52 protein-coding genes and 3 pseudogenes (2 of these 55 cut by a window edge) are annotated in these 57,671 nt (G+C 30.7%); 28 read left to right on the top strand and 27 right to left on the bottom strand.

Translation table 11 applies throughout. From position 1 onward, the window contains the following. The 17 genes and pseudogenes from CLMAG_RS13975 to CLMAG_RS13910 all read left to right on the top strand — a co-directional run. Window positions 1–113, top strand: partial view of a FadR/GntR family transcriptional regulator gene (locus CLMAG_RS13975; RefSeq protein ID WP_066623447.1) — the final stretch only. 580 nt of this gene lie to the left of the window's left edge; only the last 113 of its 693 coding nucleotides appear in the window; the start codon falls outside the window, past its left edge; its stop codon occupies window positions 111–113. A gap of 776 nt (window positions 114–889) precedes the next feature. Then, a pseudogene (locus CLMAG_RS30795) lies at window positions 890–1,060 on the top strand (L-lactate permease); the annotation flags it as partial. Between the two features lie 218 nt (window positions 1,061–1,278). After that, window positions 1,279–1,424, top strand: a pseudogene (locus CLMAG_RS34980) (electron transfer flavoprotein subunit beta/FixA family protein); the annotation flags it as partial. Between the two features lie 5 nt (window positions 1,425–1,429). Continuing rightward, window positions 1,430–1,576: pseudogene (locus tag CLMAG_RS34975) on the top strand (electron transfer flavoprotein subunit beta/FixA family protein); the annotation flags it as partial. Window positions 1,577–1,728: 152 nt separating this feature from the next. Next, entirely contained in the window at window positions 1,729–3,294 is a 1,566-nt protein-coding gene (locus CLMAG_RS13970; RefSeq protein ID WP_066623445.1) for an L-lactate permease, read from the top strand. Window positions 3,295–4,106: 812 nt separating this feature from the next. Then, window positions 4,107–5,381, top strand: a complete 1,275-nt coding sequence (gene larA / locus CLMAG_RS13965) for a nickel-dependent lactate racemase (RefSeq protein WP_066623441.1) — start codon at window positions 4,107–4,109, stop codon at window positions 5,379–5,381. A 48-nt stretch (window positions 5,382–5,429) separates the two neighbouring features. Then, window positions 5,430–6,218 (top strand): electron transfer flavoprotein subunit beta/FixA family protein, encoded by a 789-nt coding sequence (locus CLMAG_RS13960; protein WP_066623432.1) that lies wholly within the window; start codon window positions 5,430–5,432, stop codon window positions 6,216–6,218. Window positions 6,219–6,276: 58 nt separating this feature from the next. Further along, window positions 6,277–7,476 carry an FAD-binding protein gene (locus CLMAG_RS13955; protein WP_066623429.1) on the top strand — a complete coding sequence of 400 codons (1,200 nt, stop codon included), beginning with the start codon at window positions 6,277–6,279 and terminating at the stop codon, window positions 7,474–7,476. 76 nt (window positions 7,477–7,552) lie between these two features. Beyond that, on the top strand, window positions 7,553–8,968 hold the full coding sequence (locus CLMAG_RS13950; RefSeq protein ID WP_066623427.1) for an FAD-binding oxidoreductase: 1,416 nt from the start codon (window positions 7,553–7,555) through the stop codon (window positions 8,966–8,968). Between the two features lie 117 nt (window positions 8,969–9,085). Next, window positions 9,086–9,292 (top strand): DUF1657 domain-containing protein, encoded by a 207-nt coding sequence (locus CLMAG_RS13945; protein ID WP_066623426.1) that lies wholly within the window; start codon window positions 9,086–9,088, stop codon window positions 9,290–9,292. Between the two features lie 12 nt (window positions 9,293–9,304). Then, complete coding sequence (locus CLMAG_RS13940; protein WP_066623424.1) at window positions 9,305–10,165, top strand: DUF421 domain-containing protein; 861 nt, start codon at window positions 9,305–9,307, stop codon at window positions 10,163–10,165. 13 nt (window positions 10,166–10,178) lie between these two features. After that, the gene (spoVAC, locus tag CLMAG_RS13935) at window positions 10,179–10,658 is read left to right on the top strand and encodes a stage V sporulation protein AC (RefSeq protein ID WP_066623418.1); all 480 of its coding nucleotides are present in this window, start codon (window positions 10,179–10,181) and stop codon (window positions 10,656–10,658) included. Beyond that, window positions 10,659–11,660, top strand: a complete 1,002-nt coding sequence (gene spoVAD / locus CLMAG_RS13930) for a stage V sporulation protein AD (RefSeq protein WP_066623416.1) — start codon at window positions 10,659–10,661, stop codon at window positions 11,658–11,660. It abuts the gene before it with no gap. 21 nt (window positions 11,661–11,681) lie between these two features. Beyond that, window positions 11,682–12,035 carry a stage V sporulation protein AE gene (gene spoVAE / locus CLMAG_RS13925; protein WP_066623411.1) on the top strand — a complete coding sequence of 118 codons (354 nt, stop codon included), beginning with the start codon at window positions 11,682–11,684 and terminating at the stop codon, window positions 12,033–12,035. Between the two features lie 97 nt (window positions 12,036–12,132). Next, on the top strand, window positions 12,133–12,339 hold the full coding sequence (locus CLMAG_RS13920; protein ID WP_066623405.1) for a DUF1657 domain-containing protein: 207 nt from the start codon (window positions 12,133–12,135) through the stop codon (window positions 12,337–12,339). Window positions 12,340–12,723: 384 nt separating this feature from the next. After that, window positions 12,724–14,889, top strand: a complete 2,166-nt coding sequence (locus CLMAG_RS13915) for a type IA DNA topoisomerase (protein WP_066623402.1) — start codon at window positions 12,724–12,726, stop codon at window positions 14,887–14,889. A gap of 82 nt (window positions 14,890–14,971) precedes the next feature. After that, window positions 14,972–15,454, top strand: a complete 483-nt coding sequence (locus CLMAG_RS13910; RefSeq protein WP_066623395.1) for a metallophosphoesterase family protein — start codon at window positions 14,972–14,974, stop codon at window positions 15,452–15,454. A 388-nt stretch (window positions 15,455–15,842) separates the two neighbouring features. On the opposite strand, the gene CLMAG_RS13905 is transcribed toward CLMAG_RS13910, so the two are convergent. The 4 genes from CLMAG_RS13905 to CLMAG_RS13890 form a co-directional block, all read right to left on the bottom strand. After that, window positions 15,843–16,154, bottom strand: a complete 312-nt coding sequence (locus tag CLMAG_RS13905; protein ID WP_082831933.1) for a hypothetical protein — start codon at window positions 16,152–16,154, stop codon at window positions 15,843–15,845. 587 nt (window positions 16,155–16,741) lie between these two features. Next, entirely contained in the window at window positions 16,742–17,701 is a 960-nt protein-coding gene (locus tag CLMAG_RS13900) for an acyl-CoA dehydratase activase (protein WP_066623393.1), read from the bottom strand. Then, window positions 17,682–18,779, bottom strand: coding sequence for a 2-hydroxyglutaryl-CoA dehydratase (locus tag CLMAG_RS13895; RefSeq protein ID WP_066623391.1), 1,098 nt, complete (start codon window positions 18,777–18,779; stop codon window positions 17,682–17,684). Before CLMAG_RS13895 ends, CLMAG_RS13900 begins: the two co-directional genes overlap by 20 nt. Before the next feature lies 1 nt (window position 18,780). Then, window positions 18,781–19,674, bottom strand: a complete 894-nt coding sequence (locus CLMAG_RS13890) for an acyl-CoA dehydratase activase-related protein (RefSeq protein WP_066623385.1) — start codon at window positions 19,672–19,674, stop codon at window positions 18,781–18,783. 755 nt (window positions 19,675–20,429) lie between these two features. Here CLMAG_RS13890 and CLMAG_RS13885 point away from each other — a divergent pair. Then, window positions 20,430–21,419: a tyrosine recombinase XerC gene (locus CLMAG_RS13885; RefSeq protein WP_066623383.1), complete on the top strand. Its 990-nt coding sequence runs from the start codon at window positions 20,430–20,432 to the stop codon at window positions 21,417–21,419. Between the two features lie 254 nt (window positions 21,420–21,673). Here CLMAG_RS13885 and CLMAG_RS13880 read toward each other — a convergent pair whose 3' ends face one another. Continuing rightward, entirely contained in the window at window positions 21,674–22,174 is a 501-nt protein-coding gene (locus CLMAG_RS13880; RefSeq protein WP_066623380.1) for a hypothetical protein, read from the bottom strand. Between the two features lie 206 nt (window positions 22,175–22,380). Here CLMAG_RS13880 and lexA point away from each other — a divergent pair, with 206 nt between their 5' ends. Further along, window positions 22,381–22,989, top strand: a complete 609-nt coding sequence (gene lexA / locus CLMAG_RS13875; protein WP_066623378.1) for a transcriptional repressor LexA — start codon at window positions 22,381–22,383, stop codon at window positions 22,987–22,989. A gap of 41 nt (window positions 22,990–23,030) precedes the next feature. Here lexA and CLMAG_RS13870 read toward each other — a convergent pair whose 3' ends face one another. The 6 genes from CLMAG_RS13870 to miaB all read right to left on the bottom strand — a co-directional run bounded on the left by CLMAG_RS13870 (window position 23,031) and on the right by miaB (window position 31,859). Beyond that, window positions 23,031–24,311 (bottom strand): methionine gamma-lyase family protein, encoded by a 1,281-nt coding sequence (locus CLMAG_RS13870; protein ID WP_066623375.1) that lies wholly within the window; start codon window positions 24,309–24,311, stop codon window positions 23,031–23,033. A 109-nt stretch (window positions 24,312–24,420) separates the two neighbouring features. Further along, window positions 24,421–24,663 carry an RNA chaperone Hfq gene (gene hfq / locus CLMAG_RS13865; RefSeq protein ID WP_066623372.1) on the bottom strand — a complete coding sequence of 81 codons (243 nt, stop codon included), beginning with the start codon at window positions 24,661–24,663 and terminating at the stop codon, window positions 24,421–24,423. A 65-nt stretch (window positions 24,664–24,728) separates the two neighbouring features. After that, a complete protein-coding gene (gene miaA, locus CLMAG_RS13860; RefSeq protein WP_066623369.1) occupies window positions 24,729–25,691 on the bottom strand; it encodes a tRNA (adenosine(37)-N6)-dimethylallyltransferase MiaA in 963 nt (320 codons plus the stop codon). A 14-nt stretch (window positions 25,692–25,705) separates the two neighbouring features. Then, complete coding sequence (gene mutL / locus CLMAG_RS13855) at window positions 25,706–27,646, bottom strand: DNA mismatch repair endonuclease MutL (RefSeq protein ID WP_066623366.1); 1,941 nt, start codon at window positions 27,644–27,646, stop codon at window positions 25,706–25,708. 44 nt (window positions 27,647–27,690) lie between these two features. Next, on the bottom strand, window positions 27,691–30,420 hold the full coding sequence (mutS, locus tag CLMAG_RS13850) for a DNA mismatch repair protein MutS (protein WP_066623365.1): 2,730 nt from the start codon (window positions 30,418–30,420) through the stop codon (window positions 27,691–27,693). 95 nt (window positions 30,421–30,515) lie between these two features. Further along, a complete protein-coding gene (miaB, locus tag CLMAG_RS13845) occupies window positions 30,516–31,859 on the bottom strand; it encodes a tRNA (N6-isopentenyl adenosine(37)-C2)-methylthiotransferase MiaB (RefSeq protein WP_066623364.1) in 1,344 nt (447 codons plus the stop codon). Window positions 31,860–32,627: 768 nt separating this feature from the next. Here miaB and CLMAG_RS13840 point away from each other — a divergent pair. Together CLMAG_RS13840 and CLMAG_RS33000 are read left to right on the top strand one after the other, a co-directional pair. Continuing rightward, window positions 32,628–33,941, top strand: a complete 1,314-nt coding sequence (locus CLMAG_RS13840; RefSeq protein ID WP_066623361.1) for a pyridoxal phosphate-dependent aminotransferase — start codon at window positions 32,628–32,630, stop codon at window positions 33,939–33,941. Window positions 33,942–34,117: 176 nt separating this feature from the next. Further along, window positions 34,118–34,273: a hypothetical protein gene (locus CLMAG_RS33000; protein ID WP_169809804.1), complete on the top strand. Its 156-nt coding sequence runs from the start codon at window positions 34,118–34,120 to the stop codon at window positions 34,271–34,273. A gap of 114 nt (window positions 34,274–34,387) precedes the next feature. Here the strand turns inward: CLMAG_RS33000 and CLMAG_RS13835 are convergent, their stop codons facing one another. The 12 genes from CLMAG_RS13835 to CLMAG_RS13785 form a co-directional block, all read right to left on the bottom strand. Then, window positions 34,388–35,263, bottom strand: a complete 876-nt coding sequence (locus tag CLMAG_RS13835) for a GNAT family N-acetyltransferase (RefSeq protein ID WP_066623358.1) — start codon at window positions 35,261–35,263, stop codon at window positions 34,388–34,390. Window positions 35,264–35,339: 76 nt separating this feature from the next. Then, on the bottom strand, window positions 35,340–36,392 hold the full coding sequence (locus CLMAG_RS13830) for a CotS family spore coat protein (RefSeq protein WP_139264207.1): 1,053 nt from the start codon (window positions 36,390–36,392) through the stop codon (window positions 35,340–35,342). 148 nt (window positions 36,393–36,540) lie between these two features. Beyond that, window positions 36,541–36,921 (bottom strand): adenosylmethionine decarboxylase, encoded by a 381-nt coding sequence (gene speD, locus CLMAG_RS13825; RefSeq protein WP_066623353.1) that lies wholly within the window; start codon window positions 36,919–36,921, stop codon window positions 36,541–36,543. Between the two features lie 247 nt (window positions 36,922–37,168). After that, a complete protein-coding gene (locus CLMAG_RS13820; RefSeq protein ID WP_066623346.1) occupies window positions 37,169–39,082 on the bottom strand; it encodes a bifunctional 4-hydroxy-3-methylbut-2-enyl diphosphate reductase/30S ribosomal protein S1 in 1,914 nt (637 codons plus the stop codon). Further along, complete coding sequence (gene cmk, locus CLMAG_RS13815) at window positions 39,083–39,760, bottom strand: (d)CMP kinase (RefSeq protein WP_066623339.1); 678 nt, start codon at window positions 39,758–39,760, stop codon at window positions 39,083–39,085. It lies immediately after the preceding gene. Window positions 39,761–39,890: 130 nt separating this feature from the next. Continuing rightward, entirely contained in the window at window positions 39,891–41,126 is a 1,236-nt protein-coding gene (locus CLMAG_RS13810; protein ID WP_066623335.1) for a BaiN/RdsA family NAD(P)/FAD-dependent oxidoreductase, read from the bottom strand. Between the two features lie 142 nt (window positions 41,127–41,268). Further along, window positions 41,269–42,147, bottom strand: a complete 879-nt coding sequence (locus CLMAG_RS13805; RefSeq protein ID WP_066623333.1) for a MurR/RpiR family transcriptional regulator — start codon at window positions 42,145–42,147, stop codon at window positions 41,269–41,271. Between the two features lie 97 nt (window positions 42,148–42,244). Next, window positions 42,245–42,409, bottom strand: coding sequence for a DUF4264 family protein (locus CLMAG_RS30785; protein ID WP_073393234.1), 165 nt, complete (start codon window positions 42,407–42,409; stop codon window positions 42,245–42,247). A 47-nt stretch (window positions 42,410–42,456) separates the two neighbouring features. Beyond that, a complete protein-coding gene (mnmM, locus tag CLMAG_RS13800; RefSeq protein ID WP_066623331.1) occupies window positions 42,457–42,999 on the bottom strand; it encodes a tRNA 5-(aminomethyl)-2-thiouridylate-methyltransferase MnmM in 543 nt (180 codons plus the stop codon). Between the two features lie 133 nt (window positions 43,000–43,132). Next, on the bottom strand, window positions 43,133–43,843 hold the full coding sequence (locus CLMAG_RS13795; protein WP_066623330.1) for a pseudouridine synthase: 711 nt from the start codon (window positions 43,841–43,843) through the stop codon (window positions 43,133–43,135). A gap of 222 nt (window positions 43,844–44,065) precedes the next feature. Then, window positions 44,066–44,326, bottom strand: a complete 261-nt coding sequence (locus CLMAG_RS13790; protein WP_066623328.1) for a YkuS family protein — start codon at window positions 44,324–44,326, stop codon at window positions 44,066–44,068. A 105-nt stretch (window positions 44,327–44,431) separates the two neighbouring features. Continuing rightward, on the bottom strand, window positions 44,432–44,656 hold the full coding sequence (locus CLMAG_RS13785; RefSeq protein WP_066623326.1) for a hypothetical protein: 225 nt from the start codon (window positions 44,654–44,656) through the stop codon (window positions 44,432–44,434). Between the two features lie 285 nt (window positions 44,657–44,941). Between CLMAG_RS13785 and CLMAG_RS13780 the strand changes: the two genes are divergently transcribed. Both CLMAG_RS13780 and CLMAG_RS13775 read left to right on the top strand, forming a co-directional pair. Beyond that, complete coding sequence (locus tag CLMAG_RS13780; RefSeq protein WP_066623321.1) at window positions 44,942–45,598, top strand: ABC transporter ATP-binding protein; 657 nt, start codon at window positions 44,942–44,944, stop codon at window positions 45,596–45,598. Continuing rightward, window positions 45,595–46,356, top strand: a complete 762-nt coding sequence (locus CLMAG_RS13775; protein ID WP_066623318.1) for an ABC transporter permease — start codon at window positions 45,595–45,597, stop codon at window positions 46,354–46,356. Before CLMAG_RS13780 ends, CLMAG_RS13775 begins: the two co-directional genes overlap by 4 nt. Window positions 46,357–46,407: 51 nt before the next feature. Here CLMAG_RS13775 and CLMAG_RS13770 read toward each other — a convergent pair whose 3' ends face one another. After that, window positions 46,408–47,865, bottom strand: coding sequence for a glycosyltransferase family 2 protein (locus CLMAG_RS13770; RefSeq protein ID WP_066623315.1), 1,458 nt, complete (start codon window positions 47,863–47,865; stop codon window positions 46,408–46,410). A 326-nt stretch (window positions 47,866–48,191) separates the two neighbouring features. Here CLMAG_RS13770 and yedF point away from each other — a divergent pair, with 326 nt between their 5' ends. Further along, on the top strand, window positions 48,192–48,773 hold the full coding sequence (gene yedF, locus CLMAG_RS13765; RefSeq protein ID WP_066623307.1) for a sulfurtransferase-like selenium metabolism protein YedF: 582 nt from the start codon (window positions 48,192–48,194) through the stop codon (window positions 48,771–48,773). Window positions 48,774–48,951: 178 nt separating this feature from the next. On the opposite strand, the gene CLMAG_RS13760 is transcribed toward yedF, so the two are convergent. After that, window positions 48,952–49,785, bottom strand: a complete 834-nt coding sequence (locus CLMAG_RS13760; RefSeq protein ID WP_066623304.1) for a carbon-nitrogen hydrolase family protein — start codon at window positions 49,783–49,785, stop codon at window positions 48,952–48,954. A 294-nt stretch (window positions 49,786–50,079) separates the two neighbouring features. Here CLMAG_RS13760 and CLMAG_RS13755 point away from each other — a divergent pair, with 294 nt between their 5' ends. The 4 genes from CLMAG_RS13755 to CLMAG_RS13740 all read left to right on the top strand — a co-directional run bounded on the left by CLMAG_RS13755 (window position 50,080) and on the right by CLMAG_RS13740 (window position 55,291). After that, a complete protein-coding gene (locus CLMAG_RS13755) occupies window positions 50,080–50,835 on the top strand; it encodes a tRNA threonylcarbamoyladenosine dehydratase (RefSeq protein WP_066623301.1) in 756 nt (251 codons plus the stop codon). A gap of 309 nt (window positions 50,836–51,144) precedes the next feature. Continuing rightward, window positions 51,145–51,624 (top strand): NADH-quinone oxidoreductase subunit NuoE family protein, encoded by a 480-nt coding sequence (locus CLMAG_RS13750; RefSeq protein ID WP_066623293.1) that lies wholly within the window; start codon window positions 51,145–51,147, stop codon window positions 51,622–51,624. Window positions 51,625–51,636: 12 nt separating this feature from the next. Next, window positions 51,637–53,532 (top strand): NADH-quinone oxidoreductase subunit NuoF, encoded by a 1,896-nt coding sequence (locus CLMAG_RS13745; protein ID WP_066623290.1) that lies wholly within the window; start codon window positions 51,637–51,639, stop codon window positions 53,530–53,532. Window positions 53,533–53,566: 34 nt separating this feature from the next. After that, window positions 53,567–55,291, top strand: coding sequence for an NADH-dependent [FeFe] hydrogenase, group A6 (locus tag CLMAG_RS13740; RefSeq protein WP_066623287.1), 1,725 nt, complete (start codon window positions 53,567–53,569; stop codon window positions 55,289–55,291). A gap of 93 nt (window positions 55,292–55,384) precedes the next feature. Here the strand turns inward: CLMAG_RS13740 and CLMAG_RS13735 are convergent, their stop codons facing one another. Beyond that, complete coding sequence (locus CLMAG_RS13735) at window positions 55,385–56,557, bottom strand: SpoIIE family protein phosphatase (RefSeq protein ID WP_066623281.1); 1,173 nt, start codon at window positions 56,555–56,557, stop codon at window positions 55,385–55,387. A 12-nt stretch (window positions 56,558–56,569) separates the two neighbouring features. Beyond that, window positions 56,570–57,671 carry the 3' portion of a [Fe-Fe] hydrogenase large subunit C-terminal domain-containing protein gene (locus CLMAG_RS13730; protein WP_066623278.1) on the bottom strand. 614 nt of this gene lie beyond the right edge of the window, so 1,102 of the gene's 1,716 nt are visible here — the last part of the coding sequence; its start codon lies off the right edge, out of view; its stop codon occupies window positions 56,570–56,572.

Raw genomic sequence — 57,671 nt, 5'->3', positions numbered from 1 at the left:
TACTTAAGCAACATGAAGATATTTATGAAGCTCTTAAAATTCGCAACTCAAAAAAAGCAGCAGAAGCTATGAGAAAGCATCTTGACTTTGCAAATGAATACATGATGAAGTAAATTAATTATAGCAAAAAGGCCTATCTTCACACTGTGGTAGGCCTTTTCTGCATTTTTGTAATGTTAAAACAATATCAAGAAAAATAACGATTTACCAAAAAATAAGGTTATAAAATTCATATCTAATAAAAACCCCAGATTTAAATATGTAAACACAGGAAGTGAAACCTAAATAGATTTGATAAGAAATAAACGCTATATATGAAAAATTTAGAGAATATATGAGGTGTTATTCATAATTTATATTGGATTCATATGCTATTCTTACGACAATTGTAGATATATTTTAAATTGTGTGACAACATAATGTATAACTGGTAAGACCACAATATCACTTGAATATCTAAAGTTAAAAGTATAGATATATAGGACAAATTAATCATAATTCCTCGAAGTACATTTTAGATTCAACCCCTAAATAAGCATGTAATAATTTCAATTATTTGGATAGTTGAATAATTATTAAAGTTTAAGGAATGTATCTTAAATAAATACACTAGAAAATTCAAGGATAGTACAGCTCAAATCACGAGATTAACTTATAACTTGTTAATAAAATAACCTCAATTGACAAAATAAAAAATACTAAACAAAAAATTAAAAAAATTTCAATTTACGGAAAATTGTATAAGCATTGAAATACCAATGTAAACGTTATAGGTGAAAATTTTAACTGTAATGTTAAGGAAATAACTATAGTAGAAACATTCCAAATTGTGTGATACTATGAATTTGATGATTGATGGTCATACCATATTACCAAAAAATAAATCAATTTATTTGGACAGCTTCAAGTAGAGGAAGCTAAATCCTTAGGATTAGATTCATTCTGGCTTGCAGCAGCAAATACAGGTGGAGCTACAGCTGGTAGGATGATATCACCTCAAAGTATAGCAGTAGCTACAGGACTTGCAGGTGCAGAAAGTAAGATACTAAATGTAACATTATAATTCTGTATAGTATATGTAATAGTTTTAGGAGTTGTAGCATACTTTATGAGACCAAAAATTATAAAATGGTAATTTACAAAAATTAAATACATAATGATTCTATCAAAAAATAGTCTAATAATGTAAAAATGTAAAGGAGAGTGAAAATATGAAATTCTGTTATGTGTAAAACAGGTTCCAGATGATTCTGTTGAAATCCATTTGGACAAAGATATGAAAAATTTTATTTAATTCTTTGTAGTAAGGAATCTACAGATGAAATTACTGGTCATGTACGAGCAGTGCTTGGTGAAAAATTGGGAACAGGCTTTGTAGTACGATTGAAATCGTTTTTAAAGATAATGTCATGGAATTTCATCAGCAAAAATTGGAGAGGTAAAACAAGTAAAAGTATGTTGCATTGAATATGTTGAACCTCCTAATAAAGAGGCTGGTATCAAAATTCAAGAGAAAGATGCTACACTAGCAGTAAGTGCTGTTATGGAGCAAATGAAAAAAGTAAAGTCAAAGTAAGGGTTTTCATTCCTTAGATTAGGAATAGAAACAAAATTATAAAAAATAGTATTAAATTAACAAAGAGAAATTTATATAATCACAATACAAATGGTAGTAGTAATTGATAAAAAGGTAGTTCCATGAAAAGATTAAAATAAGGGGGAAAAGGAATGTTATTTGTAAAATTTTTAGTAGCAGTATTACCAATTATTTGGCTGATAGTTGCATTGAGTAGGTTAAAAATGCCAGCTCACAAAGCTACTTCTATTGCGCTTGTTCTTACTTTAGTTTTAGCTATTGGTTTCTGGAAACTAAATGCAGTTTATGCTGCATCAGCGGTATTAGAGGGTATACTCAACGCCTTGTGGCCAATTTGTTTAGTTATTGTTGCAGCTTTGTTTGCGTATAATTTGACTTTACGTACAGGTGCAATGGAATCCATAAAAAAAATGTTGGCCGGAGTCTCTATTGATAAAAGAGTTTTAGTATTACTTATTGGATGGGGATTCGGTAACTTTATGGAAGGAATGGCTGGATTCGGTACAGCAGTTGCTATTCCAGCATCTATGCTCTTTGGTGTTGGAGTAAATCCATTTTCGGCAGTTCTAGCATGTTTGGTTGCTAATAGTACACCAACTGCATTTGGATCAGTTGGAATACCTTTGGTGACACTTTCATCAATAACAGGAGTTCCATCTGCAGTATTGGCAGCAAATACAGTAATTATTGAAGTAATTCTTTGCTTTATTAGTCCGTTTATTATGGTATGCATTGTAGGTGGTGGAATAAAGGCATTAAAGGGAGCTTTCGCTGTTACATTAGTTTCTTCAGCATCATTTGTACTACCTTGGTATATTGCAGGAACAGTAATTGGAGCAGAATTGCCAGATATAGTAGGTTCTATTTGTTGTATGATATGTACAGTTATCGCATCAAAAGTATTTAATAAAAAACCTCAAGCTGAGTATTCCATTGAAGCTCAGGTTACAAATGAAGAGATAGCTGCATCAGTAACTCAGAATAAAGAAGAAGCTATATCATTTGGTAAAGCATTACAAGCATGGTGCCCATTTATTTTAATATTCATAATGTTACTGTTTACATCAACTTTATTTCCATCAGTTAACAAGTTGATTGCACCAATCAAAAGCGTTGTTGTTGTATATGCTGGTAAAGGCGGAAGTAAACTGACTTTTAGTTGGATTAATACACCAGGTGTTATAATTTTTGTTGCTGCAATTATTGGGGGCCTTGTTCAGGGTGCCAAAGTATCAACGATGTTTGATGTATTGGTTGCTACATTAAAAGCAAACTGGAAAACAATCGTTACAATCTGTTGCGTTATGTCAGTAGCGAAGACAATGGGCTATAGTGGAATGATTTCAGACACTGCAAAATTCCTAGTTGCAGTTACTGGATCAGCATATCCGTTATTCGCCCCATTAATCGGAGCTATTGGAGGATTTGTTACTGGTTCAGGTACATCAACAAGTGTTTTATTTGGAGGATTACAAGCAGAAACAGCGAAAAATCTTGGACTTTCTCCAGCATGGATGGCATCAGCAAACGTTCTAGGAGCAGGTATCGGAAAGATGATTTGTCCTCAAAGTATTGCCATTGGTGCAAGTGCAATTAAACAATCTGGTTCAGAAAGTAAAATTTTAGGAAGTGTGTTTAAATATTTTATATGTTATGTAGTTATTGCTGGTATCATATGTTTTTTAGGAACATTATAGAATAATAAAAAATGAAAAAGTTAGAAAAGAATGATTATTATGACTAAGTCAGAGCTGAAGTATGAAAATAGGTTCGACCACCACTTTTGTGAAACCGACTAATAACTGTAAAAATATATTGAAATATAGTACAATGATATTTCATTTATGATACTATAAACACATAACTGGTAATACCATAATACCAGTAGTGTGTTTATAGTTGCAACTAGAGGCATATAGTATAAATAATAATTCCTTAAAGTATATTTTAACTTAACCCTTAAATAATTGCTTTAAATATCTGAGTAATCAAATAATTGTCTAAGGTAAAAATATGTTTATTAAATAAGTTTATTCAAAAACTCAAGAATAATACAATTAAAAAAATTAAAGTAACTTATAATTTGTTAATAAAATAACCATAATTGGTAACTTTGAAATTTTAAAATAGAAATTATAAAAAAATTTAATTTATCAAGAATTCGACAAGTTGTGTAAAACCAGTGTAAACGTTACAAGTGAAAAATTTAACTGCACTGTTAACGAAATAACTATTATAGAAATGTTCTAAAATTTATGATATTATAAATTCAACAAAAGTGGTCAGACCATACTACCAAAAAATAAATAAATTTATTTGGACCACTTCAAGTAGAGACATCTAAATTTTTAGGATTAAATTCATTCTCGCTTTCATGTGCAGAAGATAATATACTAAACTAAACATTAAAATTCTGTATAGTATATATGTAATAGTTTTAGGAGTTATAGCTTACTTTACGGAACTAATATTTAGATTTTAATACTTAATGACAGGGAGGTAATTCCAGATGACAAAAATAAAAATACCATATCATAAGAAAATGCTTGAAATAGAAATTGCAGATAAAAATCTAGTTGGCATATTAGAGTCAAAAGCTGAGGAATTTAAGCCAATATTATCTCAAGAAGAAATTGTTGAAAAAGCTTTGGACAATCCAATTGAAAGTGAAAGTTTGGAAACTTTAGTAGAAGGCAAAAAGAATATGGTGATTATAACTAGCGATCATACAAGACCAGTTCCAAGTAAAATCACAATGCCTATACTTTTAAGAAGAATAAGATCAGTTAATCCTGATATAGATATAAAAATTCTTATTGCAACAGGCTTTCACAGAGCAACTACTCATGAAGAACTTGTAAATAAGTTTGGTGAAGAAATAGTTAAAAATGAAAATATAATAGTTCATGATGCCTTTGATGACAGTTCTTTAGTTAAAGTGGGAATTCTTCCTTCCGGTGGAGAACTTATAATAAATAAATTAGCTGTTGAAACAGAATTATTAATAGCTGAAGGATTTATAGAAGCTCACTTCTTTGCTGGATTCTCCGGTGGAAGAAAGAGTGTACTTCCAGGAATTGCATCAGCAACTACAGTTATGGCAAATCACTGTGGTGAGTTTATAGCAAGTCCATATGCTAGAACAGGAATACTTGAAAATAACCCAATACACAGAGATATGCTTTATGCAGCTGAAAAATCAAAACTTGCTTTTATTCTTAATGTAGTAATTAATAGTGAAAAGAAAATTATTAATGCGGTAGCAGGTCACAGTCAGTTTGCTCATCAGAAAGGTTGCCAATTTGTATTAGAACTTTCAAAGGTTGATAAAGTAGATGCTGATATTGCAATCTCAACTAATGGAGGATATCCTCTAGACCAAAATATGTATCAGTCTGTTAAAGGTATGACTGCTGCAGAAGCAACTTGTAATGAAGGTGGAGTAATAATTATGGTATCCGCTTGTAATGATGGACATGGTGGACAGTCTTTCCATGATAACTTAGCTAATGCAGAATCACCTAGAGCGCTTTTAGATAGAATAGCTAAAGTGCCAAGAAATGAAACTGTTCCAGATCAATGGGAATTCCAGATACTAGCTAGAATGCTTGATAAATATACAATTATATTAGTAACTGATATGTGTGACCCTCAAATGATAAAAAATATGCACATGGAACATGCTTATACTTTTGAAGAAGCACTAAAAAGAGCTTACGAATTAAAAGGCATGGATGCTAAAGTGGCAGTTATTCCTGATGGAGTGTCAGTTATAGTTAGATAAACTATTTAAAAGTTAATTAATAGATAATAAAAATTTGGAGGTATAAATATGGATATATTAGTATGTATTAAACAAGTGCCAGGAACTACAAAAGTAGAAGTAGATCCAGTTACAGGTGTGTTAAAAAGAGATGGAGTAGATTCAAAGATGAATCCATATGACCTATATGCTTTAGAAACAGCGCTAAAAATAAAAGAACAAAAGGGTGGTACTATTAAAGTAATAACTATGGGACCACCACAAGCAACTGAGGTAATAAAAGAAGCATACATGATGGGGGCAGATGAAGGAGTACTTCTTTCAGATAGAAAGTTTGCAGGAGCAGACGTCCTTGCAACATCTTATACAATATCCCAAGGTGTTAAGCAAATGGGAAATATAGATCTAATATTATGTGGAAAACAAACAACTGATGGAGATACAGCACAAGTAGGACCAGAAATGGCAGAGTATTTAGGAATTCCACATATAGCAAATGTTATAAAGATAGAAGATATAAAAAATGATGCTATGGTTGTTGAAATGGATATGCCAAATACTATAGAGGTAGCAGAAATAAAATTCCCATGTCTACTAACAGTAGAAAAGGATATTTTCCAACCAAGACTTCCATCCTATAGAAAGAAATTAGAAACTAAGGATAGAGAAATTAAAATGTTAAGCCTAAAAGACTTTGAAGATCAAGATGAAAAGAGATATGGATTAAATGGATCACCAACACAGGTTGAAAGAATATTTCCACCAGCTGTTAACACCGATAAAGAAATGTGGAATGGAACAGGGGAAGAACTTTCAGAAAAATTAAGTCTAAAACTTAAAGAATTAAAATTCATCTAAGTAGATTTTAAAATTAGAGTATCAATTAATGTAGTAAAAAGCTAGGAGGAATGGAAAAGTGGGTAAATTAGTTGTAAATCAGGAGAAGTTAACTCCTTCAATTATAGAAGAATTAGTAAGTATATGTCCTTTTGGAGCAATAGAAGATAAGGGTGGAAAAATAGAAGTTAATGCAGGCTGTAAAATGTGTAAGCTTTGTGTTAAAAATGGACCAGCTGGAGTAATGGAGTTTGTTGAAGAAGAAACAGAAGCTATAGACAAAAGCTTATGGAGAGGCGTAGCTGTATATGTAGATCATGTAGAAGGTGATATTCACCCTGTAACATATGAATTAATAGGAAAAGCTAAAGAACTGGCAGCTAAGATAAGCCATCCAGTGTATGCTGTATTTGTAGGACATGATGTAAAGGATAGAGCTGAAGAACTTTTACACTATGGAGTAGATGAAGTATATGTATATGACTATGAAGAGTTAAAAGACTTCACAATAGAACCATATACTGCTGCAATGGAAGAGTTCATAAACAAAGTAAAACCATCAACACTATTAGTAGGAGCAACAACCGTGGGAAGATCCCTTGCTCCAAGAGTAGCGGCAAGATTTAAAACTGGACTTACAGCAGACTGTACAATTCTAGATATGAAGGAAAACACAGACTTAGTTCAAATAAGACCTGCCTTTGGTGGTAACATAATGGCTCAAATTATAAATCCAAACAATAGACCACAGCTTGCCACAGTAAGATATAAGGTTATGAATGCACCAGAGAGATCCTCTGAGGCCTCAGGAAAAATTACAGTTGCAGATATGGACAAATCAAAACTTGGTTCAAATATAAATGTATTAAAAGTAACTAAGAAAGTAGTAGAAGCAAGCATATCTGACGCAGAAGTAATAGTTGCAGTAGGTAGAGGGTTAAAGGCTGAAAAAGATTTAGCTATGATAAAGGAATTAGCAGATTTACTTGGAGCACAAATAGCTACGACAAGACCACTAATTGAGGCAGGATGGTCAGATGCAAAGAAGCAAATAGGATTAAGCGGTAGAACAGTAAAACCAAAATTAATCATAACTTGTGGAATATCTGGAGCAGTTCAATTTGCAGCAGGTATGAATAACTCAGAATGTATTATATCTATAAATAAGGACCCTAAAGCATCAATATTTAATGTAGCTCACTATGGAATAGTAGGAGATATATATGAAATAATTCCAAAACTTATTAGCGATATAAAAGAAGGAAAAGGAATAGCTTAATTAGATTAAATGAAAAATCTTAAAAGTTATTTAGTTAAAGTTGAAAACAGGATTAAAAAGTTTGGAGGTAAGAAAAATGACATGTAATTGTAAAAATGAATATAAAAAACTTGATGAAAAAGATGTTAAATTTTTAGTGGAATTACTAGGTGAGGATAGAGTATTTACTGGAGAAGATATAAATGAAGATTTTAGTCATGATGAATTAGGTGGAATAAGTAGAATGCCAGAAGTTTTGGTAGAGGCTTTAAGTACAGAAGAAGTATCAAAAATAATGACATATGCTTATGAAAACAATATACCAGTAGTAGCTAGAGGATCAGGAACTGGATTAGTTGGAGCTTCTGTTGCAATACATGGTGGAATTATGATTAGTTTAGCTAAAATGAATAGAATACTAGAAATAGATGAAGAGAATTTAACATTAACATTAGAACCAGGGGTTCTTTTAATGGAAATAGGTAAATATGTTGAGGAACATGATTTGTTCTATCCACCAGATCCAGGTGAAAAATCAGCAACTATAGGAGGAAATATCAATACTAATGCAGGCGGAATGAGAGCTGTTAAGTATGGTGTTACAAGAGACTATGTTAGAGGGTTAACAGTAGTACTTCCGACAGGAAAAGTAATAGAAGTTGGTGGAAAAGTAGTAAAAAATAGTTCGGGCTACAGCATAAAAGATTTAATCTGTGGATCAGAAGGAACTTTGGGAATAATTACAAAAGCTGTACTTAAGTTATTACCATTACCAAAGAAAGCTATAAGCTTACTTATACCATTCCCAAATCTTGAAACTGCGATAAATACAGTTCCAAAGATTATAAAATCAAAATCAATACCAACAGCCATAGAATTCATGCAAAGAGAAGTTATACTTGCTGCTGAAGAGTTTTTAGGAAAGAAGTTCCCAGATAACTCATCAGATGCATACTTGCTTTTAACTTTCGATGGTAACAGCAAAGAAGACATAGAAAAAGATTATGACAAAGTAGCTCAAATCTGCTTAGCAGAAGGTGCTTTAGATGTATATATTACAGATACAGATGAAAGAAAAGAAGTTGTATGGTCAGCAAGAGGAGCATTCCTTGAAGCTGTTAAGGCTACAACAACAGAAATGGATGAATGTGACGTTGTTGTTCCAAGAAATAAAGTAGCAGATTTTATAAAATATACAGATGACCTTCAAGCACAATTCGATATAAGAATTAGAAGCTTTGGACATGCTGGAGATGGTAATTTACACGTATATGCATTAAGAGATGATATGACACAAGAACAATGGGAAAAGAAATTAAGTGAAGTATTTGAATGTATGTATAAAAAGTCTGTTGAATTAAACGGATTAGTATCAGGAGAACATGGAATAGGATACGCTAAAAAACCATATTTATTCGAACAATATGGTGATGACTATATAGAATTAATGAAGAATATTAAATTAGCATTTGATCCTAAAAATATATTAAACCCAGGCAAGGTTTGCCAATAGAAAATACCGGAGCGTTTAAAGCGCTCTGGTATTTTTTTAGTTAATTTGCGAATAAAAACAAAAATAAGCGTAAAACTAGAAACAGTAGTAATTTTTAAGTAGAGGAGGTTGAGTGCATTGACAGTTGGTTCTAAAGTTAAACAGACATTGGTTAGTTTAAAGAGTACTCAAAGTACCTTAAGAATGTATTCCATACAAACTCAAGATAGAAAGGCTAAACTTGCATACAAGGAAGCTTTAAAAGCAACCGATGAAGTTGTTCAAGATTTAGAAAGAAGATTAAGGGTTGTGGAATTTCAGGAACCCCAATATAAAGGAAATTAATTGGAGGCAAATATGAAAACTTGGTTAATAGTATTATTTAAATCTATAGGTCTATTTTTTTTGACTTTGATTTTAATAAAAATTATGGGCAAAAAATATACCAGTAAAATGACACCATTTAATTTTATAAATTATGCAGTAATTGCAATTCTAGTCTCTCTAGTATCTGTAAATATAATTTCAAACTGGGCTTTTGGAATTGTAGCTTTAGCTGTATGGATTGTCCTTCCTGTGTTACTAGATTATTTATCAATGAAAAGTAAAGTTGTTTATGATTTGATAAATGGTAAGGAAACAATCCTAGTAAAAGAAGGCAAAGTAATGGAAGATAATTTAAGTCAAGTAAGATTTTCAGGGGAAGATCTTTTGAGGGAAATGAGATCTAAAAATGCTTTTAATTTGGCAGATGTAGAATTTGCAGTAATGGAATCAACAGGAGATATAAATGTAGTTTTAAAATCAGATAAAAAACCGGTAACTCCACATGATCTTGGAATAAAGGTTTCACCCCAAGGTGCGCCTCAAACAGTAATTTTAGATGGAAATGTAATTAATGAATCCTTAAGCAACATGGGATTTAACCAAGGATGGCTTAATGCACAATTAGAAAATATTGGAGTGACTCTAGATAATGTGTTTATAGGGCAAGTAGATTCTAGCGGAGAACTTTATGTAGATCTTTTTGATGACATAATAGAAATTCCGCAATCTAATGTAAGAGAACTTCTTTACGCCAACATAGAAAAGGCTCAGGCTGATCTTATGTCCTATGCATTGGAGACTGAAAATCAAAAGGCAAAGGCTATGTATACAAATAATGCTAACAAATTAAAAAATGTGATGGAAAAACTTAAGCCATATTTATTACGATAGAGGGTGATATTAAATGTCGAGTAAAAAGAAGAAAAAACTGACGCCTACTCAACAACAGTATCAAAGTTTTGCTCAAGAAAGGGAGCCTAAAAGACCAGCTTTGATAAATTGTATAAAAGCTTTTATTGTTGGAGGGAGTATATGTGCATTTGGTCAGGGATTACAATTTATGTTTATAAAATATTTTAACTTTACTGAAACAACAGCGGGAAATCCTACTTCAGCAGTGCTTATAATGATTTCAGTTCTCTTAACTGGATTAGGTGTATATGATCATATAGCTCAATTTGCAGGAGCAGGAACCGCTATTCCTGTTACTGGTTTTGCCAACTCTATTGCATCTGCTGCTATCGAACACCAAAGTGAAGGATATGTGTTAGGTGTAGGTGGCAATATGTTTAAGATAGCGGGACCGGTAATTACTTTTGGAGTTTTTTCAGCTTTTGTAGTCTCTATTATTTCAGTAATTATTAAATGGTTAGGCGGGATGTAAATGATAAAAGGTCATCAATCTTGGATTTTTAACTCTAAACCTAGTATTTTAGCTTCTGCTGCTGTTGGAGGTCCTTTTGAATCAAAAAGTAATTTTGCTGCAGATTTTGATATTCTTCATGAGGACATATGGTTAGGCCAAGATAGCTATGAAAAGGCTGAAAAAAAATTATTAGAAGAGGCCTGCGATTTAGCAATAAAAAAGGCAAATGTAAAAAAAGAAGATATTCACTTTTTTATAAGTGGAGATTTAATGAACCAAATAATAACTAGCAGCTTTGCAGCTAGAACCCTAGCTATACCCTATCTTGGAATTTTTGGTGCTTGCTCCAGTTCTATGGAAGGGCTAGCGGTAGCAGCTCAATTGATAGATAGTAATGCTGCTGAATACGTGGTATGTGGAACTGCCAGCCATAATGCAGCAGCTGAAAAACAATTTAGATATCCAACGGAATATGGAGGACAAAAACCTCCTACAGCACAATGGACGGTAACAGGTGCGGGTGCTGCCGTAATAGGTAGACATACAAGTGGTCCTAAAGTTACATCCGCTACTATAGGAAGAGTTATAGATATGGGTATCTCTGATCCATTTAATATGGGAGCGGCTATGGCCCCCGCTGCAGTTGATACTATCGAAGCGCATTTTAGAGACTTAAATATCGATCCATCCTACTATGATGTTATTGCCACTGGGGATTTAGGTTCAGTAGGCCATTCAATTGCTGGTGATCTATTAATCAAACATGGTATAAAAATACCGGAAAATGTACTAACTGATTGTGGAGCTATTATATATAAGGATGACCAGCCGGTTTTTGCTGGAGGTAGTGGGTGTGCGTGTGCTGCTACTAGTACTTATGGACATTTCTTAAATGAAATGCGTAAGGGAAATTTAAAGAAAATACTAATAGTAGCAACTGGAGCATTGATGTCTCCAATGTCATATCAACAAAAAGAAAGTATACCTGGTGTTGCCCATGCAGTATCCATAGAAATGTAAAGGTGAGGTGTTTATAGCATTATGGAAAAATTTATTTGGGCTTTTATAGTAGGTGGAGGAATATGTGTTATTGGACAGATTATGATGGATGTATTTAAGCTTACACCAGCACATACAACCTGTACTCTTGTTGTTGCAGGAGCTATACTAGGCGGTTTGGGACTATATGATCCATTAGTGAAACTTGCAGGAGCAGGAGCTTCCGTACCTATTAGCAGCTTTGGTAATGCTTTATTAAAAGGAGCATTGATGGAAGCAGAAGAATATGGAATAATCGGAGTGCTCACTGGGATATTTGAAGTTACTAGTGCTGGTATCTCATCTGCATTAATTTTTGGATTTATAGCAGCATTAGTATTTAAACCAAAGGGGTAACTACTAATAAAATTAAGTATAAATTTTGTGAAATTACTAAGAATATATAAATATATGCAGTAATTTTTATTTATTCTCTTGAAGGGGGGTGTGTATCATGACAGTAGGAACTCAGATGCAGCAAGCAATTGCTGGAATTCAAAGTGCAGCAGCTACTATGAAGACATTTGCATTACAAACTGAAGATAAGACAGCAAAACAAGAATTTCAAGAAATTGGTCAAAACTTAGATTCTGCACTTGAAGTTTTAAAAGGCAGACAGCAATATATTGAAGAGCAAGAACCTCAATATAAGCAACAGTAATTATTATATAACTGCAATTTTGTAATAAATGATTTATACAAAAATATACATAGGTTTTTGTATAAAATTTTGTTCTTAATAATGTGGAAAAAAGCAATTGGTATGCAAAAAGTTTCCGTATGAGTTTTAAATTATAAGTTGCAGTTATATAAGAACTAAAGTTTAAGACTTTTCATTTTGTCAATTTGTACATTTATAATATTTTTGGTATAATTAAGTTATGAGATATTGGCATGTCTATCAAAACCAATATCTCTATTTGTTTTTTTATTTATACTATATTAATACATATTGAATTTTAAATTTGAATTCTTATTTAAAATCATTTAAAATAGTTAGATTAAAGGACGGATTTTAACTACTGAAATAAAGAGGTTGATGAATATGAGGAAAGTAATAATTGCTGAAAAACCATCTGTTGCAAAAAATATTGCTGATGCATTTAAAATAAAGAAAAGAAATGATGGGTATTTTGAAGGTGAAGAGTATTTAGTTACATGGGCTTTTGGACATCTATTACAACTTTTAGATGCAAAAGATTATGATGAAAGTATGAAGGGGTGGAGAATGGATAAATTCCCTTTTATACCAGAACAATTTAAATATAAAGTAAAGTGCGATAGTTATAACAGAAATGCTGAAGATAAAGGTGCTGCTAAACAGTTGGGAATAATAAAAAATCTAATAACTAGAGAGGATGTTAATGCAGTTATATCCGCAACGGATTATGATAGAGAAGGTCAAGTTATAGCCGATGAACTTTTTTTATATTTAGATGTGAAAAAGCCCATTTACAGATTGCTGCTAAATGAATGGACAGAAGATGAAGTGAAAAAAGGCATGAGTAATTTAAAGTTAAATTTAGAGATGCAACCTTTGCAAGATGCGGGTATAGGCAGACAATTGGCTGATTGGATTATTGGTATTAATCTTACATCAGTTGCTACCCTAAGGTATGGCTTTGAAGATAATAAAATTATTAATATAGGAAGAGTTTTACTTCCAACACTTAAAATTATTTATGATAGAGATAAAGAAATAGAGAACTTTCAAGCATCAACATATTATAAATTGATAGCAAACTTTAAAACAAAAGCCAACGTAGAATTTGAAGGACTTTATTATGAGAATAGTAGTGAAAAATTTGATGTTAAAGAATACTTAGATGAAGTCTCTAAAGTATTAAAAGATAAAAGTGCAATTGTAGTTGATAAAGAAATAGAAAAAAAGAGAGAGTACCCTTCACCGTTATTTAACCTTTCAAACTTACAAGGATATGTTACAAGTAAATACAAAGGTTGGACATCAGATAAGGTTTTAAAGGTAGCTCAAGGTTTATACGAAAAGAAGTTTATTACTTATCCAAGAACAGCTAGTGTTGTATTAGAAGAAAGTTTAAAAGATAAGGCAAAGAAGGTATTGGAAACTTTAAAAAAAGGACTACCATATGAGAAAGATATAAAGTTTAATAGTTCTAAAAGAGTTTTTGATAATTCAAAGGTTGAGAGTCATAGTGCGATCACTCCTACATATGTTATACCTAAAAATCTTAGTAAAGATGAAGAAATAGTCTATACTGCAGTTAAAAATAGATTTATAATGCAATTTATGCCAGTAGCAGAGTTTGAAGAAACTAAAATCACTATCAAAGTATATGATGAAAAGATTCCAGGAGAATTTGTTGCTAAAGGTAGGGTTCAAATCGTAGAGGGGTGGAGAGTAGTAGAAAAAATTGAATCAAAAGATACTATACTTCCTCTCGTAATTAAAGATGAAATTCTTAGTGTAGTAGATAACAAAGTGAGTGCAGTTACTAAAAAACCACCAAAATATCATACAGAAAAAACTCTACTTAGAGTAATGGAGACTTGCGGTAAAAGTTATAAAGAAGATAGCGAAGAAGAGTCAGAGGAAATGATGAATGCCATTTTAAGCGGTTTTAGTATAGGAACACCAGCAACTAGAGCAGAAACTATAAAAAAGCTCAAAGATATTGGCTACATTACAACAAAAGGGAAGAGTTTAAAGTGTACGGAATTAGGGGAGACTATTGTAGAAATTTTTCCTGCTAAGGAGTTATTGGATCTTGAATATACAGGTAGATTAGAGAAAACTTTATCTGATATAGAAAAACAAAAGTTTAATAAATCTGATTTTCTAAAACTAATTTGTGAATTTACAATTAAGTCAGTGAATGAAATTAAAAAAGATACTTCATTACTTCATAAGTTTAAAGTTGAACTTCCAGAAGGTTCTGTTGAAATCGGAAAATGCCCTGAATGTGGTAATCCAATAATCGAAGGTAACAAAGGGTTTGGTTGTTCTAATTGGAAAAATGGATGCAAATATACTATTTGGAAAGATGATAAGTATATTCAGTCATTTAATAAGAAGGTAACGAAAGAGATGGTAGAACTACTACTGAAAAACGGAAAAGTTGGATTTAGAAATTTAGTAAGTAAAAAAGGGAATATTTTCACTGCTTACTTAAGATATGAAAAAAATAAGGAGACCGGATATTATAATTGGAAACTTGAATTTATTGATTAAAACTAACTGTTTATTTGCTAAATTATAATTCATAATAAACTACATATTTTATTGTAAAAATTAGACATGGTAGGTGATACTTATGAAGGAACATATAATAGGTGTAATATCTGATACTCATGGCCTACTAAGAGTGGAAGCAATTGAAGCTCTTAAGGGGTGTGAGCTTATAATTCATTCGGGTGACATTGGGGATTTGAATGTATTGAAGAAATTAAGAGAAATTGCACCAGTTGTGGCTGTAAGAGGGAACTGTGATAAAGGAACATGGTCAGATGAACTTAAAGAGAGTGAAGTTGTAGAGGTAGGAGATGTTACTATCTATATTATTCACAATATAGACGATCTAAGCTTAGATCCTGTTGCAACTGGATTAAGAGTAGTTATTAGCGGTCATTCACATAAACCTCATAACTATACTCGGGATCAGGTTTTATATTTAAATCCCGGAAGTGCAGGTCCTAGGCGTTTTAAATTGCCAGTTAGCGCAGCGGTATTGAAAATCAGCAGTAACTCTATGGCTGCAGAATTGATTCATCTATCCGATGACTACCCGTTTAAATAATAATAGAATATTCTTAGTATATATAATAAATATTATGTAAATAATTCCAATGTTAAGTAAATTTAAGCTTAACCAATAAAAAATACCACACAACAACCTAACATAAAAATTATTAGATTATTGTGTGGTATTAAAACATGTTATCCTTAGTTGGTAATGAATATGAAATTTTATATTGTTAAAAAATCATATTTCAGTCAATTCAAAAGTGTTTTCCCGTATATTTTTATACTTTCTCTTTTAAAAAATAAAAAAATAAAACTTTTATATGTTAATTATGCATATTCTCTATCTTCTTTGTTTTTATCTATTAGAATTTACTTGTTTTTTAATATTTTTGATTATCTAATTTACTGATATGTTGTACCGACATAAACTCTAGAGTAATTTATCCGAAGAATTCGGGTTCGCTCTGATGGTCAGCTCTAATAGCTTTTCGTAAAATAGTAAGATCAATTTTTTGCTTATCAGTAAAGAAAGGGCAGGGGTAGTGTGCGCCACAAGAATCGCATTCTAAATATTCCAGCGACTCTGTTTGTTCTCTATTATCAAACAGAAAGGGGAGAGAATCCTCTTTATTACTGTTTATATTTGATTCAGGTGTATTAAGTTCATAGGTATAAACGTAGGTTGCTTGTCGTTTCATTTTAAAATGCTTACTATTACATTTAGGACATATTAAAGTATCTTCAATATTCAATTTAAAACATCCTTTCTAAGATTAGTCTATTTCTTTAGTTTTTCTTTATTCATAATTTATATTCCAAAAATCAGTAGAGTTTAGTGAAGGTTTCAATTTATGTAATTGAATAGAAGTAAGAGTATTAGTATAATTTTCAAAACAAAGGGATACCTCAAGATTTATAGATTTAACAACATATAGTATTTGTTTGAAGATATTTAATACTATATGTTGCATGTAAAATCTACTTTGAGACATCCCTTATAAATTATTTTTTCTTAGTATTCTTAGATCCCTTAGATTTCTTATCACCATTTTTAGTCGAACCACTTTTGCTTTTACCTTTATCCGGCACTATAATTACCCCTTAATAATAGAATTAGTTAATCCTATGAAATAATAGGTAAAAATATAACTATCATAAGGTGAGTATACTACCATACTTAAAACAAAATTATAAATATTATGGTTGCTATTTGAAGCAAGATCTTAATTCAGATGAGGATTCTTTTATCCGATCTGAATTTTAGAGCTGCGAATGCATGGCTTACTTGACGTTGGACTCCCACTTGAAGAAGTAGGAGTCTTACGTCAAGTTAGTCATGCTAAACAGCAACACTACCGCTCCATTTACCACATCTATCACCAAAAAATCCTACAGTTGATTTGCTGCCAAGTATTTTTACTACTTCACATCTATTAGAGCATCCTTCACATTCAAAGCTTTTTGAAACGAATTTGGTATCAGCTAAGTCAAAGCCCTTGAAAGCTGTTGCTTTATTAGTTTTTTCTAAATACTCTTTAGCTAAGATTGCAGAACCTATTGCACCCATTACTTTATAGTTTTGAGGAACCGTTACATCTGATCCTAGAGCGTTTTCAAATGCAGTTTTGATTCCTATATTTGCTGCAACTCCACCTTGAAAGAAAATTTTGGATTTTATATTTTTTCCTTTAGCTACATTGTTAAGATAATTTCTAACTAAGGCTTCGCAAAGACCACGGATGATGTCATTTTCGCTATATCCCAACTGTTGTTTGTGTATCATGTCAGATTCGGCAAAAACAGCACATCTTCCAGCTATTCTAACTGGATAAGTAGACTTTAAAGCGTAGTCTCCAAATTCTTCGATGGGTATTTCAAGCCTCTCTGCTTGTCGATCTAGAAAAGAACCAGTTCCAGCTGCGCATACTGTATTCATTGCAAAATCAGTAACTATGCCATTGTCTAGTAAGATTATTTTAGAGTCCTGTCCGCCAATTTCAATAATAGTTTTAACTGAGTTATCTGTGTTTAGAGAAGCAACTGCATGAGCTGTAATCTCATTTTTTACTACGTCTGCACCTATTATTGAAGAAGAAATTTGCCTTCCGCTGCCAGTAGTCCCAACCCCTATAATTTCCTTATTAGAAAACTTTTCTTTTAATATTTTAAAACCTTCTTGAATGGCGTTTATTGGTCTTCCTTTTGTTCTTAGATATAATGATTCTACTACATTGATATTCTTATCTACAATTACAATATCTGTGCTGACAGAACCAACATCAATTCCCATATAATACATTTTCTTTTCTCCTTTCAAGCAAATCTAAAAATGCTTCAATCCTAGTTATATAACCTGCTTCTCCAGTCATTTCATCAACGACTAGAGTTAAAATAGGAAAATCTTTATCCTTCGATATTGAGGGGAGGATGGCTTTGGAAACAATTTCAGGCATGCATCCCATAGGAAATATCTGAATTGCACCATCAAAACCTTTTTCTTTTGCAAGTACTGTTTCACCAATGCATTCTCTTGCATGCCCTCCGATATAGAGTGGTAAATATTCTCTAGATGCTCTTCTGATATCCAGTGAGTTTAATTTTAAAGGCAATAGAGTAAGATTTTTTAGCCACCAACTAGGAGAAAGGTGTCTCTTAGTCGAAACTCCGTAGTCCATAAGTTTATCTTCTATGTAAAGGTTGGAAAAAGGTTCTATAATCGTATAGATTTCGCCGATTATAGCAATTTTTATTGGATCCTTTCTTTTATCAATATGTATATTGCTAATTTTTTTTTCATACTTTTTAAAATGAACTAACATTTCTTCAGGACTATTGCATTTAAAGGCTTCAGTTTTGCATTGATTTAGAAGATTTTTGCATTCGCCTTTATTTATTTCGTATCCTGAAAGAAATCTAGCTTTCTCTTCAATTCTATCTATTAAGTGAATAATGCTATTTGCGTAATTCAATATCTTAAGTTTTTCAACAGTGCTTTTACTACTATTTGTTGTTATTTTGCCAATCCTATTAAATAACTCTTTTATACCTATATCCTTTGGAGCATCTAAAACTATAAACTCTAGATTATAGCCTAATTTTCTTAATAGGTTCATTTGAAGCTCGCAATATTCTCCAAATCTACAGGGGCCACAACTACCAACAAATAAAATTGTATCAGCTCCTTGTTTGATACTTTGTATGTAATTACCAATCATAATCTTGAAAGGCAGACATATTTCTTCTGGAGAGTGTAGCGATCCTATTTCTAATGCATCTCTATTACTTAGCGGAGGTATTATATAATCAACTTCTAATCCATCTAATAAAGCTTTTATAGCAAAGCATGCATTACCAAGATGGGGAAACGTTATTTTCATATTAACCACATCTCCTTTCTAGCATATCAGCAAAGGCTTCTAGCCTTGTATCAAAACCAGCTTCGCCAGTATGTTCATCTATTTTTAATATCAAAAGAGGAAAATCACCTAATCTATCTTTAATTAGTTCTATTACAACGGAATCTATACCACAGGCAAAGGATGAAATGTATACTATTCCATCTATTTTATTATTTTCCGCTAGATAGGTTGAGAAGCCATAAGAATTTTTAGCAAAAGACCAGAAGGGCTTTTTGAAAAGATCTTTTACTTGATTATTTATAATATCAGTTTCGATATTCTCTTCGGATATTATACCTATATCGAGTCTATTTAGTTTTTTTACTACATCCATATTTGTAAAATTATCATAAATATTATAGGGATGACCTACTAGTGCTACATTTAAGTTAAAGTTTTCATTTTTTATACTGCATTTATATTCCTTTTGTTTATTTAGAGATATTTTGTAGGCTTTATCAATTTTTAAATAATTTTTAGTAAATAATAAGCCTACATTTCTTGCCCAGCTCTTTAGTTGTTTTTCTGATGAAGCGTAAATAGGAGAAATAATGGTCTTAGGCATCCCTGGTATAGTGTTTAGAACCATTTCAGGCAGCCCGCAAAACTTTGGGCAAATGAATTCCTTTTTATCAATCTGCATAATGCGAGGAATAAACATAATATCGCACTTATCTTTCAGATAAGCAACGTGTCCGTGAAAAACTTTAACTGGTAAACACGCTTCGTCTACACAATACTTAACTCCTGAATCTAATATTTCCTTATTAGTATCAGGGGAGGTTATAATTTCTGCACCAAGCTCTGTAAAGTAACTTTCTATAAAAGGATAGTATTTGTAATATAATAATCCTTTAGGTATACCAACTCTCATTAATAATTCTCCTTCAACAAATAATAAAATTATGTAACTCACATTTGTATATTTTGCCTTATTATATAAATTTTATTCATTTTAATTTACTATGGATTTGTACGATAAAATTCATTATAGAATTTTTAGATTGTACATAAATAGGATAAAAGTTTTTTTAATTTAATTTTTTTTAAATAAAAGACATACTAGTTATGTTTATGCAAAACCAAATAATTCAAAAAAATACATTTTATTTATTGTTGCCTTCCGTATAGGGAAGAGTAGGGGATAAAAGAGAAAATTGCTTCCACAAACTTATCACCAAATTGTGGAAATATGATAAATTAAAAAATATCCACATTTTACCTAAAGTTAATTTGGTTTAAGAAAAAAATATTTGCAGAAAAAAATTCATTTGTACTGCAAGGTTATTTTGAGAAACTAATTGAGAATATTATCAATTGAAATTCTTATGTAGAAATATAAGAAAGATTAAATTACAATTTTATACATTAAATATCAAAAATATTAACGGATTTTCAAAAATGAATTTTAAGTTAAATAATGACGAATTTGTATTTTGTATACTTTTAAGATATAGATATTTCAATAAATATAAGCTGAAAAAACAAGGATATATAATAATTACTGAATTTATCTAACAAATTATTATATATAAGCAGGAATTTTCATTCTTTATGTAGAATATTATATTCGCTAAATACACATTTAGCGAAGTTGATGATATTTTTAGAGAAGGGAATGGCTTAAACATGCAATACAATTTAAATCATATCTATGACCCTGACATACCTGAGTGTATGAATGATTTTTTAAACTACTTAGGCACTATCCGTGGAAAGTCAAAAAATACTATGGATGGCTACAAATTCGATCTTATTATGTTTTTCAAATTTTTAAAACTTTACAAAGGAAAAGTTCCAAATGATAGTGAATTTGATCAAATTAAAATCAATGACATTGAAGATGATTTTATAAGAAAGATAAAATTAAGTGATCTATTTGCGTTTATATCCTTTGCGGAGAACTACAGAAATAACGGAAGCTATGCTAGAGCTAGAAAGGTTGCAACACTAAAGTCTTTCTTTAAATACCTTCATGGTAAAGCTAAAATTATTGATGAAAATCCAGCATCAGAATTGGAGTCTCCTAAAATCAATAAAAGAAATCCTATATATCTAACATTAGATGAAAGTAAGGATTTATTAAATTCTATTGATGGCAAATATAAAGAAAGAGACTATTGCATAATTACTTTATTCTTGAACTGCGGCCTAAGACTTTCTGAATTATGCGGAATAGATATATCAAGAATCAAAGGCGATACACTAACTGTAGTAGGAAAAGGTAATAAAGAACGTACGGTATACCTTAATAGAGCTTGCTTAAAAGCTATAGATAACTACTTACAGGTACGAAATGAAGACTTTGATAAGATAAAGGATAGAGATGCTCTATTCATAAGTAAAAATCACACTAGGATTAACAAGAGGTCTGTAGAACTTTTAGTAAAGAAATATATAGAAAAGGCAAAATTAGATACTGAAAAGTATACACCTCATAAATTAAGACATACCGCTGCTACATTAATGTATAAGTACGGTAATGTGGATATTAGAAGCCTTCAGAAAATTTTAGGCCATGAGAATGTATCTACCACTCAAATATATACCCATGTTGACGACGAAAAGCTGAGAGAAGCAGTTAAATCTAATCCTTTAAGTGATGAATACGATGATTAAGGTTTTTGCTATATCACCTTGCTTTCTTAGAAAATTTTTGTTCCTTTAGATAGAACTCAGTCTCTGTTAATAAAATTTAAAAATTGATATCTTTTTGAAATACGAAAATGATCAACTATTTATATATTTGAATAGTTGATCATTTTCAAAATTAGTTATGAGTAATTCTTTTTGTATGAATTTTTATTCTTTTAAGAACTTTATAATTATGTAAATTTACTTAAAGGCTCTATGATGCTATTTAGCTAGTTGTTTTAATAGTCTTTTTTAATTCTATAAAATCCCGGGAATTCTTCATTGGCAATTTCACTTAATCTGTCGTCATCCTCAAGAAGTTCGCTTAAACCTTCTACATCGTCGATATATTCTATATTCTCATCTTCAAAATCATTTTGTGCATATATATCCTCTAATGTTTCTTTAGTATTTTCTTCTTTATCATCATGATCATCTAGATAATCTTCAAGAATATTATTATATCCATCCTCTTCGTTATTATCTTCGGATAAATGATAATGAATATCATCTGAATTTGAAACCTTTGAGCTTTCCTCTAGTTCGTTATTATACTCTTTAGCCTCTCCTTCACTTTCAATAATTTCATCTATTTTTATCCCTTTCATATCAAAACCATCTTTTTCTAAACATTTACCACAGTTATTGCACTTTTTATTTGAATTTAAATCACATCTCTCGCATTCACCACAGTTATCACACGGCTTTTTTTCTTTAAATATACAGTATTCTCTATTCATAGTTACTTCCTTTCTCTTTTCATATATACTATCCTAAAAAAAGGTCCAAATATCATTATACATAAAATATTAAGAAATCCCAAGGTATTTCAATAAAAATATTTTTTAAGTCTAAATTTATAATCTGTATAACAATAGAACATAAGTTTGATATTTGTTTCCTTATATGATATAATTCAATATAAGTAAATTAGAGGGGTGTTTTTATGGCCGAACACAAAAGTACTAAACAAGTTGAAGTTTATGAATTCATAAAAAATCAAATTAAAGAAAAAGGGTATCCCCCTTCAGTAAGGGAAATTTGTGCAGCTGTTGGATTAAAATCCACATCTACAGTTCATGGTCATCTTGAAAGACTAGAAAAGAAAGGTCTTATAAGACGAGATCCTACGAAACCTAGAACTATTGAAGTTGTAGAAAACTCTCTTAATAGAAAAGAAATGATTAATGTTCCTATTTTAGGTACAATAACTGCAGGGCTGCCTATACTAGCTGTGGAAAATATAGAAGATACCTTCCCCTTACCAGTTAACTACATAAAAAGCAATAAGGATTTGTTTATTTTAAAAGTAAGTGGTGAAAGTATGGTTGAAGCTGGCATATTAGATGGTGATTTTTCAATAATAGAAAAATCTAATTCAGCTAATAACGGAGAGATAGTTGTTGCACTAATTGATAACGAAGCAACTCTTAAAAGATTTTTTAAGGAAAAGGATCACATAAGATTGCAACCTGAGAATAAAAATATGTCCCCTATTATTGTGCCTGAATGCCAAGTAATAGGAAGACTAGTTGGAATTTATAGACAATATTAAAGATAAGAGTCAAGTTTTATAGCTTGACTCTTATCTTATTATTATATGACTTTTGATAGTGCTATAAGTATTCCTATCTTAGCATGATCAAAAGTTAATCCACCTTGTAGATATGCAATATAAGGTTCTCTAATAGGTGCATCTGCAGATAATTCAATTGAAGCTCCTTGTACAAAGGCTCCCGCTGCCATAATAACTTGATCTGAATACCCAGGCATTTCCCATGGTTCGCATTGCACAAAAGAATCAATAGGAGATCCTAGTTGAATTCCTTTGCAGAAATTTATAAGCTTTTCTTTATCATTAAATTTTATAGCTTGAATTATATCGCTTCTCTTATCTGTATATTTAGGCAGTACTTCAAAGCCAGCAAGTTCCATTATTCTAGCACAGAAAAGAGCGCCTTTTACAGCTTCTATAGCTACATGTGGAGCAAAGAATAGTCCTTGGTATAAAAGTCTCATTACACCAAAAGTAGAACCACACTCCCCTCCTATTCCAGGTACAGTTAATCTGTAAGCTGCTTGAGTAACACATTCCTCTTTACCTGCTAAATATCCTCCGGTAGGTGCTATTCCACCACCGATATTTTTGATAAGAGAGCCAGCTACTAAATCCGCTCCTACATCAGTAGGCTCTTTAGTATCTAAGAATTCTCCGTAACAATTATCTACAAAACATATTACTTCAGGTTTTATACCTTTTACAAAATCTATGATTTCTTTAATTTGAGATACTAGCAAAGACTTTCTCCATCCATATCCAGTAGACCTTTGGATATGAATTAACTTAATACTCTTATCATCTTCTAATTCAGTTTTTATCTTATCGTAATTTATTTTTCCTTCAGAAGTTAAATCTACCTGTTTGTAGTTTACTCCATATTCCTTTAATGATCCTATGTTTTTCTTGTCACTTATTCCTATAACATTATGTAGTGTGTCATAAGGAGTTCCGCATACTGACATCATCGTATCTCCAGGTCTTAGATTCCCAAACAATCCAGCGCCTAGTGCATGTGTCCCATTAACAAAGTGAGGTCTAACTAGAGCGCTTTCACAATTAAAAATCCTAGCATAGACTTTATCTAGTGAATCTCTGCCTATGTCACCATATCCATATCCTGAAGAATTGGTGAAATGAGCATCACTTATTCTCTCTTCTTGAAGTGCATTCAAAACTTTCAATTGATTATACTCTCTTATTTCATCATATTTTGAAAACTCTTCATTTACATCATCAATAGCTTGTTCATAAAGATCAATTACATTATCACTTATCCCATAGCTATTCTTAAGATATTCTTTTGTTAAATTAATCATTTTTATAAAAAACCTCCTGTAAAACAAAGCAATTACCCTGGTATAATGGATTCCAGTTCAGTGATTATAATACCATATAAAAAAAGAATAGGCAATTATTAGCCTATTCTTATACTTCTCCTTCAGGAGCATTATTAAATAAAACTGGTTTTAAAGGTGTAATAGTAGAAATGGCATGCTTATATACCATCATTTGTCTTCCTTCACAATCTAAAACAACTGTAAAACTATCAAACCCTTTTACATTACCTCTTATCTGGAATCCGTTAGTTAAATGTATAGTAACTGGTGTTCTACCCTTTCTTGCTCCGTTTAAAAATATATCCTGCAAGTTATTAACTGTTTTACTCATTATCCTCACCCTCCGTATTTTTAATTATAATATATTCTATAAATATAGCAAAATTCCTTTTACTTTTATAAAGAATTTGCTTCTTTAATAGCGTTACATTTTAATAGGCTTAACTGATCAATTATATTTTGTACTATTTCATCATCACAATTAAACTTATCTTTATCTATCCAGATTACTCTTTTATCTTTTCTAAACCAAGTTAACTGCCTTTTAGCATAATTCCTGCTTCCCTTTTTAATTAGATAGATAGCTTCCTCTAAGGATATGTTTCCATCTAGATAGTACAATATTTCTTTATAACCAATTCCTTTCATAGACTGCATATCTGCAGTGTATCCCATAGATTTAAGCCTCTTAACCTCATCTATGAGACCTTTCTCCATCATAATATCTACTCTTCTATTTATTCTATCATAAAGCTTATCCCTATCCATATTCAAAACAAAATAAAATACGTTATAGGGTATGTCGTAAATGTCATTTTCTTCATTAAACTGACTTATAGTTTTATCGGTAAGCTTATATACTTCTAGAGCCCTTATAACTCTTTTTAAATCGTTAGGATATAATCTGTTATAGGATTCTATATCTACATCTCTTAATAGATTATGTACATATTCCTTACCCTTTGTTTGCGCTAAGTGTTGAAGATAAGTTCTGTATTCTTCATCATTACCAGCTTCAGTAAAATCATAATTATAGATTAATGAATTTATATATAAACCAGTACCACCTACTAGCATTGGAAGTTTTCCTTTACCACTTATTATATCAATGTTTTCCTCAGCTATTTTTTTATATTCAGAAACGTTAAAGTTTTCATGTGGTTCAACTATATCTATAAGATAATGAGGTACATCTTGCATTTCATCTTTAGTAACTTTTGCAGAACCTATATCCATGTATTTATATATTTGCATAGAGTCCGCTGATAGTATTTCACCATTTAGCCTCTTAGCTAACTTTATAGAGATATCAGTTTTTCCTACTGCAGTAGGTCCTGCTAGTATAAATAAATCTTTCATAAAATCCCCCTAAACTACTGAATTCTCTTAAACTTTTTCTCTAATTCAGTTAAAGTAAATTTAATTATTGTTGGTCTCCCGTGAGGACAAGTAAAGGGATCATCTATAAATCTCAAATCTTCAATTAATGACTTCATTTCTACATTTGATAAGTTGTCATTAGCCTTTATAGCTGCTTTGCATGCAAGTTTAGCTATAGTATTATACTTTACTTCCCATGTTTCACCAGACCCCATATTCTTTAAGTTATTTAGTATATCAATAAATAAATCCCTAACATTTGGCTTTCCTAATATAAAAGGAACTTCCCTTATACTTATTGTATTATCGCCAAAAATCTCTATATTAAATCCTGTATTTATAAAAGTTTCACTATTTTCAATATAGATACCATATTCATCCCTTGTTAGTTCAATAACTATTGGTGTTATAAGCACCTGAGACATAATATTATGTTCTATGATGCTTTTTTTATATTTTTCAAATAATATTTTTTCATGGGCAGCATGTTGATCTATGAGGTATAGTGTATCCAGCCATTGCGCTAAAATATACGTGCTATGAAATTGCCCTATAACATTAAAAGGTGGAAACTTAGCGATGTTTGCTTCTCTTATCTGAGTATTTGGAACTTCTTTTTGCTGCTCTCTTAAAATATCTTCAACTTTCACTTCCGAAGTTCCAGCAATTTCTATACTATTAGGTAAACTCTTTTTACTATCATTATTTAAATTGTATTGTATTTGATCATCTCTTTTTTCATAAAAAATAGAATCATAGCCTATATTATTACCAATCTTTTCACTTCTATAAGTATTTTCACTAAAAGTATTTAAGTCTATTGGAAGTTGAATATTTTCAGTTTTGATTGGCTCCTTCTCTATTTCGGTTTTTGATAATTCATTATCACTTTTTTCTATATCAATATTAGGCAGTTCACCGTAAGGTATATTAAAAGTATCTTTTAAGCTATTTCTTAAGGCTTCATGGACTGCATCAAAAGTTAGTTTGAAAATCTGTCTATCATCACTAAATTTTATTTCTGACTTAGTAGGATGCACATTTACATCAATAAACTCTGGAAATATGTCTAAAAAAACTATAAAAAAAGGAAACTTGTTTATTGTTAAAAATGATTTAAATGCATTTTCCACAGCGGCAGTAATAAGTTTATTTTTTATATACCTCTTATTTACAAATATACTTTGGTTATTTCTGCTCCCTCTACTTATTTCCGAGTTGCCTACATACCCATGTATAGATGCTATATCAGTATGTTTTTCAAAACTAGTTATATTTTCACTGATGGATTTTCCATATACGGAGCGTATAACATCTATTAATTTTCCTGTTCCATAAGTATTAAGTCCTTTTTTGTTATTGTTTGAGAATTTAAATGCTATGTCCGGGTTCGCTAGAGCAAGCCTATCTACAATATCAGATATATATGAGCCTTCTCTACTTGTGGTTTTTAAAAATTTCTGTCTTGCCGGAACATTAAAAAATAAATCATTAACTTCTATAATAGTACCAACATTACAACCAGCATCTTGTATACTATTCACTACTCCTCCACTAATAGAAATCTCTCTACCAAAATCTATATCTTCTACTCTACTTCTTAATACTGTATTAGAAACAGAGGCTATACTTGGTAAAGCTTCTCCTCTAAAACCCATAGTATCTATGCTATATATATCATCTATACTACTTATCTTACTGGTGGCATGTGGCATAAAAGCTTTTTCTATGTCATCAGGATGAATACCATGACCATCATCGATAATTTTTATGCTTTTTTGTCCACCTTCTAATATTTCTATAGCAATATTTTTAGCCTTTGAATCTATACTATTCTCTAGCAGTTCTTTAACTACAGAAGCGGGTCTTTCAACAACCTCCCCTGCAGCTATCTTATTAGAAGTTTCTGTATCTAATAAATTTATTCTTCTCACAGTATCACCACCTTTATAAGTTAAGTTTAAATTCTATGAATAAACTATAAGGATTTTGCTTTCTTTATTATATCATAAAGTTTATTAAATCCATCCATAGGTGTCATATTTAAAACATCTATTGAAGCGATTTCTTTAACTAGATTCTGTTTTTCAATATCAGCAAAATTCATTTGCATAGATACATCTACCTCTAAAGTGTTTTTACTAACATTAGAAGATTTAACTGAAGTATTTATTGCAGATTCTTTTATCGATTCCTCTACTACAACCTCAGTACTATTTTCTTTCTCATTAGATTCTACTTTGTCTACTGCAACTTCCCTTAAATTAGATATATCTTCTATATTTATATCGCTGCCATTTTCTTTTTCTATTCTTTCTAGTATATGTTTTGCTCTATTTATAACCTCTTCAGGTAGCCCCGCTAGTTTAGCTACCTCAATACCGTAAGATTGATCCGCTCCTCCCCTTACGATTTTACGCAAAAATACAATATCACTGCCAATTTCTTTAACAGATACAGAGTAATTTTTTACTCCTTCTAGAATTCCCTCTAGTTTTGTTAGTTCATGATAGTGAGTAGCAAATAATGTCTTACATTTCAATTTACTGTTTCCGGAGATATATTCAATAACAGACCAAGCAATACTTAGCCCATCATAGGTACTAGTTCCTCTACCTACCTCATCAAGTAAGATAAGACTCTTATTAGTTGCATTTTTTAAAATATTTGATACTTCCCACATTTCTACCATAAATGTACTTTTACCAGCGGCTAAATCATCTGAAGCGCCTATTCTTGTAAATATCTTATCACAAACAGCAATCACAGCTTTCTTAGCGGGTACAAAGCTTCCAATTTGAGCCATAAGTACAATTAAAGCCACCTGTCTCATAAAGGTAGACTTACCAGCCATATTAGGTCCCGTTATAAGCAATAGTTGTTCATTGGAAGTATTTATATGAGTATCATTGGCTACAAAATTTCCAGATGGTATCATTTTTTCAACTACAGGATGTCTTCCTTCTTCGATAAATAGTTCTTCTGAATTAGTTATTTCAGGCTTAATATAGTTATTTTCTAAAGCGATAGTACTTAGTGAACTCAAACAATCTAATTCTGCTATTATTTTTGCAGTTACCTGCATTCTATCAACTTGCGCTTCTATTTTTTCCCTAACTTGAATAAAAATTTCATACTCCAAATTAACTAACTTTTCTTCAGCGCCTAAAATCTTATCTTCCATTTCCTTTAATTCAGGAGTTATAAATCTTTCTGCATTAGCTAATGTTTGCTTTCTTATATATCTACCTTCAGGTATTAAATTTAAATTGGTTTTTGTTACCTCAATATAGTATCCAAACACTTTATTATAGCCAACTTTTAATGACTTAATGCCTGTTACATCCTTTTCATTGCTTTCGAGAGAAGCAATCCACTCTTTCCCATGGGCTTTAGCAGTTTTTAACTCATCTATCTCTTTATTATATCCTTCTTTTATTAGGTTTCCTTCTTTAACTGATATAGAAGGATTATCTAATATAGCTTCATCTAGTATTTCATAAATATCCTTTAATTCATCTAAGTTACTATACATATTATTTAGCAAATTGCTTTTGAAGCTGGATAGTATGTTCTTTACTGCTGGTATTTTTTCTATAGAATTTTTAAGTGATATAAGCTCTTTGGCATTAACGCTTTTTGAAGATATCTTACCAACTAGTCGCTCTATATCATATATTTCTTTAAGTGCATCCTTTAAATCTTCATGAGCAGATATATTATTTAAAAGCTCTTCTACAGAATTAAGTCTTTTTTGTATTGCTTTCTTATCTATTAAAGGCTGCTCTATCCATTTTCTAAGTTGCCTTCCTCCCATAGCAGTATTAGTTTTATCCATTACCCAAAGCAAAGAACCTTTTTTACTCTTTTCTCTTAGACTTTCAGTAAGTTCTAAATTTCTTCTTGAATTGCTATCTATAGTTAGGTAATCAACTATATTATAGTACTCCATTTCATTTATATGAGGTAAAGGTATCTTTTGCGTGTCTATTACATAGCTCAAAAGGCCATTACAAGCTTTTATTAATGTATCCGTATATTCGCCTTTATCAAAATTTGAGAACTGACTAACCAATGTTTCTTCTGCGTCTGTTGTAAACATCTGATCTGGTAGTCTTGTAAAGGATACATTAAATCTTTCTTTTATTTGTTCACATATTTTATCATCAAGATTATCTTGAATTAGAATCTCCTTGGGATTATATTTAGATATTTCATCTAATATAATAGATAAATCATACTGAGTATCAGTACAGCTAAATTCTCCTGTTGAAATATCTGCAAAACTTAAAGCAACTAAATTTTTGTTACTATCTACATATAAGCTCATGATATAGTTATTTTTGTTATCTTCTAAAAAAGATGAATCCGTATATGTTCCCGGTGTAACTACTTTTATAATACCTCTTTTAACAATCCCTTTTGACGCAGAGGCATCTTCAAGTTGCTCACATATAGCGATTTTATAGCCTTTATTAACTAATCTACTTATATAAGAATTAGCGGCATGGTAAGGTATTCCGCACATTGGTGCTCTATTTTCTAAACCACAATCTTTTCCTGTTAAAACTAGCTCCAGCTCTTTGGAGACTTTTTCAGCGTCTTCGAAAAACATTTCATAAAAATCACCTAATCTAAAAAATAAAATACAATCCTTACAGCTTTCTTTAATTTCAAGATATTGCTGCATCATTGGAGTTAAACCCATATTAATACCTCCTCTAAATAAATTAAGAACTGGAAGTTGAAAATTAGAAATAAAACACCCTTATCCCCAATTTCTACTCCCAATTCTCAATTAAACTAAATCTGTTCTCCAACCAGTGAGAATGAATTTGCTTTAGTTATTTTAACATTAACTAGTTTTCCTATACTTCCCTTATCACCAGTAAAGTTTACTAATTTACCTGTTCTTGATCTTCCCATTAGTTTAGCTTCATCATTTTTACTTAGACCTTCCACTAATACATCAATAATTTTGCCTTCATATTCCTTATTTTTCTGAGCGGAAGAAGCATTTATAACTTCTACTAATCTATTAAATCTATCGTGTTTTACAGTATCATCTATTTGATCTTCCATTTCATCAGCTGGAGTTCCTTTTCTTCGTGAATATATAAAGGTAAATGCTGAATCATACTGAACTTCTTTAGCAAGACTTAAAGTTTCTTCAAAATCTTCTTCTGTTTCCCCTGGAAAACCTACTATTATATCAGTAGATATAGCCACATCAGGTATAGCTTTTTTAATTTTATATATTAAATCTAAATATTGTTCCTTAGTATAGTTTCTATTCATTTTCTTTAGTAGGTTTGTTGATCCAGATTGTACTGGAAGGTGTATATACTCACATAATTTATCACATTCAGAGATGGCTTCTATTACATCATCCGTTAGGTCCTTAGGATGAGAGGTCATAAATCTAACTCTTTCTAGATTTTCTATTTTGTTAATTCTTCTTAGTAGTTCTGCAAAGGTAACCTTTGGTTCTAAATCTTTACCGTAAGAATTAACATTTTGTCCAAGCAGTGTGATTTCCTTGTATCCCTTTGATACTAAATCCTCTATTTCTTTTTCAATATCCTCTGGCTTTCTGCTTCTTTCTCTACCTCTTACATATGGAACTATGCAGTAAGTACAAAAGTTATTGCAGCCATACATTATAGTTACAAAGGCTTTAACATCACTTTCTCTATCTATTGGAACTCCCTCAACAATTCCGTCCTCTTTATCCTGTACTTCTATAACTGATTTAGCTTCTTGCTTAACCCTATTTAGATATTCAGGGAACTTGTAAGCATTGTGGGTACCAAAAAGAATGTCTACAAAAGGAAATCTTTTAATTATTGCCTCTGCCATATCCTTTTGCTGCATCATGCATCCACATACAGCTATAATAAGTTCTGGATTTTTTTCTTTTAGTTTTTTTAGTGCACCTAAGTTACCATATACCTTAAGCTCAGCATTTTCTCTAACACAGCATGTATTAAAGATAATTAAATCTGCATATTCTCTAACTAGTGCTTTAGTATAACCTTGTTTTTTCAGCATACCAGATAACTTCTCTGAGTCTTCTTCGTTCATCTGGCAACCCCAAGTTTCTATAAAAAATTGTTTGTTTTTTTTCTTAATTTGTAACTCCTTCATTAGTTGATTCACCTCATAAATAATTGGACTTATTTTTGCCCTGTATTTGACCTTTTACATTATACTATATTTTTTTACTAATATCTATTTTTTGTTGATTTAATATATCAGTTTTTGTAATAATTATTAAACTTCTTTAATCTTATAAGAACTCTAACCTATTGTTTTAGGAATGTATTAATATCCAGAAAATTCACATATATGATTAAAATATTTACTTTGTTATAATAATTGAAATTATCAACATTTTCTATAATTTTTAATAAAATGTCAAAAAAATTTATGAATTTTTATAAAACTACTATAAATATATTGAATTAGAAGGAGTTTCCGAAGATTTAAAGAATAAAAATATATTGAATTTTATTTTATTTTGAAATTTTTATAGAATTTTGTTATTTTATGTTTATTAAATTTAATGCATAACTATAATGATTTATAAAGTAAATACATATCATATATTTAAATATTAAAAGAAAATTCATTAAAATTTAATTTAACAATACAATGACAGCCTAAAAAAATTAAGCTAATAATGATTTGACTTAAATTTTATAAGATTAGTAAGTTCTGTCATTGTATTCATAAGAAATTTTTAGGTTAAAATTAAGTAATTTATTAATTATTATTGAGTTTTATTGTAAATATTTAAAATTGTTAGCAAATGTAGTATTATAAGATTAAAGAATAATATCATTGAATAGTATGAAAATTAAAGCGATAAATGATATGTACATACTGTAAATTACATTTTTGGGGGGATTTTAAATGAATAAACCAATATTATCAAATCATTTCAAAAAAAGGATGCCATCAGACGTAAGACTTGGTCAGATGAAATTTGCGGAACGTAAAGAGAAACCCGCATTAATCAATGTAGCAATCGGAAATGTATCACTTCCAACAAATCCTGCTATGCAGAAAAGAATGTTTGAATTGAATGCGCCTGAAAGCCCATTTGCAAAAGGTGTTATACGATATTCAGGAACTGTTGGTATAGATGAAGCTCAGGCGGCATTTAAGAACATTCTTAAATGCGAAGGGTTTGATACTAGTAAATTATTTGTTCAAGTAACTGATGGCGGATCTAGTGGTATGGAACTGTTGTTACTTGGAGTTTGTGGAGATGCAGGCACTGGGGACAGACCTCTTATGATGATTGATCCAGCCTACACAAATTATATCTCTTTTGCAGAAAGAATTGGACGTAAAACTGTTACAGTAAAACGTCATTTAAACGAAGAAGGAAAGTTCAGCCTTCCTGAATTAGACAAAATCGAAGAAACTATTAAAGAGCACAATCCAGGAGCGCTTCTTGTAATACCTTACGATAATCCTACAGGCCAGTACTTCGATTATCCAGCTCTTAAAGAACTTGCTAAACTATGTGTAAAATATAATATGTGGATGGTGAGCGATGAAGCTTATCGTGAATTGTATTATGATGAGAATACTGATTTAGTAAGCATCTGGGGACTCACTGATGCAGATGTGCCTGGCATAGAAGGTAGAAGAATAAGCATCGAGACTGCTTCAAAGGTGTGGAATGCCTGCGGTTTAAGAATCGGAGCTATCATCACTGATAATGCAGAGTACCATACTCAATCAGTAGCTGAATACACTGCAAATCTTTGTGCTAATGTAATCGGTCAGTATATATTTGGAGCACTAGCTCATGAAAGTAAAGAAAGCATTGCTGGATGGTGCAAAGGTCTTCGCGACTACTACAAGAAAATTATGTTTAAATTATATAATGGCATGAAGGAACTAGAACCTGGTCTTATTGTTTCTAGCCCTGATGCATCTATATATTCAGTAGTTGATGTTAGAAATGTTGTAAAACCAGGATTTGATTCAATAGACTTTGTTATGTATTGTGCACAGAAAGGTTCAGTAGATTATAACGGAGTAGAAACAACTCTTCTAGTAGCGCCTTTGAAAGGCTTCTATGACCTTAAACCAGGTGAACCTAATCCAGGAAGCACTCAGATGCGTATAGCTTTCATAGAATCTCCAGAAAACATGGAAAAGGTTCCAGAGTTATTCATTAAACTTTTAAGACAGTATGAAGCTCAACGATAAAATTTGCAATTAGATCACGTGTACCCCCTATATTTTCAAATATAGGGGGTACACAAATTGTTAACTATTTTATAAATATAACTTTACATAAAACAAGTTTTTGAAATAAACTGTTTAAAATATACGTATAAAATCTTTCTTTTAGGTGACACTATACCTAAAAGGAGGGGTATGTTATGTACGATGCTAAAAATTTTGAAGAAGTAAAAAAAGAAAAAGATAGTCTAAGATGCGAATGTATTGGAGATAGAGCATATTTTAGACAAATTCAATACGAATCTATGTTTGAATTTAAAACTGCTCATATTCCAGTGGAAAACGTAATAAAATAATTAAAAAGTTTTTTAAGATATAAATAATTTAAAAAATGAGATTACTTGCTATAGCAATTGAAGAATATAAAAAAGCCACAAATAATTAATAGCCTCACGATATAAATCGTGAGGCTATGTTTTTAATTTCCAGTTATATATTTCATTTATAATTTTAAATCCAGTTGATTCATATAAATTTAATGCTATTTTATTTGAAGTTTTTACTTTTATCATTACATCACTAAATCCGTTGTACTTTATAATTTTAATAAGGTAGACTAAAAGAGCTTTGCTATAACCCTTTCCTCTAGACTCTTTTAAAATACCGAAATTAACTATTACAGGAACGCTATCTTCTATTATTACTTGACCATATCCTATGTAGTTACCATCCTTTTTAATGAATACTGATCCTTTATCAAAGTAATATGTTTGTACCTCATCAAGATAGATATCCTCTATAGATAATGGTATTCTATCTTCATTTTTAAATATATCGTTCTGCAGCTCACATCTTTTCTGCTCATCTCTACCCTTCTTTAATATTTCAAACTCTAAATTTTCCATTATTAATAAAGGCATATTTTCTTCTATACTTAAATGGAGAACAAAAGTACCTTCTTTTTGGATAAAACCCATATGTTTTAAAATATCAAAATTATAACTATTCTTCTCACAATTATAATTTATATTGCAATTTTTTTTCAGAGTATCTAATAAGTACTTAAATAATAAATATTTATTGGAATTCTTTTCAGTATTTAAAATATTTAAAGCATTTATTGTATACACATTAATATCATCCAATTCAGTCCAAATATAACCTATATATCTAGAGTCGTTTTTTAGTAGTTTCACCCTATGTCTTAAAAATATTTGTTGTGCAAAATTACAACTGTCGTATACTTCAAAGAAGTCTCTATTTAGCGTGTTAAAATCATTCTTGGCTTTATTTAGTTTTCTGAACTGGTCTAAGTTTCTCATATTCAATCCTACACACTTATACATATAATCTATCCTCGTAGTAATAATTATTTTTTAACTATTCAATAAAAGTATAAATTTATAGTATTTTTTCTGATTATTAATAGAACTGGCTTGTATAGTATAAATAATCTTCTAAAAATTTATTTTGCAGTTCATCATATTTAATTAGTTTTGTGAGCTTATACATATATTTTGATTCGTCCCAAGCTTTATGTTTTGTATACCTTTTTTTGCCTAATTTCCAGAACTTATCAGGGAATACAATCAATGCAAGCATCACCTCTAATTCCTTTTTATCTAATTTATTAATAGAGGTATAGGCTTCTATAAGCATTTTTACTTTATTAAAATCCCAATTAAAAGCTTTTTTATATAATAACTTACTTATTAGTCTACTTAAATCAATAAGCGGAAGATCAATAACTATATTACCTAAATCTATTATATAATATCCATCATCCTTTTTAATTATGTTCTGACTATAAAGGTTTTTCTGACATAAAATTTTAGCTTTGCCCGCATGTTTCGATAGCTTATAATAGCGAGCTGTGTTCAATAGATTTAGTGCTACCATCCCTTTATGATACATACTTTGTATATAATCATAATAGGATAGGTCAAATTCGCTCTTTAATTTTTTATTATTAATTGTTCTCTCATATTTTTCTAATTGTCGTAGATATTCAGTAAAAATTTTAGGCCAATTTTTTAAATTGCTTTTTAATTTTAAATTACTTGTATCTATATTATTAAGAGCTAAATGAAATTTTGCTAAGGACTCTACAATTAATATCACTTCTTCAATATTATTTAAGTCTCCTTCTTCACCGTCTATCCAATCTGTCAAATAAAATAATAGTTTTTTACTTCTTACATAGCTTTTTTCTTCTTTTGTTTTATAGTGTTTTGTTATATTATAAAAACCTCTATCTATTAGTTGCTGTATAATAATAGCATTATTGTTAGGTTTATACTTACCATGTCTTATTCTTTTTAAACAAAGGTTACCTTCTGTGGTTTCTACTTTATATACATTTTTAAATTTAGTACAATTAGTAATTTTAAAATTATATTGTGCCAATACGTTATATATAATTTTTTTTTCCTTATCGAAAATCACATCTGTATAACTACTATTACTACTTTCCACATTTCTACCTCCTATACATTCTTTAGTAAAGTATATTAGAGTAAGTAGAAATTATTACTGTGAAAGGCAGCTAATAATCATTAAACTGATTATTAGCTAAGTTTTTTAGAAGTAGAAAAAATATAAAGATCATCGAATTCGATGATCTTTATATATTTGACGCTTTAACTGATACAGGTTGCTCGAAGATTCCTCTTTTTACCTCAGTAGCAGTCATATTTTTAGCGTTAAATTTTTCAGTCATATAATTGCATGCGTCCCATGGATTTACTTTATCACCACAAGTAAATACGTCAACAGCTGCGTATCCAAGTTCAGGCCAAGTATGAATAGTTAAGTGAGATTCTGATATAATAACAACTCCGCTTACACCTTGTGGACTAAATTTGTGAAAAGCAACTTCTCTAACTTCTGCACCTGACTTTAATGCAGAGTCAACCATTATTTTTTCTATTAATTCCTTATTGTTCAATATCTCAGAACTACACCCGTAAATTTCTGCTAAAATGTGACGTCCTAATTCATTCATTCTGCGTATTTACCCCCTTACAAAATTCATAACAATTAAATTTTATCAAAAATATTAAAAAAGTCAATATATAAAGCGGTTATTTTAGAAAAACATGTATAAAACTCTAATTTTTTAGATATTTCTCTGTATTGCTATATACATTACCTATTAAAAACATAAAAAATGCGTGCCTATTAGTTATACTACACGCATTTTTAAAAAAATATTCTCTTTTTTACTCTAAATGAAAAATAGAATATTTTATTTAAATTTCATCAACTTCCTTTATGCTTAAGCCAATCTTCATATTTTCTTTATCTACATCCAATATTTTTGCTTTTACTTCATCACCTATTTTAAGAGCATCCTCTGGCTTATTTATTCGTTTATTACTTATTTGTGATATATGAACTAGAGCATCTACGCCTGGTTCTAATTCAACAAATGCACCAAAATTAGCAAAGCGAGCCACTTTTCCTAGAACTATGCTACCAACAGGGTATTTAACATCAGCGTTACTCCATGGATCTTCAACTAATTTTTTCATGGATAAGGATAATTTTTTCTTTTCTTTGTCTACATCTAATATGTAAACTTTAACTTTATCTCCTACACTAAGTACATTACTAGATTTTTCGATTCTTCCCCAGGAAATCTGAGATACATGAAGTAATCCATCGACCCCTTGTACATCGATAAAAGCACCGAAATCAGTAAGTCTCTTAACTTCTCCATCTACAACTGTATCTTTAGCTAACGAATTCCAAACTTCTACATCTTTCTTTTCTTTATCATCTTTTAATAAATCTCTTCTAGAAGATACTATTCTTGTGTGATTTTTTTCTTCTTTAAATTCGATTATTTTAACTAGAAGCTCTTTGTTAACATACGCAGAAAGATCTTGTACATGATGCAACTCTATATGTGAAGCTGGTATAAAAACTCTAACGCCTTTGTAACTTGAAACTAGTCCTCCCTTTACAACCTCTTTCACTAATACATTTATTGGTTCATCTTTATCATAAGCAGCTCTTAGTTCCTTATAAGCATTTTCTCTTTCGATTTCTATATGTGATAGCACCACATATCCGTCTTCACTTTTTCTTTTTATAATTTTAACTTGGATTTCATCATCAACATGAACTAAGTCTGTTAACTTTGAATTTTCATCTTTTGTTACTTCAGCCTTTGGTAGTATACCATCAGCTTTATATCCAATATTCAAAAAAGCTTCTTTTTCATTTACTGAAATAACCCTGGCGTTTATTAATTGTCCTACCGCTATCTGTTTATCATTCTGTTCCATATAAGCTAATTGCTCATTCATCTCTAGTTCTTTGTTATCGCTCATTTTTGAAATTGCCTCCTTTATTATCCAATCTGGTGTTGAAGCACCTGCTGTAACACCTATAGTTTTAATTTTGTTTGAATTAATTATATTATCAGGTATTTCTCCTGAATTTTCAACATGAATGGTATTTAGACAGTTAGACTTGCAAATTTCATAAAGTTTTGTTGTATTAGAACTATTACGGCCACCTAACACAACCATCATATCTACTTTTTTTGAAATTTCTTCAGCTGACTTTTGTCTAGATTCTGTGGCACTACATATAGTATTAAAAGCAATAAATTCTTTACAGCATTTTAATACTATACTTAAAACTCTTTCCCAATTTGACTGTTTTTCAGTAGTTTGAGAAACAACACACAATTTATTCGGAAGTTTATCTAAGTTGGCACCATTCTTAGATATGATGGCCTTGTTACCACACCAACCGTTTATTCCAATTACCTCAGGATGATCTTTGTCACCTACAATAAGTACAGTATATCCTTGTTCAAAATATTTTCTCACCTTTTTCTGTATATTGGAAACATATGGACATGTAGCATCAATAACCGTTATTCCCTTATTTTGTAACAAACTAAAGACTTCTTCTGGCACCCCATGAGAACGTATAATAACTACATCTCCCTGTTTAAGATTATTTATATCATCTAATTCTACAGGATATATATTATTTGTTTTTAAATAAGCCACCACATCACTATTATGAATTAATGGTCCTAAAGTATATATTCTTTTATTATATTTAATTTGTGTGGCTATAGCCTCATCAACAGCTCTCTTGACTCCAAAGCAAAAGCCTGCTTTATCTGCCAATATAATTTCCATCTATATTTCACCTTCAGTTGTTTTCTTTATATATTTTTTTATATGGTTAGAAATAATTTCTACTACTTCATTTATAGAAAGTTTAGACGAATCTATTTCAATTGCATCTTTAGCTTTCCTTAAAGGATTTATTTCTCTATTAGAATCCACATAATCTCTTTTTATTATATCATTTAATATATTATTGTATTCTACAGCAATGCCTTTAGTGTTTAGTTCGTCAAATCTTCTTTTGGCTCTTTCTTCAGCACTGGCAGTTAAATAAAATTTAAAAGGAGCATTTTTTAGAACTACAGTCCCTATGTCTCTGCCATCCATAATTACATCATATTTATTTGCCATAGCTTGCTGAATGGTGACTAAGATTTCTCTTACTTGTGGTATAGCTGCATAATTAGATACGTTATTACTTACATCTGGTAGCCTAATTTCTTCACTTATATCTTCTCCATTCACTATTAAACTATCTCCATCAAAATGCATATCAAGTGAATTTGTTAAATTGCATACGTCTGCCACCATTATATGAGATATATTATTTCTCATACACATTAGAGTAACAGCTCTATACATAGAACCTGTATTTATATACATTAGATTAAATCTATCAGCTACAATGCTTGCTATTGTACTCTTTCCTGCGCCGGCAGGACCATCAATTGCCACAGATATATTCAAAGATTTCACTCCGCCTTTCTAAAAAGTAACAAAATTCATTTTTTCACTTTTTAATATATTCTATAAAAAAAGATAAAATCCTCTATTTTTTGATACCATTTTCACACTGATGATTTTTTCTTTAGTATTATTATTTTTCTTCACCAATCTTGGTACCAGCTAAGTATCCAGTAGATAAAGCTATTTGTATATTAAAACCTCCTGTATATGCATCAACATCTATGATTTCTCCTGCAAAGTACAGGTTTTTACAAATTTTAGATTGCATTGTAGAAGGATCAATTTCTTTTACATTTATTCCGCCAGCAGTTACAATAGCTTCTGCTATAGGTCTTAAGCCTTTTATTTTCAAAGTGAAGCTATGTAATAAGTTAACTAGATTTTGCCTTTCTTCTCTTGTAATCAAATTGACTTTTTTGTCAGGGTCTATTCCTGATAATCTAATTACAACATCAATCATTTTTTTAGGTAATAAGTCGTCTAAAGAGTTTTTAAAGTCTTTATTAGTATATTTTATAAAGTCCTTTTGTATTCTCTTATCCAATTCTTCAAAGCTTAATGCGGGTTTTAGATTTATTACAGCCTTCAGATTAGGCTCCTTACTCACAAATCTACTACCACTTAAAGAGATTGGACCTGAAATTCCAAAATGGGTAAATAGCATTTCCCCGAATTCTTTAAATAATACTTTATTCTTATTATTTACAATGGATAACTCAACATTTTTTAGTGATAAACCTTGAAGTTCTTTTATCCATTCTTCCTCAACAGTAATAGGAACAAGTGATGGTTTAATCTCTGCAATATTATGCCCTAATTCCTCAGCAAAGTTGTACCCCTCGCCACTAGATCCTGTTTGTGGATAAGACATACCTCCAGTGCATAGTATAAAATAATCACCTTTTATAATAGAATTATCATCTAGCTGAACAGCCTTTATATTTATAGTATTATTCTCATAAATAAAGTTTTTAACTTTAGAATTCAATCTTATATTAACGCCCTTTTTTCGCATCTCTTTTTCCATAGCACTAATTATATCTGATGATTTATCTGATTCTGGAAATACTCTATCTCCTCTTTCTATTTTCAATTTTACACCTAGTTTATTGAAGAAATTCATAGTATCCTCATTTGTGAATGAGTATAATGAACTATATAAAAAATGAGGATTGCCCGGTATAAAATCAAAAAATTCACCTATATCCTTCGCATTAGTTATATTACATCTTCCTTTTCCGCTAATGAACATTTTTCGTCCTAGCTTATCATTTTTTTCAATCAATACTGTATTAAATTTATCAGCAGCGGTTATTGCAGCCATCATGCCTGCTGGACCACCACCGACTATTACTACTGTAGACATTAGTTCACCGCCTTATTTATAGATAATTATTCTTTGTCATCTATATTATAGTAATATAACAACTAAATTTAATCAATATTAATCTGATTCAAGTTTCAATTTCATAAAAAAAAAGGCCAAGGCATAAGCCTTAACCTTTGAACTAATCAGATTCCTTAAAAGAGTAAACCTGATATTCTTCCCAAATACTTTCTAAATTTGCAAATGTAGTTGATATCTTTTCTTTTTCTCTTAATCCTACAGCTATTATAAGAGCATTTATCACACTTAAAGGAGCAACTAAAGAATCCACAAAGGATGCCATGTTACTTTGTGCAATTAAGGTATAGTCAGCTCTAGCTGCAAGTGGGGATAATAGGCTATCAGTAAGAGCTACTACCTTAGCTCCTCTGCTTTGCGCAAAATCTAAAGACTCAATAGTTCTGGCTGCATAACGGGGAAAACCTATTCCTATAACCAAGTCATCCTCATGAATATTAATAATTTGTTCAAATATATCACTTACACCATACCCTACAACCTTAACATTTTCTAATATAAGGCTTAGGTAAAAACCTAAAAATTCTGCTAGTGCAGTAGAGCTTCTTAAACCAATTATGTATATTTTTTTTGCAGAAAATATGCCGTTTATAACATCTTCAAATGTCTTATGATTTATTTTTTCAAGAGTCGCTCTGATGTTTTCCATATCTGATTTTAAGACACCCTTTAAGGCACTTTCTTCACTTACAAAATCATTTGATAATTCAATTCTTTGTACAGTGGTAAGCTTGTTCTTTATTAACTCTTGTAGAGCTTTTTGTAACTTAGGATATCCTGAAAAACCTAGTTCATTTGCAAATCTAACTACAGTTGATTCACTTACTCCTACGCTTATGCCTAATTTAGCAGCAGTCATAAAAGCAGCTTTGTCATAATGTTTTAAAATATATTCGGCAATAAGCTTTTGTCCTTTACTTAATCTTGGAAACTTAACTTGAATAGTTCTCATTAAATCTTGTTTATTATTAATATCTTCCATTCCATTTCAATCCTTTCTCTCATCCCCATCTTGTTGCAATATTTATTTCATTTTAACATCTATTGACCAAATTTACAATAGAACATTCAATTGTAAATTATTTTTCTTTATAAATATTAATAATATGTGTATCTTTTTTCTCTTGAATACCAAATACAAGGTCGTAACTACCTAGATTTTTGTTTAAAAAATCAATAACTTTATACATTTCTTCATAATATTTTATTTCCTTTGTTGCTATTAATTCTAACTTATCTTTCATAATTTATTTTTATCAAATTCTATAATTTGATAAAAGTCACCTCCAAACTATTTTTTTTCTATAACTATTAAAAATGGGGCTAAATTATTTCTATTGACGAAGGAATGAAGCATTACTCCATATTTTTCTTTAGGGAGATTCTGAACAAAATTTATAACTGCATTTTCTTCTTTTTTTCCCTCTTCATGACCTCTGTATAATGCTATAGTTATTAATCCCCCTTTATCTATTATATTCAAACTGCTCTCTAAACTCATTAGAGTTGATTCACATTTTGTAGTTATGTTTTTATCACCTCCAGGAAGAAAACCAAGATTATACATTATGCAATTAACTTTTTCATTTATATATTTAATAAAGTTTTCATGGGAATCATTAATTAGTATAACATTATTTATATTTTTATTCTCATATGTTTTAATTGCACATTGTTGAATATCAAAGGAATAGACTTTTAAAAAATTATTACTTAAGAAATCTGTATCATATCCATTACCCAAAGTAGCATCTACAGCAATATTAAAATTACAACTAAAATTTTTAATTATATAGTGAGAAAGTTCACTAACATTTGAAACATATCTAAACATTAATTTACTCCTTTTATATTTTTTTCTTTGTTGTATTTTTTATTTATTTTAGTTAACATTTTGTTATTTAACATAATATTTTATATGTAACTCTATCTGAATAATTGATATTAAAAACTTGAAAACATAAATTTTACATATTTCTAATATCAATTATTTCTTTTTCATTGAGAAATCTCCATTTACCTTTAGATAATTTATTAAGTTTGATATTTCCAATTTGAACTCTCTGCAAACTTAGTACTGGGTGACCTATCGCATCACACATCCTTCTAATTTGTCTATTTTTACCTTCATGTATGATGATTTCTACTTTAGATGCGTCAGTAAATGTATTAATAACTTTTATTTTAGATGGCGCTGTAATATATCCACCTATATCTATACCCTTTTCAAATTGTTCTATACTTTTCTTTGAAGGAATGCCTTTGATTAGAGCAATATACACTTTATTCTTTTCTTCTCTCGGATGAATTATCTTATTATATACATCTCCATCATTAGTTAAAAGTATTAAACCTGATGTATCATAATCTAATCTTCCGATAGGATAAATTCTTTCATCAACATCTACTAAATCTAAAATTGTTTGTCTTCCCTTTTCGTCTTTAACAGTACAAACATAGCCTTCTGGCTTATTCAGTGCTATATATACCTTTCTCTCTTCCTTTTTGATTTTATTATTATCAACGAAAACCTCATCCTTTTCTATATCAACCTTATAACCCAATTCTTTAATAACTACTCCATTAACTTTAACTCTACCTTGTTGAATGATTTCTTCAGATTTTCTTCTTGAAGCCACTCCACAGGTTGCCATATATTTTTGTAATCTTTCTTCCAAATTTCTCACCTACCTGTAAAATCTTTATACTATAATAAAACTTATATATCTGAGTGATTCTTCACTTCATTATATATTAATTTATAATTAATTTTAAATCTATGCAATGCAATATTTTCCATATTATCTTTTCACTTATATTTATTTAGTAAAAAGATTAAAGGATAGTGATAAGTTTTACAAGCTTATCACTATCCTTTAATTCAGGCAAAGTAAAGTACACTACTTTGTCATTTTGCTATCTATTTGACGTCCTATTTCTTGGGCAGTTAGACCTTCTGCAACAATTTGGGGTATCTTAGTCTTTGTATCTTCGTAACCCATAACATTTATACTTTGACCTGTTACCACTACTGCATCAAATCCATTATAAAAAGATGCATTTTCTATGCTATTTCTTTCAAATTCTTGAACACTGTATCCTTGCTCAGATAAGTATTGCTCAACGTCCTTTAAACCTTTTTCAACTGCTACCTTTTTCAATATAAACACCTCCGAGATTATTTTTTCAAAAAACATAAAATTAATTCATTAGAATTATAATTTATATGGATAAGTGCCATTTTTACGGTTCTTAAACATACGTTCTTATTGTTTATTATCAAGTTCTTCTCTATATTTAGCTATTTCATCTTCTGTCATATTAGTTTTTTGCATAATTTCACCCATACACATGCCCTTACTAAAAAGCTCAACAGCATATTCATGGGTTTTGTCATATTGATTATTTATATTCGTGGACAATCCATTTGTGCTATTATCAACAGTTTCTAAAGTTTTCTTATGCTGCTGATTTTCACTTGGCCTACTCATATTAAAATACACTCCTTTCCCTACTATTTTTTCTTATTAATCACTTTTATATTCTTTTTCTAGTAATTTCTTTTAAAAATTTATTTAAAGGTGTATAATTGTTTTTTAAGTATTAAAATTTACTACAGATGAAGTGAAACTTGAATCAGATGGGGTTTCAACCCCACCTGATTCTTAGTTGAACGAATCCAGGGACGTAGCCGCTCTTTACTCCGACTTTGAAGAAGATTGGAATATTAGAGCGGGTAGTCATTGGATAAAAAATAATAAGGTGGAGGTGTCAAATTGTCTTTACTGGAATTTTACAATGTATCTTTTAAAAATTGTGATGAGTTAATTATTAATAACTTATCTATTAATATCAAATCAGGAGACTTTATATCAATTGTTGGTCCATCAGGCAGTGGTAAAAGCACATTTTTAAAACTATGTAATCATCTTTATAGTCCCTCTAAGGGTAAAATACTTTTTAAAGGTATAAATTTAGCTGATCTAGATCCTACCGATCTACGAAAATCTATTTGCTATTGCTTTCAAACACCATATTTATTTGGTAGAAGCGTACTGGATAATGTTACTTTTCCCTTCAAAGTTAGAAATATGTCAGCAGATACTAATAAAATTAATAATTTGTTTGATTTATTTAATATGAATAAAGATTTTTTATATAAAGATATCTCTAATTTATCCGGCGGTGAAAAACAACGAATTGCTCTTATTAGATCTTTGATTTTTAAACCTGAAATTTTACTTTTAGATGAAGTGACTTCTGCTCTAGATGTAGATAATACTAAAATCGTTGAAGATGTAATAAGTAAGCTCAATAAAGAAGGAATGACTATCCTTTGGATTACGCATAACCCTGTTCAAAGCAGAAAATATGCTAATAAAATAGCAACTATAGAAAAGGGTTCATTAAAGTCATTGGAGGTACTAAAATGAATTCAGGAAATTCTATGAATATATCATCATTAATCATAGCATCATCTTTAATATTTATCTCTGTATTTTTTTCCTACTTTCAAAAGTTGAAACTAGAGAAAGAAATCTTAATAGGGGTTGTACGAGCAGTAATTCAATTAGTAATCATAGGGTATATTTTAAGTTATATCTTTGGTCTTAAAAATCCAATTTTTACAACTCTCCTTTTGTTATTTATGATTTACAATGCATCAGGAAATGCGGCTAAAAGAGGAAAAGGAATACATAAAGGTTTAACCATATCCTTTATTGCAATATCTTGTGGGACTACAATAACGTTAGCTGTACTAGTTATATCTGGAGCTATTAAATACCAACCTTATGAGATTATTCCTGTAGGAGGAATGATAATAAGTAATTCAATGATAGCCATAGGGCTCTGTTATAAACAATTATTATCTAACTTCAAAAACAGAAGAGATGAAGTTCAAACTAAACTTGCTTTAGGTGCAGATATTCTACCTTCTTCTATAGAAATAGTACGTGACTCTATAAAAACAGGAATGATTCCAACAATAGATTCTATGAGAACTTTAGGTACTGTATCTTTACCAGGAATGATGACGGGCCTAATATTAGCTGGTACCTCCCCGCTGCAGGCTATAAGATTTCAAATTATGGTCACTTTTATGCTTTTATCAACTACATCAATTGCTACCTTTATTGCCTGCTATCTTTCTTATAAATATTTTTTTAATGATAGAAAACAATTAATATAAAAATAAAAAGGCCTTAAGTAACAATTGATATGTTATTTAAGGCCTTTTTATTTATTCAACCTCTTGAATACTAATTTGTCTTATATGCTTTGTATGACTCCACTCTTTCTTATCTTTATCTATTATACCTTGTATTGTAATTGGTATCCAAGTTATTGTATAAATTGCATACAATAGGTACCAGACAAATGTTTTTAATGAGCGTTTTCTATCGATAATAGATAAAATTAATATAAAAATAGCTATATAAATAGCAGTAGCCAAAATTGTATAAAGAACTGTTGGTTCGTATAGTTCGGTATTGAGATTATATACTGTAAGATCGTATGCCTTTAAAAAATTAAGATAGTAATTATCAGAACTTAATATGGAGAAAATTTTAAAAGATACTAATGTATTTAAAGAATATAAACAAAATACCATGAACATCTTTTTAGACAACTTTATTTCTAACAACATAACCAGTGGTGTAAATAAAAATTGACTCATACTAACCAATGGATAAATATCTTTGCTTAAAAGCTGACTTAGGGGATTAGCACCTTGAACAAACGCCAGTAGAACTGAAATTCCTAGTGCTACTGTTAAATAAGGTTGCATAGTATAAAGAGCACAATCTAAAGCAACAAAGTTTCTTTCTTTTATTGCCTTCTTCATAAGCTTCACGAAAAATCTTGAAGCTACATCTGCAAATCCCTGCATCCATCTTTTTCTTTGATTCCAAGACTGTTTTAGAGTTAAAGGTTTTTCATCATATACAATGGCATTATGAGCCCAACCTACCTTGTGTCCATTTAGAACAAGTTTACATGTAAACTCCAAGTCTTCTGTAAGACATGTAGCACCCCAGCCAAGTTTTTTAAGTATATCTACATCCATACAAAAACCTGTGCCACCTATTTGATTAGACAATCCTAGATTTGTTCTTGCAAGCTGGAATAATCTATTTGCTGACCAGAATGATATGGAATAAGACTGAGTTATCCATGAATCATCAGGGTTTTTACTATCTATGTAACCTTGGACAACTTTATAACCTTGTTCTAATTTATAATTCATTTCTTTTAAGAAATTCTTTGAAATAAGGTTATCAGCATCAAAAATAGCTATAGCATCATATTTTTTATCCATTCTAAATATCCTGTCAAACATCCATTCTAGTGCGTATCCCTTACCTCTTTTATCAGAAACGTTTCGTTCATATACATTTGCACCATAGTTTCTAGCAATACTAGCAGTGTTATCATCACAATTATCTGCAATAACAAAAATATCATACATATTTTTGGGATAATCTAATTCATTTAGACTCTCTATAATTTTGGCAATAACCATCTCTTCATTATGTGCTGCTACAAGAAGTGCAAATTTCTTTGAGGGTTTACACTGCTCTGCACCTTTATCTTCTTTTTTGTAAAGACCAAACAGAGAAAGTAGTAAGTAATACATCGTAATTACAAAAACTGATTTCTGAAAAATAATTGTACAATTAAAAATAAAATCTTTCATTACAAAAACCCTTTCCTTTATGTTATTATATCATTTTATTGTCTTAAGGACATAAAACACCGTATATCATAATACCATATTTTTTTAATTTTACGCTATATGTTTTAATATTCTGATAATTAATGCTAGATTTTCTATTTATTATTATAATTACTTATAGTTAACTGAAGTATTATAATTAAAAGTTATTATTCATACTAAATAGATATGATATAATTTATTCTAGGTATAATAGCTTATTATGTCTAATTTCCTTTTATTAATTTAACCAAATCTCTATAAATATATAATAACATATGAAATTTATTTCGGAAGGTGGATTAACAATGAAAAATATAATTGATTGTAAAGGGCTAAAATGCCCTCAACCTGTAATTAATACAAAAAAGTATTTCGACTCAATTGAAGAAGGTCAAGCTACTATAGTAGTTGATAACGAAGTTTCTAAAAATAATGTATCAAAGTTTTCAGAAAACAATGGATTTAAAAGCGTAGTTGAAGAAAAAGATGGACTATACTATATATCTATTAGTAAAGAATCCTGTTCCTGTAAACTAATTAATTTTAATGAAAAGAAGCTAACTATAGTTGTCACTAATGATAAATTAGGTCTTGGTGATGATAAATTAGGAATAACTCTAATGAAAAGTTATTTTTATGCATTATCAGAAAGTGATACTTTACCTTCTGATTTGCTATTTTTAAATGCTGGAGTTAAGCTTACAACTGAAGACTCTGATTGTCTTGATAGCATAAAAAAGCTTCAGGAAAGAGGCGTGAATGTCCTAAATTGTGGAACATGTTTAGATTTTTATAATTTGAAAGAAAAACTTGTTATTGGAGAAATTACCAATATGTATACTATAATTGAAAAAATGAATTCTTCCGATAAAACTATAAAACTTTAATGGAACTATAGATAAATATGACAAAAAGTTGACTTGTTCTGCGGTACATAAGTCAACTTTTTATCATGTTTATCTATTGATGAACTACTTCAATTCTATCGTTATTCAAAACTCTTATCACTAAAAGTTATAAAAGTTCTGAAAATGTAGATTTAGTTTGTGAATTAGTACGTATACATTACAATGTATCTAATTTATATATATCCACTCTTCTATGCTTTAATAGAGGAAGAGATTCTCTAATTTCATCTATATGTTCTAAGTCTATATCCTGAATCAGTATCCCCTCTTTTTCATCCAATCTACTAATTATACTTCCCCACGGATCAGCAATCAATGAATTACCATAAGCAACATATGAATAGTTGTCATTTCTGGCCGGTGATATTCCAGCAACAAATATTTGGTTATCTAATGCTCTGCTTTTAAATAATAATTCCCAGTGTGCTGGTCCTGTAGTCATATTGAATGCTGCAGGCATAAGCACTATTTTGGCTCCTTTTAAGGCCATAATTCTTGTTAACTCTGGAAACCTTATATCATAGCAAATTGCTACACCAACCTTTCCCCATGGTGTATCTATCATAGTGATTTCACCACCACTGGTTAAAACTTCTGATTCTTTAAATCTTACTCCATTTTTTATATCTATATCAAAAAGATGTATTTTTCTATGCTTTCCTATTAGAATTCCTTTATTGTCAAAAATAAAAGACGTATTGAAAACTCTTCCCTGTTCATCTAACTCTGGAATAGATCCTCCTATAATAAATACCTTTTTTTCCTTAGCAGCACAGGAGAGCATATTTATAGTTTCGCCCTTAGGGTAAGTTTCTGCATATTCCCTAAAATACTTATTGTTATATGGACAATTAAACATTTCTGGCAAAGCTATAATATCTGCTCCTTTATTTGCAGCTTCATATATCATGGTTTTAGCCTTAAATATATTTGTTTTCTTACTTTCTTGATTAACCATCATCTGACACAATGCAATTCTTAATGTATTCATATTATCACAGTACCTTTCTATTATATTTTATTTCACAGTAGGTGATTTCATATGCTTTCTTTGTAATATTATACCATTCTATGCACTTCAATGATAATACTTATTTGAATTCCTATTATTCAAATTTATTTAGGTTGACTTTTATGGACTTTGTTATATACTATATATGGTAGTAAATTGTCGTATTTTGTTTACTACATAATTTAGATATTTTTAATTTAAATGAACTATTAAGCAACCATTTTTACTAATGGTTTTTTACTATAAATTTTTATAGATAAAAGGAGATTAAATATGAAACAACATTCACTTTCAAGAACTGAGTTATTAATAGGCAGTGAAGGCTTAGAAAAATTGAAAAATAGCACAGTAGTTGTATTTGGTTTAGGCGGTGTAGGAAGCTTTACTTGCGAAGCTTTAGTAAGGGCAGGTGTAGGACACCTTATATTAATTGATGATGATACAGTTTGTTTGACAAACTTAAATAGACAAATACATGCCACTTTTGATACTATTGGTAAAACAAAGGTTGAGCTTTTAAAGGAAAGAGCTTTAAAAATCAATCCTCAATGTAACGTTGAAATTCATCAAACCTTTGTTAAAGAAGATAATATATCTGATATAATACCTTTAACTGCAGATTATGTAATAGATGCCATAGATACAGTTTCATCTAAAATAGCACTAGTTTTATGGTGTAAAGCTCATAATATAGATATTATAAGCTGCATGGGTACAGGTAATAAATTAGATCCTACTCAATTTAAAGTAACTGACATATATAATACCAAAATATGTCCGCTAGCAAAGGTTATGAGATATGAGCTAAGGAAAAGAGGCGTTGAAAACTTAAAAGTACTATTTTCAGAAGAAGTTCCTATGAAACCAAAGCTAGAAGAAGTTGTAACTTGTAAGGAAGGCTGCGTTTGTACAGGTGGAACAAAAAAATGCACAGCGAAAAGACAAATTCCTGGAAGTATTTCCTTCGTACCACCAGTAGCTGGAATGATAATAGGTGGAGAAGTAATTAAAGATATTATTTCAAAATAATTAAGTTATAAAGCGAAACTTGAATCAGGTGGAGGTTAAATGCTATTTAAGCATCTAACCCCCACCTGATTCTTAGTTCACCAAATCCAGGATGATCAAAAATAAGAAACATCTAAGAGAATTAACGGTAAAACGCTCTTAGGTGTTTCTTATCTTTGATATTTTATAATTGAATTAGCAATATTCTCACCTAAATAATACATTTTTCTAAAAAGCATCAAAAATTTCTGAAATATATCTATAATTTTCGAAAAATTTTTGGTACAATTAAATTGTTAATAATAAAACAATATTTAGGGGGTCATATAAGTGTGCTGTAAAGATTCAAATGAAAAATTCTTTAAAGAACTGGATGAATTTATTGAAAACATTCCCGATAAACAAGGAGCACTAATTTCAGTACTACATAAGGCTCAGAGTATCTTCGGGTATCTTCCTCAAGATGTCCAAAAATTTGTAGCTAAAAAATTGGATATACCTGTATCTAAGGTTAATGGAGTTGTTACTTTCTATTCCTATTTTACAGAAGTACCTACAGGTAAATATGTTATAAACATATGCATGGGAACAGCCTGCTTTGTAAAGGGTTCAGGAGATGTACTTGGAGAATTTGAAAAAAGATTAAACATAAAAGTTGGACAAACTACAGAAGACGGAAAATATACTCTTCAGATACTAAGATGTGTTGGTGCATGTGGACTTGCTCCTGTTGTTACAGTAAATGATAAGGTTTACGGGCATTTTACAAAGCAACTTGTTGATAAAGTATTAGATGAATATAGTGAATAGGGGGAAGTAACTTTGAATAAAATCAATTCTTATGAAGAACTTCAAAAATCTTATATGGAATACTCTAAAAATTTAAAAATAAGGCAGGCTACTCATGAAGATGAATTAGCTGTTGAAAATAAAAGATGTCAACGTTATATTACAGTTTGTGGAGGAACTGGCTGTAAATCCTCTGATAGTGATAAAATTATCGAATGCTTGAATGAAGAAATAGCAAAAGCAGGCCTTTCAGAAGAAGTTACAGTTGCAATAACCGGATGTTTTGGTTTCTGTGAAAAAGGACCAATACTTAAAGTAGATCCTGATAATGTATTCTACGTTCATGTTTCACCAGATGATGCTGATGATATAGTTACTGAACATTTATTAAAAGGAAAAATAGTTGATAGACTATTATATGAAGAACCTACTTTAAAAGAAAAAGTTAAAAGACAGGATGAAATGTCTTTCTATAAAAAGCAACAAAGAATAGCTCTAAGAAACTGTGGTTTAATAAATCCAGAAGATATTAATGAATTTATTGCTGCAAAAGGCTATCTTGCGCTGGGAAAAGTTCTTACAGAAATGACCCCTGATGATGTCATAAAACTTATAATAGATTCAGGTTTAAGAGGTCGTGGAGGCGGAGGCTTCTCTACAGGTAAAAAATGGTCCTTTGCTAAGTCTTATAGTGCTGACCAAAAATATATAATTTGTAATGCTGATGAAGGTGACCCTGGTGCATTCATGGATCGTTCCATATTAGAAGGTGATCCAAATAGCGTTCTAGAAGCTATGGCAATTGCAGGTTATGCTATAGGTGCTTCAAAAGGTGTTATATATATAAGAGCCGAATATCCTCTTGCTGTTAACAGATTAATGATAGCAATTAATCAAGCTAGAAACCTTGGTGTTCTTGGAGAAAATATATTAGGCTCAGGATTTAGTTTTGATATAGATATAAAATATGGTGCTGGTGCTTTCGTGTGTGGTGAAGAGACAGCTCTAATTCACTCTGTAGAAGGCTGTCGTGGAGAACCAACAAACAAACCACCATTCCCTGCTGAAAGTGGTCTTTGGAATAAACCAACCTGTGTTAATAATGTTGAAACATTAGCAAATATACCAGCTATTATTAATAAGGGTGCAGAATGGTACAGCTCAATTGGTACTTCTACATCTAAAGGAACAAAAGTTTTTGCTTTAGCAGGTAAAATAAATAATGTTGGTCTTGTAGAAGTTCCTATGGGTACATCTTTAAGAGATATAATCTTTGATATAGGTGGTGGTATTAAAGATGGACGTAAGTTTAAAGCTGTACAAACTGGAGGTCCTTCCGGTGGTTGTATACCAGCTTCAAACTTAGATATTCCTATAGATTATGAATCCTTAACATCTATAGGATCTATGATGGGTTCCGGTGGCATGATAGTTATGGATGAAGATAACTGTATGGTTGATATAGCAAAGTTCTATCTTGAATTCACTGTAGAAGAATCCTGCGGAAAATGTACTCCATGTAGAGTTGGAAATAAACGTTTACTCGAGATATTAACAAAGATAACAAATGGGCAAGGTACTGAACAGGATTTAGAAAATTTGAAGGAACTAGCACAAACTATAAAAGACACCTCACTTTGTGGACTTGGACAAACTGCTCCTAATCCAATTTTAAGTACAATGAATTATTTCTGGGATGAATATGTAGCACATGTTAAGGAAAAAAAATGTCCTGCAGGTGTTTGTAAAAAATTATTGAGTTTTGACATTACAGATAAGTGTATTGGATGTACTAAGTGTTCAAGATGTTGTCCTGTATCTTGTATTAGCGGAAAAGTTAAGGAAAAACATATTATAGATCAAGATAAATGCATTAAGTGCGGTGCATGCTTCAGCGGCTGTCCAATTGATGCAGTAGTTAAAATTTAAAATACTGGATAATTAAAAGAAAGAGGTGGAGGTTTTGAGTTTAGTTACTCTTACTATAAATGATAAACAAGTTCAAGTTGAAAGTGGCACTACTATTTTGGAAGCTGCTAAATTACTAGATATTAATATACCAACACTATGTCATTTAAAGCTGCATGAAGGAGTTGAGAATAAACCAGGCTCCTGTAGAGTATGTATGGTAGAAGTTGATGGAAGAAGAAATCTTGCGCCTTCTTGTACTACACCTGTTTTTGAAGGTATGGTTATAAAAACAAACTCTATAAAAGCAATTAAAGCTCGTAGAAATGTTGTAGAACTTCTTCTTTCAGATCATCCTCAGAATTGCTTACTTTGCGAAAAAAATACTGATTGTGAGCTGCAAAAACTTGCTGCTGATATGGGAATACGTGAAATCAAATTTAAAGGTGAAATGTCAACTTACCCCAAAGATACTTCTAGTTACTCAATTGTTCGTGATTCAGATAAATGTATATTATGTAGAAGGTGCGAAACAGTATGTAGTGAAGTTCAAACAGTTTCTGTTCTTTCTGGTATAAACAGAGGATTTAACACTGTTGTGTCCCCTGCTTTCGGACTTCCAATGACTGAAACAAATTGTACCTTCTGTGGTCAATGTGTTTCAGTATGCCCAACTGGTGCTTTAACAGAAGTTAATAACACATCAAAAGTATGGGATGCTTTAAATAATAAAGATAAGCTTGTTATTGTACAGACAGCACCTGCTGTAAGGGCCGCTTTAGGAGAAGCATTCGGCATGGAAGTTGGAAAAGCAGTTACTGGCAAAATGGTAGCAGCTCTTCGCTCCATAGGATTTGCTAAAGTTTTTGATACGGACTTTGCAGCGGACTTAACTATAATGGAAGAAGCATCAGAACTTATGCATAGGATTACTCATGGTGGTAGACTTCCAATGCTTACAAGCTGTTGTCCTGGTTGGATAAGTTTCTTCGAACACGAATTTAGTGATCTTTTAGATGTTCCATCTAGCTGCAAATCACCACAGCAGATGTTTGGAGCTATAGCAAAAACTTATTTTGCTGAAAAAATGAATAAGGACCCTAAAGACATTATACTAGTTTCAGTTATGCCATGTTTAGCTAAGAAATATGAAGCTGCTAGACCTGAAATGAATAACGATGTAGACATTGTCATAACTACCAGAGAATTAGCTAAAATGATAAAAGAAGCAGGGATTAATTTTACATCTTTAAAAGATGAAGAGTTCGATAGTCTTCTTGGCGAATCTACTGGTGCAGGTGTTATATTCGGTGTAACTGGTGGCGTTATGGAAGCAGCTCTTCGTACAGCCTATGAGTGGATAACTAAAGAGGTGTTAGATGATGTGGACTTCAAGGTTGTTCGCGGCCTTGATGGCATCAGGGAAGCTACAATTAAAATTAAAGATATGGAAGTAAAAGCAGCTATTGCAAGCGGTCTTGGAAATGCCCGTAAGTTGCTAAACAAAATAAGAAATGACGAAGTTAATTATCAAATTATTGAAATTATGGCTTGTCCTGGCGGATGCATTGATGGTGGCGGTCAGCCATATATTCATGGAGAATACGAAATTCTAAGTAAGAGAGCAAATGCATTATATGAAGAAGATAGAAATAAACCTATAAGAAAGTCTCATAATAATCCAGAAATAATTAAACTTTATGAAGAATTCTTAGGTAAACCTTATGGCGAGAAAGCTCACAAATTACTTCATACTAAATATTTTAAGCGTCAGTGTTAATTTTAAATTCAGTTTGCCCTAAACCCTAAAATAATATAAATGTAACAGGAAAACTAACACTCCCTCGAGTTTAGTTTTCCTGTTATTCTATTATTAAACATATTTTATTTTAACCTTCTTGCCAAGTCTTTCCATAACAACCCCTAATTCTTCTACTATTTTTAATTTTATGCTTAAATCTACAGGCAAATCTGGATTTTGATGAGCAGCATTTACCGCTTTTCCTACCCATATATTCAAATGGGTACAATCTTCAATTAGTATTTTTACTAGCTTCGATGCGCCATCTTTACCACCAAAATCCACATTATTACAATTATGAGAAAAGGGTTCTTGAAGTTTTTTGATTTTTTCTAATGCTTTACTAAGAGTTAAAACCCCCTCTGTTATTAGATCAATTCCTTTCATGGTAGCTATTGGTGGTACATCTTTGCTTAAGAAATCTAAATTTACACTTAGCTTTCTGTTAAGCTCTCTTTCAGCTATATTTGCAGCAGTTCCACCACATATAACCTTTTTTCCTTTACTGCTTACAAATTCATTTATTACCATTTTGTCATTTTCTTTTTCTCTTGGTGGTCCAGTAAAAAGATTTACATAACTAGGTCTCCTTATTTTTATAGTAACAACAGTAGTATCGTCACCCGGCTTGCCAAAATAGAGATCTGAGCAGGCTTCTAGTAGATCATTTTCCAAACCTTGAGCGCTATAAGCTTCAGATGCTCTTTTTCTAAGATAACTTTGTACATCCTCCCATTGCCAACCTAAATTAAGCAAATCCCCAAGACCAGCATGAATAACTCCGTCACTTACCACAGCTAGTACATCACCATCCTGAAGAGTTAAGTTGCTTTCCTTAACCCTTCTACCGTTTATATTGATTTCCTTCATAGGTATATCTATAGCTTGTCCATTTCTCACCATAAATGTTCGTGGATTATCATATTCTGCGATATACATTTCTCCATTTTCATAAATCTTAATTAGTGTGAAGGTTGAATATGCAATATTTCTTACCTTACAGACTGGCAATGTGTTTACAATTGTATCTACAGTTTCATATATGTCTGCACCTTCTTTTAGCATTGTTCCTGCAATTTTAGATGTCAATGTAGCTAGAATATTTGCCTTCACCCCACTGCCTAAACCATCTGCCATAACTATTATAGTACAATCCTCTAGCCTAATTACATTTACCATATCACCGGGTAATTCTTCTCCATGTTTTATTAAAGTATTGTATGCAACATCTATAAAAAACCCCATCTATCCATCACCTCATAGTATACTATCATTTTCTCCCTGAACAACTTTTTTTAGTTTAGTTAGAGTCATTTTTGTTTCTGCCGTTGTTTCCCCAAGTAGGCTTGCTATTTCCTGCGCAACTCTCATTTGCTTTTCAATTACCTGCTGGGTTGCATTTATTGTACTTTCTTTAAGTTCCAGCAGTTTTAGCTTATTCTTTTCTTCTTCTGTTATATCAACTAAAGCTACCATAACTAAATCCTGTTTAGGAAGATATACTACTGTTTCCATAAATGTTAAGCTGTACTTTCTATAAAAAACCTTTTTACTCACTATATTATTTCTTGTTTCTTTTACATATATGAAATCTTCATCGTTTATTAATAAAGCTATTGGCTTCTCCTTAATATATTCTGCACTTACCATAAATACTTTTTCAGCAGATGGATTTATTTCTTTAACTTTCATCTCACCATCTAGAAGTATGATAGGACTCAAAGTATTTTCAAATATCACATTACTTAAACTTTCAGCTCTATTTCTCATATAATGTAAACACATATTAGATTCTGCCATTCCCTCATGTACTGCTTGAGCCTTTTCTCTACAGGTGTTATATCCGCAAACACCACAGTTAAGCTCATCTTCTAGACAATATTTTCCCATTTTTCTCATTATTTTGAGAATTTGTTCTTCAGTAGCAACTTGTTTTGACAGTGTTTTATCAACAAATACTCTTGAGAAGTCTATATTAATTGGAATAATAACTTCATTATTTACATTATGATTTTTCATATAGTTTTTTACCTTTTGCATTCTTTTGTAATACCCTTTTTCATCTTTAACCATTTTGGGTCCACCAATACAATTCCCCATACAAGCACTGACTTCAACAAATAAATTTTTTACCTCTTGGTTTTGAAGACTTTTGAATAATTCTACACATTCTTCAACACCAGTAACAGATATAGCATCTAGATTTCTTTTATTTATTTCTGAATTAACGGCTTTTACAATCCCACCGAAAACAGGGTATCCTTTGCCATATGTAGTAGATTCCCTGTCAACTTCACCATCCTCTAAGGCTTCCATTAATATATCAATTTCCGCAGACCAATCACTAATTTCATCAAAG

This window comes from Clostridium magnum DSM 2767 (assembly GCF_001623875.1).
GTDB lineage: Bacteria > Bacillota > Clostridia > Clostridiales > Clostridiaceae > Clostridium_AM > Clostridium_AM magnum.
Note: the sequence above shows the minus strand (reverse complement) of the source record. Positions and strands in the feature narration are given on the sequence as shown.

Excerpts from the sequence above, each read along its gene's own strand:
- CLMAG_RS13770 (WP_066623315.1), bottom strand. The coding sequence starts at position 47,865 with ATGAAAGATTTTATTTTTAATTGTACAATTATTTTTCAGAAATCAGTT.
- CLMAG_RS13840 (WP_066623361.1), top strand. The coding sequence starts at position 32,628 with ATGAATAAACCAATATTATCAAATCATTTCAAAAAAAGGATGCCATCA.
- CLMAG_RS13870 (WP_066623375.1), bottom strand. The coding sequence starts at position 24,311 with ATGATTAATTTAACAAAAGAATATCTTAAGAATAGCTATGGGATAAGT.
- hfq (WP_066623372.1), bottom strand. The coding sequence starts at position 24,663 with ATGAGTAAAACAGTTAATAACTTGCAGGATATATTTTTAAACGGAGCA.
- CLMAG_RS13895 (WP_066623391.1), bottom strand. The coding sequence starts at position 18,779 with ATGAAAATAACGTTTCCCCATCTTGGTAATGCATGCTTTGCTATAAAA.
- CLMAG_RS13950 (WP_066623427.1), top strand. The coding sequence starts at position 7,553 with ATGACATGTAATTGTAAAAATGAATATAAAAAACTTGATGAAAAAGAT.
- speD (WP_066623353.1), bottom strand. The coding sequence starts at position 36,921 with ATGAATGAATTAGGACGTCACATTTTAGCAGAAATTTACGGGTGTAGT.
- CLMAG_RS13810 (WP_066623335.1), bottom strand. The coding sequence starts at position 41,126 with ATGTCTACAGTAGTAATAGTCGGTGGTGGTCCAGCAGGCATGATGGCT.
- CLMAG_RS13900 (WP_066623393.1), bottom strand. The coding sequence starts at position 17,701 with ATGTATTATATGGGAATTGATGTTGGTTCTGTCAGCACAGATATTGTA.
- CLMAG_RS13915 (WP_066623402.1), top strand. The coding sequence starts at position 12,724 with ATGAGGAAAGTAATAATTGCTGAAAAACCATCTGTTGCAAAAAATATT.
- spoVAE (WP_066623411.1), top strand. The coding sequence starts at position 11,682 with ATGGAAAAATTTATTTGGGCTTTTATAGTAGGTGGAGGAATATGTGTT.
- CLMAG_RS13940 (WP_066623424.1), top strand. The coding sequence starts at position 9,305 with ATGAAAACTTGGTTAATAGTATTATTTAAATCTATAGGTCTATTTTTT.
- miaB (WP_066623364.1), bottom strand. The coding sequence starts at position 31,859 with ATGAAGGAGTTACAAATTAAGAAAAAAAACAAACAATTTTTTATAGAA.
- CLMAG_RS13805 (WP_066623333.1), bottom strand. The coding sequence starts at position 42,147 with ATGGAAGATATTAATAATAAACAAGATTTAATGAGAACTATTCAAGTT.
- yedF (WP_066623307.1), top strand. The coding sequence starts at position 48,192 with ATGAAAAATATAATTGATTGTAAAGGGCTAAAATGCCCTCAACCTGTA.
- CLMAG_RS13920 (WP_066623405.1), top strand. The coding sequence starts at position 12,133 with ATGACAGTAGGAACTCAGATGCAGCAAGCAATTGCTGGAATTCAAAGT.
- CLMAG_RS13835 (WP_066623358.1), bottom strand. The coding sequence starts at position 35,263 with ATGTATAAGTGTGTAGGATTGAATATGAGAAACTTAGACCAGTTCAGA.
- lexA (WP_066623378.1), top strand. The coding sequence starts at position 22,381 with ATGGCCGAACACAAAAGTACTAAACAAGTTGAAGTTTATGAATTCATA.
- CLMAG_RS13820 (WP_066623346.1), bottom strand. The coding sequence starts at position 39,082 with ATGGAAATTATATTGGCAGATAAAGCAGGCTTTTGCTTTGGAGTCAAG.
- CLMAG_RS13960 (WP_066623432.1), top strand. The coding sequence starts at position 5,430 with ATGGATATATTAGTATGTATTAAACAAGTGCCAGGAACTACAAAAGTA.
- CLMAG_RS13755 (WP_066623301.1), top strand. The coding sequence starts at position 50,080 with ATGAAACAACATTCACTTTCAAGAACTGAGTTATTAATAGGCAGTGAA.
- CLMAG_RS13880 (WP_066623380.1), bottom strand. The coding sequence starts at position 22,174 with ATGAATAGAGAATACTGTATATTTAAAGAAAAAAAGCCGTGTGATAAC.
- CLMAG_RS33000 (WP_169809804.1), top strand. The coding sequence starts at position 34,118 with ATGTACGATGCTAAAAATTTTGAAGAAGTAAAAAAAGAAAAAGATAGT.
- spoVAC (WP_066623418.1), top strand. The coding sequence starts at position 10,179 with ATGTCGAGTAAAAAGAAGAAAAAACTGACGCCTACTCAACAACAGTAT.
- larA (WP_066623441.1), top strand. The coding sequence starts at position 4,107 with ATGACAAAAATAAAAATACCATATCATAAGAAAATGCTTGAAATAGAA.
- mnmM (WP_066623331.1), bottom strand. The coding sequence starts at position 42,999 with ATGTTTAGATATGTTTCAAATGTTAGTGAACTTTCTCACTATATAATT.
- CLMAG_RS13785 (WP_066623326.1), bottom strand. The coding sequence starts at position 44,656 with ATGAGTAGGCCAAGTGAAAATCAGCAGCATAAGAAAACTTTAGAAACT.
- CLMAG_RS13910 (WP_066623395.1), top strand. The coding sequence starts at position 14,972 with ATGAAGGAACATATAATAGGTGTAATATCTGATACTCATGGCCTACTA.
- CLMAG_RS13890 (WP_066623385.1), bottom strand. The coding sequence starts at position 19,674 with ATGAGAGTTGGTATACCTAAAGGATTATTATATTACAAATACTATCCT.
- CLMAG_RS13735 (WP_066623281.1), bottom strand. The coding sequence starts at position 56,557 with ATGGGGTTTTTTATAGATGTTGCATACAATACTTTAATAAAACATGGA.
- CLMAG_RS30785 (WP_073393234.1), bottom strand. The coding sequence starts at position 42,409 with ATGAAAGATAAGTTAGAATTAATAGCAACAAAGGAAATAAAATATTAT.
- CLMAG_RS13775 (WP_066623318.1), top strand. The coding sequence starts at position 45,595 with ATGAATTCAGGAAATTCTATGAATATATCATCATTAATCATAGCATCA.
- miaA (WP_066623369.1), bottom strand. The coding sequence starts at position 25,691 with ATGAAAGATTTATTTATACTAGCAGGACCTACTGCAGTAGGAAAAACT.
- CLMAG_RS13885 (WP_066623383.1), top strand. The coding sequence starts at position 20,430 with ATGCAATACAATTTAAATCATATCTATGACCCTGACATACCTGAGTGT.
- spoVAD (WP_066623416.1), top strand. The coding sequence starts at position 10,659 with ATGATAAAAGGTCATCAATCTTGGATTTTTAACTCTAAACCTAGTATT.
- mutS (WP_066623365.1), bottom strand. The coding sequence starts at position 30,420 with ATGGGTTTAACTCCAATGATGCAGCAATATCTTGAAATTAAAGAAAGC.
- CLMAG_RS13760 (WP_066623304.1), bottom strand. The coding sequence starts at position 49,785 with ATGAATACATTAAGAATTGCATTGTGTCAGATGATGGTTAATCAAGAA.
- CLMAG_RS13970 (WP_066623445.1), top strand. The coding sequence starts at position 1,729 with ATGTTATTTGTAAAATTTTTAGTAGCAGTATTACCAATTATTTGGCTG.